Origin of the sequence: Morganella sp. Je.2.23 (assembly GCF_051129855.1) — a bacterium.
In the GTDB taxonomy this organism is placed as follows: domain Bacteria; phylum Pseudomonadota; class Gammaproteobacteria; order Enterobacterales; family Enterobacteriaceae; genus Morganella; species Morganella sibonii.
This window is the reverse complement of the sequence record NZ_JBCPSQ010000002.1, coordinates 288,357-346,027: the sequence shown is the minus strand read 5'-3', so window position 1 is coordinate 346,027 and position 57,671 is coordinate 288,357. Positions and strand designations below refer to the sequence as shown.

Here is a 57,671-nt window from a genome sequence, read left to right as displayed (position 1 = left end):
TCACTTGAGTGCAGAATAGAATGCAAAAAAACATAAAATAAATCAATTCATGTTCATCAGTGCAGAATCGTATAACTCCCCGCCAAAGCAGTAAATTCAAGGCGTTCAGCCTAACATAGCTCCCTTTTAAATAGTGCAATATTGATCACCTCCCCACAGTGACTATTTTTATCTCCACTCACTTTATGAATGAGGCCGCCCGCTGTGACCGCATGTCGCTGATGCATGCGGGGAAAGTACTGGTGACGGATACCCCGGAAAATCTGGTCGCCACCAGCAAATTTGATACCCTCGAAGCTGTCTTTATTGATTATCTGAAAAAAGCCTCGGGGATTGAGGATGATGCTCCGCCGCCGGAAGCACCGGAACTGCCTGCCGACAGCAGCGAAGCGGCCGCCACCGCACTGAAACGCCGTTTCAGCCTGCGCCGTCTGTTCAGTTACAGCCTGCGCGAAGGGCTGGAACTGCGCCGTGACCCGGTTCGGCTGACACTGGCCCTGCTCGGTACCGTGATCCTGATGTTTATTATGGGTTACGGTATCAGTATGGATGTGGAAAATCTGCGTTTCGCCGTGCTCGACCGCGACCAGACCACCACCAGCCAGAACTATGTACAGGATCTCTCCGGTTCCCGTTACTTTATCGAACAACCTCCGCTGCAAAATTATGAGGATATGGAGCGACGGATGCGTGCCGGGGAAATCGCGGTTGCTATTGAAATTCCGCCGGATTTTGCCCGTGATATCGCCAAAGGCCATGATGCGAAACTGGGCGTCTGGGTGGATGGTGCCATGCCGAACCGGGCGGAAACGGTGCGCGGTTATGTGCAGGCGATGCATCTTAACTGGCTGACCCGCATGGCCTCAAAACAGCCGGTGGCCAACCCGCTGAGTTCTGCGATTGATATCGAAACCCGTTACCGCTACAACCCGGATGTGAAAAGCCTGCCCGCCATTGTTCCGGCGGTGATCCCACTGCTGCTGATGATGATACCGGCGATGCTCAGCGCCCTGAGTGTGGTGCGGGAGAAAGAGCTGGGATCGATTATTAATCTCTATGTCACCCCGGTGACCAAAACAGAGTTTTTAATCGGCAAACAGGTGCCTTATATCCTGCTGGGGATGTTTAACTTTTTCCTGCTCTGCGCCCTCTCGGTCTGGGTATTCGGTGTGCCGTTTAAGGGCAGTTTGCTGACCGTGACACTCGCGGCATTCTGCTATATCACGATTGCCACCAGTATGGGGCTGCTGATTTCCTGCTTTATGAAGAGTCAGATTGCTGCGATTTTCGGCACCGCGATTATCACGCTGATCCCGGCCACGCAATTTTCCGGCATGATTGACCCGGTTTCATCACTGGAAGGTATGGGTTACTGGATAGGACATATCTACCCGACCGCACATTTCCTGACCATCACCCGGGGAACATTCTCCAAAGGGCTGGGGCTTATCGATCTGTATCAGGCCTTTATTCCGCTGCTGATCACGATTCCGGTAGTTCTCGGGTGCAGCATCTTTTTCCTGAAAAAGCAGGAGGGGTAATATGCGGACACTGAAGAATATTATCTATCTCGGGATGAAAGAGCTGCGCAGCCTGATGCGGGATAAAGCGATGCTCGCGCTGATTGTGTTTGCCTTCACGGTATCCATCTATTCCTCTGCGACAGTAACGTCCGGCTCACTGCATCTGGCGCCGATTGCGATTGCGGATCAGGATCGCTCACAGCTCAGCGAACGTATTATCAACAGCTTTTATGAACCCTATTTTCTGCCTCCGGCCGATATTGATATCAGTCAGATGGACGGACTGATGGACAGCGGTACCTACACTTTTACCATGGATATTCCGCCGGACTTTCAGCGTGATGTGCTGGCCGGACGCCGCCCTGCCATCCAGCTGAACGTTGATGCCACCCGTATGAGCCAGGCGTTTCTCGGCAACAGTTATATTCAGAATATTGTCACCGGGGAGGTGAATACCTTTCTGGCTAAAAACCGGCAAAACAGTGTGCTGCCGGTAGATCTGGATATCCGCGCCCGTTTTAACCCGAACCTGAATCAGATGTGGTTCGGGTCGGTAATGGCAATTATCAATAACATCACAATGTTATCGATTGTGCTGACGGGGGCTGCCCTGATCCGCGAGCGGGAACATGGCACTATCGAGCATCTGCTGGTGATGCCGGTGACACCGTTTGAGATCATGATGTCCAAAGTCTGGTCGATGGGACTGGTGGTGTTGCTTGCTTCGCTCGGCTCACTGCTGCTGATTGTCCGCTTTCTGTTACAGGTGCCGATAGAGGGTTCAATTGCGCTGTTTATGTGCGGAGTGGCGCTGAGTCTGTTTGCCACCACCTCTATTGGTATCTTTATGGGGACGCTCGCCCGCTCGATGCCGCAGTTCGGGCTGCTGATGATTATGGTGCTGCTGCCGCTGAATATGCTGTCAGGCGGGATGACCTCGCGGGAAAGTATGCCGCAGTTCGTGCAGGACGTGATGCAGACGATGCCGACGACACACTTTGTCAGCCTGGCACAGGCGATTCTCTACCGGGGGGCGGATTTCCTGATCGTCTGGCCGCAGTTTATGTATCTGATCATTATCGGCGGAGCATTTTTCGGTGCCGCGCTGCTGCGTTTCCGCAAAACGATCAGTGCCATGGCATAACCCGGCCAATTCCGATGCCGCCGGCGGCGGGGGCATTATAGGCTGTCAGTTCAGTGAAGATTCAGTAAATAACGGATAATGCAGGGATACGGATATGAGAAAAATTCTGCTGATGAGTGATACGGGGATTTCCCCGCAGATGCTGGCGCAAAAAATGCGTGATGAAGCACAGGCACGGGGTATTGATGTCAGCATTGAGTGCCGGTCTGTTTTTGATTACCGCGAATGTGCCGCGGAGTATGATGCCGCTCTGCTCGCCCCGCAGTCCCGTCATCATCTGCGCGAATGCCAGCAAAGCGCGGCTGCCGCAGGAAAACCGCTGGTCTGCATCGATCCGGATATGTTTTGGGATCTGCAAAGTGCCGCGGTATTGGATTTGGCGTTATCGTTATTGAATAATCCGTGAAGCTGTAAGCAACTAAACCATCTTCTTTCTGACCCGGACGACGGGATAACCGGCAAAACCGGAAAGACGCTGACACGTCCCTGTCCGCCCGGATCGCACCATCTCCGGAAAGAATAAAACCATCTTCTTTCTGACCCGGACGGCGGGATAACCGGCAAAGCGGAAAGCCGCTGACACGTCCCTGTTCGCGGAATCTGCTGAATCATCCGGTTTGTGGCAAGGCGGCAAGGGAAGGATTCCGGGAAACCTATTTTGCCACAGTGCTTCGACTGATACCGTACAGAACGAAAAGGCGCTGTCACATCCCTGTTCGCTCGGGTCGCGCCATCCCTGGCGCTCTACGCTTTTCGCTCTTCTGTACGGCATCTGCCGTGTACATAAAGTCTGGCGTAAATAAAAACAGATTTTCTGAGCGCAGCCAACGCCGCCACAGGCGGAAGAATGACACAACAAAGAATCCGCTAAATCATCCGGTTTGTGGGAAGGCGGCAAGGGAAGAATTCCGGGGAGCATACATCAGTATGTGACCCGGAATTCTGAGCGCGGCCAACACAGCCACAGACCGGAGGATGACGCGGATTCAGGATTTGAGGAGACCGCGCACAACCACCTTGCTCGCCGGGGCGCTGCGATCAGTCGCCCGCCGCACTGCCATATTGATCGCCTGCCAGGCAATTTCCTGTAGATCATGGGAAATGCACGGAAAATTGAATCCGTAGATATCAGCATGAGAGACTTCATCGATGCTGAACAGCGAGACATCTTTTTGCGGAATAAGATTGTGACGGATACAGGCTTTGATAATCCCCAGTGAGATCTGGTTATTACAGCCGACAAAATAGTCCGGTGCGGAATGGTATTTCAGGTAATGGTCGGTGACTTTAAATGCTTCATCCATCAGGAAGTCCGCATGCAGCACATTAACGCTGCTGACCTGGCCGTGCAGACCGGCCACCATACCGGTCACGCGATCCTGAGCCACATTGGAATCTTCCGGGCCGGAGACAATCACCACATTATTTGCTTTCTGTGACAGCAGATAGCGTCCTGTCTGCAATCCGCAGTCGAGGTTATCGATATAGACGCCGCTGCATGCTTTGGCATCCAGCTCGCGGTCGACCAGAATGACCGGAATATTGAGCAGTTCCAGTTGTTTCATGTAAGCCGGGCGGTAAACCCGTTCGGCGGAGACAACGGATAAAATGATGGCATCCACATTGTAACCAATCAGCTTATCAATGATACGCGCTTCATTTTCACGGGACTCATAAGAATCAAACATCAGCGTGTCATAACCGGCGTTATACGCTTCCAGCGTGATACGTTTTGCCAGCCCGCCGAAAAACGGGTTGCTCATATCCGGGCTGACAATACCGATAGTGCGGGATGACTTGGCGCGCAGACTGCGTGCCGCCGCATTCACCACATAGCCGATTTTATCAGCCGCATCGAGAATACGTCTGAGAGTTTCCGGGTGAACCTTATCCGGCTGCGAAAATGCGCGGGATGCGGTGATCTTACTGACATTCGCAATAGCAGCCACATTTTCCAGCGTGACTTTCTGTGTCCGGGGTTCCGCCAATTTTCTCTCCTTAGCAGCAACGTATCATTTTATACCATTATAATATCATCTAAATCGATTCAGTCACGTGAAAAACACGCTTTTTGTCACTTAAATCACTATCAACAACTTTTTAACAATCCAGTCTTTTTATCCGCGGGTCGGTAAAAATATCGTACTCATCGGTATTCTCTGTGGAGAACTCCGAGACAACCGCGCCCTGCGGCCCCGCTTTAAACCAGTGGCGGGTATCCGGTGCGATGGTGTACTGCTCTCCCGGACGCAGCAGAATAAAGCGATCACAGGTGTACCATCCCTCATCACCCTGCGGCGGGCGGCAGATTGGGTTACCCTGCACATCCTGATTCGGTGTCAGCGCAGGATCATCAACAAACAGATAAACCTCGCCCCAGCGGCAGCGGAACGTTTCCTGCTTGCCCGGCCGGTCTTTATATGGCGGATGGCGGTGCTCCGGGCAGGTCTGGTCAGCAAACAGAACCAGCTCCTTGGCGCAGTACAGCGGGCTGTTGCAGTAAGTGAGCAGTTGCAGACCCGAGCGCGGATAATCCGGCAGATTAAAGTGAGCAATCTCAATATTCTGCTGTTCCGTTTCTGTCAGAACGATATGCGCCTGTTCCAGAATCGTCAGTGATTCCGCGATGTACGGCTGTTTATTCATCGGCCTCTCTCCTGAATGATATCGTTATCATTATAGCCCTGCCCCGGGTTGCAAAAATGTGACCGGCAAGACCCTTTACTGAATACTGCATGAGTAGTTCGGACTTTATTTAATAAAAGTTTAACCATCATCACATAATTATAATAAACATTGCTCTATTATCCGCATCATAGCAATGATATCGATATCATTTTAATGAAAGGAAATGATCATGAAGGCATTAGTATTAGAGAAAGCAGGGAAAATCGCCATTCAGGATTGGCAGAGTAATGAAGTGCTGGGCGACGACGATGTTGAGATTAAAATCCACACCGTCGGTATCTGCGGCAGCGATGTTCATTATTACCAGCATGGCCGTATCGGGCCGTTCGTGGTTGAGGCACCGATGGTGCTGGGTCACGAAGCGTCCGGTGTGATTACCGCTGCAGGTAAAAATGTGAAACACCTGAAAGTCGGCGATCGCGTGTGTATGGAGCCGGGTATTCCGGATCTGCAGTCCCCGCAATCCCGTGCCGGTATCTATAACCTTGATCCTGCTGTTCGTTTCTGGGCAACCCCGCCAATCGACGGCTGCCTGCGTGAGAGTGTGATCCACCCTGCCGCATTCACGTTCAAACTGCCTGATAACGTTTCCTTTGCCCAGGGCGCGATGGTTGAGCCGCTGGCAATCGGTATGCAGTCCGCCACCAAAGCCGGGATCAAACCGGGCGATATCGGTCTGGTTATCGGTGCCGGGACTATCGGTATCATTACCGCGCTGTGCGCACTGGCCGGCGGCTGTTCAGATGTCATCATCTGTGATGTGTTTGATGAAAAACTGAAAGTGGCTGAGAAATATCAGGGTCTGCATGCGGTCAACAGCAAAGATCAGCAGGCACTGGCGGATAAAGTCCGTGAACTGACCGGCGGCGAAGGCGTGAACGTTCTGTTTGAATGCAGCGGCGCGAAACCGGTTATCGCCTCTATCTCTGATCATATCGCCCCGGGCGGTACTGCGGTTCTCGTCGGTATGCCAATCGATCCGGCACCGCTGGATATCGTGGCGGCACAGGCGAAAGAAGTCACCTTCAAAACCATTTTCCGCTACGCCAATATGTATCCGCGCACCATTCGTCTGCTGAGTTCCGGCAAACTGAATGTGGCTCCGCTGCTGTCCGCAACCTACAAGTTCAAAGACAGTGTCGAAGCTTATGAGCGCGCTGCCGAAGGCCGTGCGACTGACGTGAAAATTGTGCTGGAAATGGAGTAAACCATGACGCTCTATGCCGGTATTGACTGCGGAACCCAAAGCACCAAGGTCATTATTGCCGATAACCGGACCGCGCGTATTCTCGGTGAGGGCTCAGCCCCTCACCCGATGATCAGCGAATCAGACGGAAGCCGTGAACAGGAAGCCGTCTGGTGGACTGATGCGCTGGAAACCGCGTTTGCTCAGGCGATAAAGAACGCCGGAATTGACGGGCGGGAGATCCGCGCTCTCGCCGTTTCCGGTCAGCAGCACGGTTTTGTGCCGGTCAGTCATGACGGTACGGTGCTTGCGCCTGCCAAACTGTGGTGTGATACCTCGACCAGTGCGGAAAATCAGTGGTTTATTGATGCACTGGGCGGCGAACAGGCCGCGCTTGAGCGCCTGGGTGTGTTGCCGCAGACCGGCTATACCGTGTCAAAAATTATCCGCTTTAAACAGCAGCATCCTGAACTGTGGCAACAGCTGCGCTATGTGCTGCTGCCGCACGATTACCTGAATTTCTGGCTCACCGGACAGGCCTGTGCCGAGTACGGTGATGCCTCCGGGACCGGGCTGCTCAATATCCGTACCCGTGAATGGGATCAGGCAGCAGCTGCTCTTATCGATCCGGAAGGCCGCTTATGGCAGGCGCTGCCGCCGCTGGTGCGTGCAGAGCAAATCATCGGAACCGTTCGTCCGGAGATCGCGGAGAAACTCGGCATTTCCCCGGATACCCGCGTGGCATCCGGCGGCGGTGATAACATGATGGCCGCCATCGGCACCGGTAATATCCGGCCGGGCATTACCACCATGAGCCTCGGCACCTCCGGTACGCTGTTTACCTTTGCCGAAAACCCGGTAGTGGCGGATTCCGCGATGATCGCCGGATTCTGCTCCTCCAGCAACGGCTGGCTGCCGCTGATCTGCACCATGAACGTCACCTCCGCCACCACCACGGTTCAATCATTATTAGGTATGGATATTCAGGCCTTTAATGAGGCGCTGAACAGCAGTAAACCGGGTGCTGACGGCCTTATCATGCTGCCGTTCTTTAATGGTGAGCGCGTACCTCAGTTACCCGATGCCCGCGCCAGCCTTCACAACATGGACGGCAGCAACCTGACTCCGCAGAACCTGAGCCTGGCCGTGGTGGAAAGTGCCACATACGGACTGCGCTTCGGTATCGATCTGTTCCGCCGGCAGGGCATTTCCACGGATGAGATCCGCCTGACCGGGGGCGGTGCCCGCAGTGTGAAATGGCGTCAGATTGTCGCCGATATCATGGCGGCACCGGTTGTCTGCGTTACCAACCAGGAAGCGGCGGCACTGGGGGCAGCTATCCAGGCTATCTGGAGTGATACCCTCACCGCAGACAGCGCACCGCAGGCACAGCTGGCGGCTCTTTGTGACCGTTTTGTGCAGTTGGATGACAGCAGCCGGACGCAGCCTGACCCGGCAAATACGGCAGTCTACGAATCGCTGTATCAGAACTACCTTGCTTTACTGACATCAGAATACCCGGAGGTCACATTATGACAGCAGCTGTCGCTGACAATGAGGAATTACTGCGGGTTGAAGGAGTGCGCAAAGCCTTTGGTCAGGTTGTTGCACTGAAGAACGCGCAGTTTTCACTGAAGAGAGGTTCCATTCACGCCCTGTGCGGCGGGAATGGTGCCGGTAAATCCACGTTCCTGAGCATCCTGATGGGCTTTATCCGTCCGGATGCCGGTGAAATCTATGTCAAAGGCAAACGCTGTGAATTTCATCAGCCGCTTGAAGCCCTGCATGCCGGTATCGCGATTGTTCAGCAGGAACTGAGTTCCATTCCTGACCTGACGGTGGCTGAAAATATCTGGCTGGGGCGTGAGCCGCGCCGTTTCGGATTTGTCGATTTTAAACAGCTCAACCGGCAGACCGCTGAACTGCTGACCGATCTGCATTTTGAGATCTCCCCGTCAGAAAAAATGCGCAATCTGAGTGTGGCGGAGCAGCAACTGGTCGAAATCGCCAAAGCCCTCTCCCACGCGGATGCGGATATCATCATTATGGATGAACCGACGTCCGCTATCGGTGAGGAAGATGCGCAGAAGATTTTCGATGTGATCACCCGCCTGACGGAAAAAGGTAAAGGCATTATCTATGTCTCACACCGCCTGTCCGAGATTTTTCAGATAGCCGATACCTTCACCATTTTCCGTGACGGCACGTTTATCACCGACGGCCCGCTGACAGGTATCACCCGCGAAAAACTGATTGAGCTGATTATCGGCCGTGAAATCAAAGATGAATTTGCCAAATTCAATGAGCCGACAGATGAAACCATTATGGAAGTCCGGGAATTGTCCCGCGATAACCAGGTACACGATATCAGTCTGACACTGAAGAAAGGCGAAATTCTGGGAATTTACGGGCTGGTCGGTTCCGGCCGTTCCGAATTTCTCGATCTGATTTTCGGTATCGAACACGCCGATAAAGGCACGATTCAGATTGGTGACCGTTTCCTCGACAAGCACACCCCGAAAGATTCCATTAATGCCGGGATCGCGTATGTCACCGAAGACCGCAAAGATACCGGGCTGATGCTGGGCCGCTCCATCAATGAAAATATCAATATTGCCTCGTTTGGTGCCATCAGCACCGGCGGCTTTATTAATAACCGCAAAGAGCAGGCCCGTGCGGATGACATGATAGCGCTGTTCAATGTCAAAACCCCGGACGCGGACCAGCTGGCCGGTAACCTCAGCGGCGGTAACCAGCAGAAAGTGGTTCTGGGACGCTGGGCGCTGATCGAGCCGGACGTGATGCTGCTCGATGAGCCGACACGCGGCGTGGATGTCGGCGCCAAGAAAGAAATTTATAAGTTTATGTCTGAGTTCGCCTTACAGGGCAAAGGCATTGTGATGGTCTCTTCTGAGCTGTCGGAAATTATCGGTATGAGTGACAGGATTATTGTTTTCCGTGACGGACGGATCGCCGGAGAGCTGACCGCCGCCACTGCCACCCAGACCGATTTAATGAAACTTGCGGTGTGATCTCACCCGCCAACGTATGCATGAATAAAGAGAAGTGACCATGAATACAACAAATACTGCACCCGCACCAGGGGTCTCATTTATCGCCCGTAACAAGAAAAACATGCACAAATACGGCATCATTCTGGCGTTCTTTGTGCTGTGTCTGATTGTGGCCGTTGTCGGTGAGGTTCAGGTAGCCCGCGGCGAATGGACGAATAACTACTTTCTGAGTCAGGACAACATGCTGATTATCCTGCGTCAGATTTCCATCAACGGTATTCTCGCCATCGGGATGACGTTTGTCATCATCACCGCCGGTGTTGACCTCTCTGTCGGTTCGGTGCTGGCACTGAGCGGCATTGTGGCGGCGCGGTTTGCCACCAGCAATACCGGTCTGGCTATCGGTGATACCGCTAATGCCGTGATGATCCCGATGATTATCGCGCTCGGTATCGGTATCATTTGTGGCCTGCTCAACGGGACGATTCTGGCGAAATTCAATCTTCAGCCGTTTATCGTCACCATGGGGATGCTGTCTGCGGCACGCGGTCTGACTCTGCTGACCACTGACGGTAACCCGGTTTCCCAGCTCAACAGTGATTTCCGCTGGCTGGGTAACGGTTATATCCTTGATATCCCGGTACCGGTGGTGATCCTGGCGGCTATCTTTATTCTTGCCTGGATATTACTGAACAAAACCACCTTCGGCCGCTATGTGTATGCTGTCGGCGGCAACCCGAAGAGCGCCAGAACCTCCGGGATCAGTGTGATTAAAATTAAAGTGCTGGTTTACACCCTGTGTGGTGCATTAGCCGGTATTGCAGGGCTGATCCTGACTGCCCGTACCGGCTCAGCACAGACCAGTGCCGGCAGCGCCTACGAACTGGATGCGATTGCCGCGGTGGTTATCGGCGGCACCAGTATGGCCGGTGGCGTGGGTACGTTAGTCGGCACCCTGTTCGGTGTGTTAATTATCGGTGTGATGAATAACGGTCTCGACCTGCTGGGCGTGCAGTCGTATTACCAGCAGATTATCAAAGGCGCATTAATTGTTATCGCCGTACTTTTGGATCCGTCACGTAAGCAACGCCGTGACTGATAGCAGTACCGCGCAGATTCCTTCAGTTTAAGGCCAACACCGCCACATTCTGCATGACGCGTTTACGCAATATCATCCAGTCTGTGGCAAGGCGGCAAGTGAAGAATTCCGGGGGAGCATACATCAGTATGTAACCCGGAAGGCTGAACACAGCCAACACCGCCACATTCTGTATGACGCGTTTACGCAATATCATTCAGTCTGTGGCAAGGCGGCAAGTGAAGAATTCCGGGGAGCATACATCAGTATGTGACCCGGAAGGCTGAACGCAGCCAACACCGCCACATTCTGTATGACGCGTTTACGCAATATCATTCAGTCTGTGGCAAGGCGGCAAGTGAATAATTCCGGGGAGCATACATCAGTATGTGACCCGGAAGGCTGAACGCAGCCAACACCGCCACAGGCTGAAGGATGACGCGTAAAAGACTATTACAACAGCAAAAAACAATACCCTACACAATGAAGGAATGACCATGAAAAAACTGACCAAAATCGCTGCACTGACAGCCCTGATGATGGGCGGACAGGCATTTGCGGCACAGGACAATCCGGTGAAAATTGCTGTTCTGATGTACGGCATGAAAGCCGAATTTGTCCAGTTAATGGAAAAATCCGCAAAAGAACATCCGGCTGTGAAAAACGGTGAAGCGATCATCACAGTTTATGATGGCCGTTATGACCCGATGGTTCAGAACAACCAGGCAGAAACCGCAATCCAGACCAAAACCGATGCTATCATCATCAACCCGATGGATTACGAAGCAAATATCGACGTGGTCACCATGGCGAATGACGCTAAAATCCCGGTTATTGTCACCAACGCCCGCCTGAATACCGACAAAATGACCGCAGAAGTAGTGTCTGATGACGTCCTCGGCGGTTATATGGAAGCCAAAGCAGTTCTGGCAAAAATGAACTGTGAAGGTAACGTGGTTATTATCGAAGGGCCGAAAGGCGGCAGCGGTGAAATTCAGCGCGGCGAAGGTAATGACAAAGCAATCGCTGAATGCGGCCCGGGTAAGATAAAAGTGCTGGAGCGTAAAACAGCGAACTGGTCACGCGCGGAAGCCATGCCGCTGATGGAAAACTGGTTACAGAAACACCGCGGTAAAATCGGTGGCGTGATCGCACAGAACGACGAAATGGCGCTGGGTGCAATTGAAGCGATTAAATCGGCCGGTCTGAATGTAAATGATTTCTCTATCGCCGGTGTTGACGGTGTATCTGACGCTATCCGCTCTGTTCAGGACGGCGAAATGGTCTCTATCCTCCAGGATGCCAACGCACAGATGCAGGGTTCAATCGACCTGGCAATGAAAGCGGTCAAAGGCGATAAATACGAACCACAATCCCAAATCTGGGTTCAGTATGCTGACCAGCTGAAATGGAATGACGGTAAAGGCAAACGTTACGCAATTCCGTGGACTCAGGTTACCAAAGAAAACGCGCAGCAGTTACTGGATGCCCGTAAATAAATAACTAAATAATGCATTTACGCCGTCTTCAGCAGAAGACGGCTTTTTTTATCCGTTTTATCTTCTGTGCGTATTGTTTTATAAACAATTTAAAAAAACTATGTCCGTAAAGCGGTATTATTTACTGAATATCCCGCAACACCGTTTTCATCCTTTCCCTCACTATAATTCGCCGTATGATAGGGTTATCTGCCGGATAAATACGCGATGTGAAATGATGAATGACAGAGAAAAGGCCATCGAAAAAGTCAGAAAGCTGATGTCTCTTGCCGAAAATGCCGGTAATGAGAATGAGGCGGCGAATGCCTTTTCAAAAGCGCGGGTATTTATGAAAAAATACCGCCTGGAGCTGTCCGATATCTATTCCGCAGAACCCTCCCCGCCACCATCTGCGCCACCATCTCCGCCACGCAGAAAAACACCACCACGCCCGCTGACACCGGAAGAACAACACCGGGAAATGATGCGCCTGAAACAACAGGAAGAAGAGCGGCTGCGGGCATTTCAGAAAGTAGCGGAACAACAGCAGCAGCGGAAACAGCAGAGAGAACGGGAACAACAGGCGCTGCGGGCATTTGAACGGCAGCAGGCAGAACTCCGGGCTCAGCAGCAGGCAGCACAGACACCACCACCGGTAACACCGCCGCAGGAGCCCGTTCCGCAGCCTGACAAACAGCCCCCTCCGCAACCGGAAAATCACATCTCAGAACAACCCCGCGAACCTGCGGAGCCGGTTTCCCGCCCGCTGATTGCCGGGTTTCTCGCCGCTCTGACACGAAAACAACACATACCGTCGTATATCATCGCGGTGATTATCATTGTTTTTATTCTGTATATTTTCTTTTTTCAGTCATGACGGCACGCCGGGCGTGATCCCCAGCATCTCCCGCGCCAGCGCATTCCAGGCCAGACAACTGCGGCTCTGATACCCTTTCATATTTGCCAGCGCAAGATCATAAGAGAGTACCGGGTCCGCCACACTGACCGCCGCCAGCCCGTCAGTCCGGTGTATACGCCACATACTCTCCGGCAGCAGCGTGACGCCGACCCCGGCACTGACCATCGCCATAATCAGATCCAGATGATTGCTCCGCCCGGCCACCACCGGCTTGTAATGGTAAATACCACAGGCGTTACGGATAAGCTCATTGATACGGAAATCTTCGGAAAACAGGACAAACTTATCATCCGCTAATTCGCGGAAACTCACCTGCTCCCGGGTGGCCAGCGGGTGCCGGGTATTGACCAGCAGCATCAGGCGATCGGTTGCAAAGCGCTGTAAATCAAAACGGGTATCATCAAACGGCAACATAACAGCGGCGGTTTCCACACTGCCTTCTGCCATCGCCTCCGCCATCTGCTCTGTTCCGAGTTCAAGAATTTTCAGTTCCGCCTGCGGATGGCGGGTACTGAACGCCATAATGATGCCGGCAAAATAGGTCGATGCGATAACCGGCGGTAATCCGACATTCAGAGTGCCGGTCAGCGGCCCCGATTTATCCTGTAACGCTTTGTTCATACTGTTAAACTGCGCCAGAATACGGGTTGCGTGATCAAACAGAACCGCGCCCTCGTCTGTCAGCCGGACACCATCCGGTTCCCGTGTCAGCAGGGTAAATCCCAGCTCCTCTTCCAGCCGGAGAATACTGCGGCTGATAGCCGGTTGTGTCACAAACAGGGCATCCGCCGCCCGGCTGAACCCGTTAAGCTGCACCACTTCCGTAAAATAGCGCAATGTCCGTATATCCATGACCGTCACCTATTACCTTTTGTTATAGCCCCGATGAGTATAAACCATTTCCTATTCCCGGTAATTACCGCTAAAACTCATTCACATTACTAATCATTCAAGGCTGATAAATCAGCCACTGTATTACCGGAGATCATCATGACAAAAACAGTCGCTGAACATGTGCTGAGCCGCCTGCAGGATTTAGGTATCCGCCATGTCTTTGGTGTGGCAGGAGATTTTGCTTTCCCGATTGAGGACGCCGTCTGTGAAAGCCGGACTATGCAATGGATGGGTAACTGTAATGAACTGAATGCCGCCTATGCGGCTGACGGTTATGCCCGGGTTAACGGCATGGCGGCGCTTTCCACCACATTCGGTGTCGGGGAGCTGAGTGCCATCAACGGTATTGCCGGATCTTACGCTGAACATCTGCCGGTCTTTCATCTGGTCGGTATGCCGGCCAGCGGCGTGCAAAACAGCGGCCGCCTGGTGCATCATACTTTAGGCAACGGTGATTTCAGCCTGTTTTATGAACTGGGGCAGCGCCTTTCCTGTGCAAACGCCGTTATGACCCCGGAAAACTGCGTGGCAGAGACAGAACGTCTGATCGCAGCCGCACTGCGTGAGCGTCGTCCGGTCTATATCGGTTTTCCGTTTGATTACGCCACACAACCGGTTCAGATACCGGAGCACCTTACCGTACCGGCACAACCGGTCAGTGACAGCACCGCGCTGGCAGAAGCCGTGGCGGCGATCAGCGCAAAACTGGCAGAAAGCCCGTCGGCCTGCATCCTGCCGGGCATGCTGGCCGCACGTTCCGGACTGATTGATGACGTACAGGCCCTGATCCGTCAGACCGGCCTGCCCTACGCCACCATGTTTATGGATAAAGCGATTATCAGTGAATCTGATCCGCATTATACCGGGATGTACAACGGTCAGCTGATGAACCCGCAGGTCAGGGAATTTGTTGAGAACAGTGACTGTGTGCTGGGTATCGGCGCGGTGATGACAGACTTTAACACCGGCAGTTTTACCGCTGATATCGCACCGGAAAAGCTAATCAGCATAATGGCGGATCATGTCCGCATCGGTGCGGCGGTGTATCAGAATGTGTATATGCGGGATCTGCTTCCTGCCCTGACTGTCGTTCTGCCGCACAGAGAGTGCCGTATTCCGCCTGCTGCCGGGCTGGGCAAGCCGGTGACAGAAGCATCCGGTAATATTACCCCGCAGTATTTGTATCCGCGTTTTGAACAATTGTTCAGAAAAGACGATATTATCATCGCCGAAACCGGCACGGTTTCTATGGGGCTGGGCTTTGCACTGCTCCCGGAAGGGGCGCAGTTCCATAACCAAACGTTATGGGGATCTATCGGCTGGGCAACCCCGGCGGCCTTTGGTGCAGCGGTTGCCGCACCTGATCGCAGACTGATTCTGATCACCGGGGAGGGTTCACATCAGCTGACCGCTCAGGAAATCAGCCAGTTTGGCCGTTTTGGTCTGAAACCGCTGATTTTTGTGCTGAACAATGACGGCTATCTGATTGAGCGCCTGCTGTGTAAAGACCCGGAAGCCGTTTATAACGACCTGCCGCAATGGCGTTACGCGCAACTACCGCAGGCGCTGGGATGTGACAACTGGTATTGCCGCCGTGTCACCACCTGCACGGAACTGGATGACGCAATCCGGGAAGCGGAAACCGGCGACTGCGCTGCGTATATCGAAGTGGTGACAGAACGTTATGCCGCATCTGATCTGGCAAAAAAACTCGGTGAGTCTGTCGCGACGCTTTATTCGTTTTAAATCACCTGCAATCCTGATACTGCCCCGGCGGTATCAGGATGTTAAAAACCGTTCTTTTCACATTGGGCTTTATTGGCATTCAGGGTAAATAAAACATGGCCGGGATAATCATCGTAATAATGATGTATTTCCGCCAGCCCTTTGGCCTGAGCCAGCCGCACGGTCTGTAACGAGCATGTCCGGTAAATCAGGTCTTTTTGCATCGTTTTCTGATCATTTTCCCGCGCTTCTGCCGGTTTTTTCAGCCAGTCCGCTGACAGGGAATAATGGTAAATCACATCACTTCCTTTTGCCTCAACCTTTTCAATATACACCGTGTCATCTATTTTCATGCGCGGCTGTCCCCGCATCCGTGCCCGGTCATTTTCCGCAGCCAGTGCCGCAGCCTCACTGACACTCATCGTATCTATGCGCTGTTTAAAAGCAGCGACATATGCCGGAGACTGAGAATAATGCTCCGCGTAGCGCTCACGAAGTTCCTGATCACTCATGACACAACCGCTCAGAATCAGTGCGGATAACAGCAGAAGACGTTTTTTCATACTCAATCCTCACAGGATAAATCAGCGGATATCGGATTCCGGATAGTTTTTATACATAATGACTTTAATGACCCGGTCGCTGTCAAAACAAAAACCGAGCCGGCGATCGAACCAGTCATAATAGTAGCAATTATCGTCCGGAGATACCTGATAGAGATTTCCGTAAGCGTTAACCATATCCTGATAGGTATCACCTGCCGCAATGCCCCGCCGGGTTTTATAGCGGTCATTTTTGAAGGTTATCTCCGAAATGTATTTATCCTGTCCCCCGGTACGTTTTTCAATAATCATATTGATCCCGGCTACCGTAATTATCGTATCACCGGCATCAAAACGCCATAATTCAAACTCCCGGAAAAAATCATGTACCGGCGGTACCGATACCTTTTCCCTTTGCTTATCCAGCCAGCCGGAAACCGTATTATCACTCAGTGGTTTCCCCAGAAAATCCGCCGCTCCGTTATCGGATGACCAGATGAAATCCTCATAATTAAGGGCATTACTTTGCTCATCCGTCTTTTCCAGCAGTGATAATTTTATCCACCCCTCAGCCACTTTATTTTTGCTGTTCATGTAATTCACATAGGCAAAATCGCCCTGTCTGCGATATTGCAGCACACGATCCCCGCGGATAATAAAGTGATCTGTTTTACATTGTTCATCCGGCTGGGAATAAAACCAGGCCCGGCCAACGGAAATAACCACTTTCTGTGCAGGTTGTGTCAGCGTCGGGGCAGACCAGGTGACCGGGTTTACCGTGCAGTTTTCCTTTCCCGGGGCGGTCAGAAGATAGGTGATACGGGTTATTTTTTTCTCTTTGTCTGTTTGAAAAATAAGACTCATATTGCTGTGGTGATAAATAAATGATTCGCTGTTCTCATCCGCATCAAAGCTGCTATGAAGACCATAGCGTTCAAACATCAGAAAATCAGAATCACCGGTTTTAATTCCGCGATGTGTTTTATACTTATCCGAAAGAATAACAATCTGACTGACAACCCCTTCATCCCGGCTATTATTAATCCCCTCTGTAACATATACATAAATATCCGGCTCAGGAATCACCACACCCATTGTTTTCCCGGTTTTACTGTAACCTGCAAATACCAGCCCGGGTTCCTTTGCATAATATTCTGTGATATTCCGGCTGAGTTCACTAAAGGGTTCACCGGGACGAAGTACTATCTGATTAACCGTCAGCTGATAATCTTCATCTGACAGCGGATTATCCGTTTTTCTTTCCGGTTTACGGTTTACGTCATCTTTTCCTTCCGCAAGCGGGGATATTCTGAGATTCGTTTTTGTCAGCTGAGATAATTCCAGCCAGCCGTCAATCAGCTCACCTTCGCTGTTGATATATCCCCCCAGCAGATAATCACCGGTGGTCTGATAACCGATAACTGAATCACCTTTAACCAGAAAACTATTTTTACTTTTACAGCGGCGGTCCGGCGCAGAATAGAAATAAGCACGTCCGGGAGAGGACACCCGGTAAATATGACGTTCAGTGTCATATTCATCAGTATTAATACGTAAAGATATTTCCTGACATTCATCTGTCACTGCCGGTGAAATTAGCGGATAAAATAATAACAGGCCGGATAACAGTATTTTTATCATTCACTCGGATACCGGAAAAATAAACATAATAAACTTATAGCGTATTATCTCTTTTCTTTCTTCGGTATCCTCACTATTTTATACTCTTTTTTTTTATTACCCTTTCACCAGAATCACTTCTGTTCCTATCCGGCGCAGCCCGGTCAGGCTCGCTTCCGGAATACCGTCATCGGTAATAATGGTATCAATACGCTGGGTATCAATTATTTTATGCAGGCTGGAGCTGTTAAATTTACTGGAGTCTGTTACCACCACAATATGCCCGGCCACTTCACACATCCGCCGGTTGAGCCGTGCCTCATCTTCATTATGCGTGCTGATTCCGCGCTCAAGATCAATCGCATCCACCCCGAGAAACAACATATCAAAGTGATAATTCTGTAATGACTGCTCCGCCTGATCCCCGTAAAAAGAGAGAGACTGACGCCGCAGCTGTCCGCCGGTCATCAGCAGTTCCACCCCGGGCGCTTCCAGCAGTGCATTCGCCACATTCATACCGTTGGTCATCACAATCGTGTCCTGATGATGGCGCAGCTGACGGGCTATTTCGTAGGTTGTGGTACCGGAGTCCAGAATAACGCGCTGCCCCGGCCGGATCAGTCCGGCTGCCACCGATGCAATATTACGCTTAATGGTGGTGTGGCGGGTGCTTTTGTCTTCCAGTGACGGCTCACTGACCGGCGCAACGCCTTCACAAATCAGTGCGCCGCCGTATGCACGTACCGCAATCCCCTGCTTTTCAAGAAAAGCCAGATCATTGCGGATAGTCACCGTGGAAACACGGAACTGCTGCGATAACTCATTGACCTGAACACTGCCATGGGCACGCAGAAGCTGAATGATATGCTCACGCCGCCCGCTCGTTCCCATTACCCGGTTATCCGTTCCGGTGTCCGGACTGTTCATGGTTTTATCCTTAACATTCATTTAAAAAATCTTTCGTTTCATTTCGTTTGGTATATTAACGCTTTTCTTTGTACAGAATGCAAGCCCATAAAAAGGGTTAACATCCGGTGACTCAGGAACAGACCCTTTCATTATATTTCTTTTGTGATGCAGATCCGGATTCCGGAAGCTTTCATTTTGTTTTCTTTTTTCTCTATAGCAGTATGCTATTCAGACATCGAAACAAAAACAAACCAAATCCGGCTGTAAGGAGAGGAAAGTGAAACTTTTAACTGATATCGTTGCCCGCCATAAACAGGGGGAGAAAACAGGAATTTATGCTGTCTGTTCCGCCCATCCGTATGTTCTGAAAGCAGCGGTATGTTTTGCCCGTGAACAACAGACGCCGTTACTGGTTGAAGCGACCTCCAACCAGGTCGATCAGTTCGGCGGCTATACCGGCATGACACCGGCAGACTTCCGTGATTTTATGTGGAAACTGGCGGATAAACATCACTTTCCCCGCGAACAGCTGATCCTCGGCGGTGACCACCTCGGGCCGAACCGCTGGCAGAATGAACCCGCTGAAGAGGCCATGGCAAAAGCCGATGAGCTTATCCGCACCTATGTTGCCGCCGGATTCAAAAAAATTCACCTCGATTGCAGTATGTCCTGCGCCGGTGATCCGGTACCGCTGACCGATGAGATTGTCGCACAGCGTGCCGCCCGCCTGGCGGTCATTGCGGAAGAAACCTGTGAAAAACATTTCGGCATCCGCGATCTGGTGTATGTGATTGGTACAGAAGTACCGGTACCGGGCGGAGCCCACGAAGAACTGAACGAACTGGCGGTCACCACACCACAGGCTGCATCCGCCACCATCGCAGCACATCAGGACGCCTTTGCGCGCCATCAGCTCACGGATATCTGGCCGCGCATTACCGGGCTGGTTGTGCAGCCGGGCGTGGAATTTGATCACAATAATGTCATTGATTACCGGCCTGAGAAAGCCCGGGCACTGAGTGAGATGGTCACACATCATGAACATCTGGTGTATGAGGCGCATTCCACCGATTACCAGACCCCGCAGGCACTCAGCCAGCTGGTGGATGACCACTTTGCGATTCTGAAAGTCGGCCCCGGACTGACCTTTGCCCTGCGTGAAGCCCTGTATGCTCTTGCCGGTATTGAAGATGAACTTATTGCCCCGGCGGCACGCTCCGGGCTGCGTCAGGTACTGGAAGATGTCATGCTGCAAAAACCGGGCTACTGGCAGAGCTATTACACCGGTGATGAGCTGACCCGGCGCCTTGCCCGCAGCTACAGTTACTCTGATCGCATCCGCTATTACTGGCCGGATGACACCATCAGTGCGGCAGTCGCCCGTCTGCTGGAAAATCTGACAGAAACCGCGATCCCGCTGCCGCTGATCAGCCAGTATCTGCCGTTACAGTATCCGCTGGTACGTGCCGGAACGATTTCCGCCGCACCGGAAGACTTAATCATCGCGCACATTCAGACTGTGCTGCGTCACTATCACGATGCCTGCCGATAAGAGCGAGAAACAGCCATGCCAAATATTGTGTTAAGTCGTATTGATGAACGGTTAATCCACGGACAGGTTGGTGTCCAGTGGGTGGGATTTGCCGGTGCCAATCTGGTGCTGGTCGCCAATGATGAGGTCGCGGAAGATCCGTTACAGCAGAACCTGATGGAAATGGTACTGACGGAAGGGATTGCCGTGCGCTTCTGGCCGCTGCAGAAAGTGATCGACAATATTCATAAAGCTGCGGACCGGCAGAAAATTCTGCTGGTCTGCAAAACCCCGGCAGATTTTCTGACCCTGGTGAAAGGCGGTGTTCCGGTGGAACGTATTAACGTCGGCAATATTCACTATACCGAAGGCAAACGTCAGATTGCCAAAACAGTGTCTGTGGATGATGCGGATATCGCCGCATTCCGCGGGCTTAACGAGGCCGGTGTTGCCTGCTACATCCAGGGTGTACCGACAGAACCGGCGCAGGATCTGTTCAAACTGCTCTGAGGATACATGTATGGAAATCAGTCTGTTACAAGCTATCGCTCTCGGGCTGGTAGCCTTTATTGCCGGATTGGATCTGTTTAACGGGCTCACGCACATTCACCGTCCGGTGGTGCTGGGGCCGGTGGTCGGCCTGATCCTCGGCGATCTCAATACCGGGATACTGACCGGCGGGACGTTGGAACTGGTCTGGATGGGACTCGCACCGCTGGCCGGCGCCCAGCCGCCGAACGTAATTATCGGTACGATTGTCGGGACGGCCTTTGCTATCTCCACCGGGGTCAAACCGGAAGTGGCGGTCGGTGTTGCGGTACCGTTTGCCGTGGCGGTTCAGATGGGGATCACCTTCCTGTTCTCGGTGATGTCCGGTGTGATGTCCCGCTGTGACAAAATGGCGGCCAATGCGGATACCAGAGGGATTGAGCGCATCAACTACCTCGCACTGCTGGCGCTCGGTACATTCTATTTTCTCTGTGCCTTCCTGCCGATCTATTTCGGCGCGGATCACGCCAAAACCCTGATTGATGTACTCCCTGCCCGCTTAATTGACGGCCTGGGTGTTGCGGGCGGCATTATGCCGGCCATCGGGTTTGCCGTTCTGCTGAAAATCATGATGAAAAATGCCTACATTCCTTATTTCATTCTGGGATTTGTCGGCGCCGCCTGGCTTCAGTTACCGGTTCTGGCTATCGCCGCTGCCGCACTGGCGATGGCAATGATCGATTTCGTCCGCAAACCGGCAGAAAGCGAACCGGCACAACCGTCACACGAGGAATTTGAAGATGGCATCTGAAAAAAATCATTCATCTGCCGCAGAAGCGGAAACCTTACTGCCTGCGGACTGTAATCAGGATGTGTATGAAGACCAGAGCACCGGCGCGGAACTGACCCGCAAGGATATCAACAGAGTCGCGTGGCGCTCCCTGCTGTTACAGGCTTCCTTTAACTACGAACGGATGCAGGCAGCGGGCTGGCTGTACGGACTGCTGCCCGCACTGAAAAAAATCCACACCAATAAACGTGACCTGGCACGCGCCATGAAAGGCCATATGGGATTCTTCAATACCCACCCTTTCCTGGTGACCTTTGTTATCGGCATCATCCTGGCAATGGAACGTTCCAAACAGGATGTAAACAGTATTCAGAGTACCAAAATTGCCGTTGGCGCACCGCTGGGCGGGATCGGCGATGCCATGTTCTGGCTGACGCTGCTGCCTATCTGCGGCGGGATTGGTGCCAGTCTCGCATTACAGGGCTCTATTCTCGGTGCTGTGGTCTTCCTGGTGATGTTTAACGTCGTGCATTTCGGCCTGCGTTTCGGCCTGGCACACTATGCTTACCGGATGGGGGTTGCCGCCATTCCGCTTATCAAGGCCAACACCAAAAAAGTCGGTCATGCGGCCTCGATTGTCGGGATGACCGTGATCGGTGCCCTGGTGGCAACGTATGTCCGGCTTTCAACCACGCTGGAAATTACCGCCGGTGATGCAGTGGTGAAATTACAGAGTGATGTGATTGATAAGCTGATGCCTGCTTTTCTGCCGCTGGTCTACACCCTGTCAATGTTCTGGCTGGTGCGCCGCGGCTGGAGCCCGCTGCGTCTGATCGTACTGACGGTGGCGCTGGGTATCATCGGCAAATTCGCCCATTTCCTGTAATTAAGAGGAGCAACTGATGCCGGGAATTATTTTATGTGGTCACGGGGGCTTTGCCTCCGGACTGGAAAAAGCCATGTTACAGATTATCGGGGAACAGGACGATTTTGCAGCGATTGATTTTCCGGCAGAATCCACCACCGCCCGTCTGACACAGGAACTGGAAGCCGCACTGGCGCTGATGTCACACTGCGACAGCGTAATTTTCCTGACCGATATCCTCGGCGGCACCCCGTTCCGGGTAGCGGCCACGCTATCACAGGGCCGGGAAGACCGCGAAGTAATCACCGGCACCAATCTGCAGCTGCTGCTGGAAATGGCACTGGAGCGGGATTCCCTCTCTCCGGCTGAATTCCGCCGTGAAGCACTGGCCTGCGGGCACCGGGGATTAACCAGTCTGACGGATGAATTACAGCGGGAACGCTGCTGTGAAACGGAGGACGAAGGCATATGATTCAGCAAATCCGTGCCCGCCGGGTACTGACAGAATACGGCTGGCGGGAAAATCAGGCGGTGGTGGTGTCAGACGGCATTATTACCGCTATCACACCGCTGGCGGCAAAAGAGACACAGTTTGACGCTGAACAGCTCTGCCCCGCCTATATTGATACCCATGTCCACGGCGGACAGGGTATGGATGTGATGGATGATAATCCGCAGGCGCTGAAGACCATTGCGGCATTTAAGGCACAACAGGGCGTCGCCGCGTGGCTCGCCACCACGGTGACCGCCCCGCTGCCGGATCTGCGCAGTACCCTCGCACGGATCGCCCGCTACTGTCAGCAGCAGACGACAACAGAACCGGTGGCGGAAGTGCTCGGCAGTTATCTGGAAGGCCCGTATTTCACACCACAGAACAAAGGCGCACACTCACCGGAGCTGTTCCGTGAATTACACATCAGTGAGCTGGATACCCTGATTGCCGATGCGGAAGGCACACTGAAAGTGGTCGCGCTGGCACCGGAAAAAACGGAGGCGCTGAATGCTATCCGTCACCTGAAACGGCGCGGGCTGAATGTGATGCTCGGCCACAGTGCCGCCACGTATGAGCAGACTCTGGCGGCTCTCGATGCCGGGGCTGACGGGCTGGTTCACTGTTTCAACGGCATGACCGGCCTGCATCACCGCGAACCGGGCATGGCGGGAGCGGGATTATCCGACCCGCGGGCCTGGCTGGAGCTGATCGCTGACGGGCATCATGTGCATCCGGCAGTGATGCGGATTGTTTGTCAGTGTGCCGCACACCGCACGGTGCTGATCACCGATGCCATGCGGGCGGCCGGACAACCGGACGGCATTTATGATATCTGCGGCCATGATGTCACCATGAAAGCGGGCATTGTCCGGACCGCCTCCGGCGGCCTGGCCGGCAGTACCCTGGCAATGGATGACGCCGTCAGCAGGATGATTACCGCTACCGGTACCCTGCCGGAAACCGCCATCCGCATGGCCTCCCTGCAACCGGCACAACTGCTGGGGATCACCGCGACGCACGGCAGTATCTCCCCCGGGAAACGGGCGCATTTCAATGATCTGAACAGTGACTGGCAGGTAATACAAACCTGGATTCACGGACAGCCGGTACGCTGATTTCCTTTTGCCCGCAGATGATAAGCCGGAGGCGTTATTTTCCCTCCGGTCTGCGGTACTGACTGACCAGCGCTGCAGCGATTGCCTCTGTTTCTGCATCCGCACGGCCGCTGATATCACCCGGCCTGAAATGCATCTGAAAAGCGCTTATCGTTTTCTGTGTTATGTCATCCATTATGCCGTTCAGAGGGATCTGGTCATAACCGTACTGCTTCAGCAATACCTGGATAGTTTTCACATCCGCAGGTTCATCAGCATTCCGGCCGTCCAGATACCGGCTCACCCGTGCCGGTTCAGGCCAGGCACCGATCCCTTCATCTGCCAGCTCCCGCCAGGGAAACAGAACACCGGGGTCCGTTTTTCTCAGAGGTGCCACATCACTGTGACCGATCACATTGTCAGGTGTTATTTGATAACGCCTGATAATATCTTTTGCCAGTGCTTTAACTGCCTCAATTTGTTTTTCACTGTAGGGTTGCCAAATCAGTGGTTCCGTTTCCGCACCGGTATATCCCATGTTAACAATCTCAATACCGACGGATGAATCATTAATATTTGTCCTGCCATTCCAGCTGCTAACCCCGGCATGCCAGGCGCGTTTATTTTCATCAACCAACTGTAATATCAATGGTTTTTTACCCCTGAATTCGGGTTCTGACGGGACAAGATAATGAGCACTGACATAATCACCAGTCAGTGTTTTCAGTGACTGCTCATCATCCTGCGCGGTGTAATGTAAAACCAGAAAACGGACTCGTTCATTCTGTGCGGCTGAACTGAAAGCATGGCTGACAACGTAAGTATCCCTGATTTCAGTATCCGGCAACTGCGTCATACACCCGGACAGAACCGGCATCATAATTATGGCCGGAATTATCTTCCGGATAGCTAAGCCTCTAAAAGCTGACTGATATTGCATAAAACTTCCTTGTGCTGTATGTAACTGAATATCATAAATTACAGCCTCTTTTTTACTTTCAAATTCCGCCATAAAAACACCGGAAACACACTTTCGTCTTCTGTTTTCCGGTATTACCATACCGGCTTCTTTCTTTTCCTTGTGTTTACCCGCCGAAGATTTTTATATAACCATCTAATAAACAACAGCTTAATCATTTCACCTGTGGTGCAAATCACACTTTTCGTTTTCTTTTCATTACTGCATTGATCCTTTGTTTTCCTTACTGTAAATTGAAGTGAAACCTCAAAACGAAACCAACCGAAAGGCAATGACCGATCGTACGATCTTTTGATTCATTTCACTTTCGGCTGAACGTCATGTAAAGGATGAAGCTATGCACGACCCTCTTTCTGCCGCCACACCCCGCTATTCCACCTGGACGGAAACGGAGATCCGCCAGCAACCGGATTGCTGGATGAGTGCATTACACTCAATCGACACACAACGCGCACAGCTGGATGCCTTTCTGGCACCACTGCTGGCGCAGGACAACCTGCGCATCATTCTGACCGGTGCCGGGACCTCCGCTTTTATCGGCGAGATGATTTCTCCCGTACTGCGCCGCCTGACCGGCAAAAATGTCAGCGCGATCCCGACAACCGATATCGTGACCAATCCGGCGGATTATCTGCCTGAACAGCAGCCGGTACTGCTGGTTTCCTTTGCCCGTTCCGGTAACAGCCCGGAAAGCGTTGCTGCATTTGATCTTGCTAATCAGTGTATTGCCCGCTGTTTTCACCTGGTGATCACCTGTAACAAAGACGGTCATCTGTATCAGCGCGTACAGGGCAGTGATAACGGTTTTGCCCTGCTGATGCCGCCGCAGACTAATGACAAAGCCTTTGCCATGACCAGCAGCATCACCTCCATGATGTGCAGCTGCCTCGCCGCCCTTGCCCCGCAGACGTTCAGCACCAAACGTTTTGCCGTTGTCGCACAGCGGGCACGGGATATTCTTGCCGCGCATGGCAGCAGTGAACAGATTCTGCCGGGCAATGATACTTTTAAGCGCGTGGTTTACCTCGGCAGCGGCAGCTTTCAGGGGCTGGCGCGGGAATCCGCCCTCAAACTGCTGGAACTGACCGCCGGGCAAATCGCCGCCTTTTATGACACCCCGACCGGCTTCCGTCACGGCCCTAAATCGCTGGTGGACGGCGACACCCTGGTGGTGGTGTACATCTCAAACCAGCCTTACACCCGTCAGTATGATTTGGATCTGCTGGCCGAACTGCGCCGCGACCGGATCGCCAGACAGGTCGTGGCAATCGCCGATCAGCCTGATGACGCCATCAGTGCCGGAACACACTGCTATCTGCCTGCCGGTGACGCCCTCAGTGACGCGGAACTGCTGTTCTGCTTCCTGCCGTATGCACAGTTATTTGCCCTCAGTCAGTCCGTCAGAACCGGTATCACACCGGATACCCCGTCTGCCAGCGGGACAGTTAACCGCGTTGTTCAGGGCGTGATTATTCACCCCTTTAATAACCAGAACACAGGAGCGTAATCATGGGGATCATCTCAACCAAATATCTGCTCACACACGCACAAACCAACGGCTATGCGGTTCCGGCGTTTAATATTCATAACGCCGAAACAATTCAGGCCATCCTGGAAACCTGTGCGGAACTGCGCGCACCGGTGATTCTGGCGGGTACGCCGGGCACCTTTAAACACATCAGTTTCCCGGAGATCTATGCACTGTGTGATGCCTATTCCCGCTCGTTTTCCATGCCGGTCGCGCTGCATCTTGACCATCACGAAACCCTTGACGATATCCGTACCAAAGTCGGCCAGGGTGTGCGCAGTGCCATGATTGACGGCAGCCATTTCCCGTTTGAGGAGAATGTCGCGCTGGTCAAATCCGTGGCGGATTTCTGCCACAGCCAGGATTGCAGTGTGGAAGCGGAGCTCGGCCGTCTCGGCGGCGTCGAGGATGATATGGATGTGGATGCGGAAAGCGCCTTTCTGACCTCCCCGGATGAAGCGCGCCGTTTTGCACAACTGACCGGCATCGACAGCCTGGCAGTCGCTATCGGCACCGCTCACGGTCTGTATACCAGCCGTCCGAAAATCGATTTCGCCCGGCTGGAAAAAATCCGCAGTATCACGGATATCCCGCTGGTACTGCACGGCGCAAGTGATGTGCCGGATGCGGATGTCCGCCGCACCATTGAGCTGGGGGTGTGCAAAGTTAATGTCGCCACTGAGCTGAAAATTGCCTTTGCCGGGGCGGTCCGCGCGTGGTTTGCGGAAAATCCGGACGGCAATGACCCGCGCTATTACATGCGGGTCGGCATGGATGCGATGAAAGCGGTTGTCCGCGATAAAATCAGAGTCTGTGGTGCGGAAGATCAACTTCTGTAACCCGTCAGGCGGCACTGTGTTCCCCCGCAGTGCCGCTTTTTTCATCTGCGAAAAATAATAAAAAAACAACAATAAAAAAGACTGTTCCGTAACACCCCTTAACCAATAAATTATAAAGAAGCTGAGGAGTACCCTACGATGTCGCAGGAAAAGTCGTTTAAATCCAAACTCTGGGAATTTTTTCAAAGTCTCGGGAAAACCTTTATGTTTCCCGTCTCATTACTGGCTTTCATGGGGTTATTACTCGGGATAGGCAGTTCAGTTACCAGTCCTTCCGCTATCAGCAGTTTTCCGTTTCTCGGTAATGAGTTTGTCCAGCTGACCTTCGGATTTATGGCGATGGTCGGCGGTTTTGCCTTTACCTATCTGCCGGTGATGTTTGCGATGGCCATTCCGTTCGGCCTGGCAAACCGTAACAAAGCAGTCGGTGCCTTTGCCGGATTTGTCGGCTATATGCTGATGAATATGAGCATCAATTATTACCTGACCGTCACCCACCAGCTTGCCGACCCGGCGATGATGAAGCAGGTCGGGCAATCCGTGGTTCTCGGTATCCAGACCCTCGAAATGGGCGTGCTGGGCGGGATTGTGGTCGGCGTTATCACTTATTTTCTGCATGAACGTTTCCAGGATACCGTTCTGCATGATGCTTTTGCGTTTTTCGGCGGCATCCGTTTTGTGCCGATTATCACCGCGCTGACGATGTCTCTTGTCGGCCTGGCGATCCCGTTCCTGTGGAAATATGTTGCCATGGGCATTGCCGGGATCGGCCATATCATCCAGAGCACAGATGTTTTCGGCCCGTTCCTGTACGGTGTCGGCGTGCTGCTGCTCAAACCGTTCGGACTGCATCATATTCTGCTGGCGATGGTGCGTTTTACCCCGGCCGGCGGCACGGAATTTGTTGACGGCTATGAGATTGCCGGGGCACTGAATATTTTCTACGCCGAACTGAAAGCCGGACTGCCGTTCAGCCCGCATGTCACCGCTTTCCTGTCACAGGGCTTTATGCCGACCTTTATCTTTGGTCTGCCGGCTGTCGCCTACGCTATCTACCGCACAGCAAAACCGGAGAACCGTCCGGTGATCAAAGGATTATTACTGTCCGGGGTCCTGGTTTCCGTCGTCACCGGGATTTCCGAGCCGATTGAGTTCCTGTTCCTGTTTATCGCGCCGGTGCTCTATATTTTCCACATTATTATGTCCGGTCTTGCCCTGCTGGTGATGGCACTGCTCGGTGTGACGATCGGTAACACCGACGGCGGGATTCTGGATCTGCTGATCTTCGGCATCATGCAGGGGACCGCGACCAAATGGTATCTGGTGTTCCCGGTCGGGATTATCTGGTTCGCTATCTACTTCTTTGTTTTCCGCTGGTACATTCTGAAACATGACGTCAAAACGCCGGGCCGTGAAGATGCCGCTGACGGGGCGGAACAGGCGGTGAAAGCCAATACAAAAGCGCGCGGCAAAGCTAAATACGATCACAATCTGATCCTCACCGCACTCGGCGGCAAAGAGAATATTGATTCGCTGGATAACTGTATCACCCGCCTGCGTCTGGTGGTGAAAGATATGGATAAGGTGGATCAGAAAACACTGAAAGATGCCGGTGCACTCTCCGTTGTGGTGCTGGATGCCCATAGTGTGCAGGTGATTATCGGCCCGCAGGTGCAGAGTGTGAAATCCGGTATTGAAGCCTTAATTTAACAGGAACTGAGCATGTACAATTTTGATGAAATAATTGAGCGCAAAAGTGACCGCTGCCGGAAATGGGATCATCAGTATGTCTGCTCCCGCTTCGGGGATGTCCCGCAGGATTTCATTCCGCTGTGGATAGCCGATATGGATTTCAAATCCCCGCCCGCGGTGATTGAGCGGTTCACGCAGGTGGCACAGCACGGTACCTTCGGCTACACCTGGTGCTTTGATGAATTTTACGATGCGGTAGTCCGCTTCCAGGCACAGCGTCATCAGGTTACGGTTCAGCCGGAGTGGGTGACACTCAGTTACGGCACCGTGTCCACCCTGCACTACCTGGTGCAGGCATTTTGTCAGCCCGGCGACTGTGTGATGATGAACACACCGGTCTATGATCCGTTCGCCCACGCGGTAACCCGCCAGAATGTCACGGTGCTGACTAACCCGCTGGTGGCGCGGGATAACCGCTATCATCTTGATTTTGAGCATATTGAGGCGCAAATGCGCGAGCACCGGCCGAAAGTCTGGCTGTTCTGCTCGCCGCACAATCCGTCCGGTCGTATCTGGACAGCGGCAGAGATCAAACAGGTATCGGATTTGTGTCTGCAATACGGTGTGCTGCTGGTGATTGATGAAGTGCATGCGGAACATGTGCTGTACGGCAGCTTCACCGGTTGTCTGCGCCCGGGATGTGCCGCGCCGGAGAACCTGATCCTCCTGACGTCCCCGAATAAAGCCTTTAATCTCGGCGGACTGAAAACCTCTTACAGCATCATTCCGGACCCGGCACTGCGGGCACAGTTCCGTCGTCAGCTGGAGAAAAACTCGATTACCTCACCTAATCTGTTCGGGATATGGGGCATTATTGAGGCTTATAACAACAGCACGGACTGGCTGGATGAACTGAATAATTATCTGAGAGGCAACGCGGATTATCTGGCACAGGCCGTGGCGGATTATTTTCCGGACTGGCAGATGATGCAGCCGGAGTCTTCTTACCTCGCCTGGATTAATATCAGTGCCACCGGACGCACAGCAACGGATCTGACACACGAATACGCCCGTAAAACCGGTGTGGTGGTTGAGGATGGCAGTCACTATGTGGCGGATGGTGAACAATACCTGCGGATTAACTTCGGCACGCCGCGTTCACTGCTGGAGGAAGCGGTAAAACGTCTGAAAAACGCCGGCTGACAGAAAAAAAATTGGCGACCTTGCTGTATTCCGTCAACAGGGTCGCCATAATTACCGATGTTTTACCTTATACTAACAACACTTAACTACTCTGATTTGTCATGCGCACTTCAGTGAAAATCCATTTTCATCAGAGCATCAGGGCATGACACCTGTCAGCTCTTACTTCCCTGTAACGGTAAATTCCTTTTACCGTCCCCTCCCCGGGGCAAATCCGTTTATTACCTGTGGTGATAAAACACAGGCTCCCTGATAATACATCCGTGTGGTAAGTCCGTTTACACCGGACGACCTTGTCCGGTAACTTCCGTTTATGTCCCTGAGAGATATATCCTTATATCCTGCTAAATCATTAAAAAATAATTCCTTTATTTTTTAAGATAATAACGTGTCGGTCAGGTTATATTCGCATCCTTGCGGACATATTGGCTTATAACGTTCCTGTTATAAGAAACATCTGTAATAACTGCAATTTTTAATATTTCAGTGAAATGCATTAAGACTAATTTATAATTCACATCCGGCGTGACATTATAAAAAATACTCAGGCACGTCATTAAATCTGAGGGTAATAACGTGAACACAATATCAATTTACATTTAAAAAAACCAAAGACCAATAGGAAAACACTCAATTTAAATCAGGTTCTTCACATCTATTATATAAGATATATATAAATAACATCTCTTATTAGCGCTAAAGACTATCATCATAAAATATATCGTCAATAAGAAATGGATTAGCTTTATACGCAAGTCGTCATTTTCCCGTCGTTATTTCTTTTATTAATATTTCTTCTTCGTTCTCTCATAAAATAAAAAAACAACCACAACCACAGTTGCGATATAAAAAACCAGTAAAAGGGCGTGATATAGATAAAAAAACTGGAAATACGGATCATATGATTATTCTGATAAAATTTAAGGCCAAATTATTTCCTGAGAAATTTTTATGTTTTTAGGATAAAACTCATTTTATGCGTAAACAGCGTTCTTATCAAAATACACATAATTTATTGATTATAATAAAAATATAATCCGGGTGACCGCATTCCTTTTTTTTGCAGCATATAATGGCATGGTTACAATGCAACAAAATAGCAACAACAATACATTAGTTTAAATAACTATTCACAGTAACACCACTTAATCCCGGTTAACCTCAGGCCATATTATTTAAGATGATAATACATTTTTAATTACCTTTCTTCATTTAATAAACCAATTCCTAATATAATTCCATTAACTGAAAATAGAAATATCTCATTTAAATAAAATCAATCAACAGAACGCCCGCCCGGGAATAGTCTCACTTTATCTGCTCTCCGGTTCCGGAACCGCTATTATCATTACCGTTTCATTATCAAAATGAGAGGATATCATTCTCATACTGCATAAATCCTGTTTACCCCTCTTTTTATCCGCCCTGCTGACCACCGCGGAAAGCCTTTCGCAAATACCGGGTGATATATTTCACAAATCACCGGTGATTTAAGAGTTCTCTCACATTTCTGTTTCTTTGTCGCGCCGCTGGTTCAGTTATTGCTTTACTCCCTGTACCAACGATCCGCTGAGGCCGACGTATGACCTCTCATTCCATTTATTATAAAAGGAGAGAAGGATGTCAGATCTCAATCATCCAACCTCTGATCTAATCTATCAGCTGGACGACAAACCCCCGTTTTTCCAGGCCCTTCTTGGTGCGGTTACCCATTTATTGGCTCTGTTTGTTCCGATGGTCATGCCTGCCCTGATTGTGGGCAAAGCACTGGATTTATCTGCCGATACCACGGCTTATCTGGTATCGATGGTGATGATTGCCTCCGGAATCGGTACCTGGATACAGGTTCACCGTTACGGACCGATGGGCTCCGGCCTGTTATCCATTCAGTCGGTCAATTTTTCATTTGTCACTGCCATGATTGCTATCGGTACAGCCATGCGCAGTGACGGAATCCATGAAGAGCTGATTTTATCTTCTCTGCTCGGTGTTTCTTTCGCCGGTGCTTTCCTGGTTGTCGGTTCCTCTTTTGTTCTGCCTTATCTGCGCCGGATAATTACCCCGACGGTCAGCGGCGTGGTGGTGCTGATGATCGGTCTGAGCCTTATTAAGGTCGGGATTATCGACTTCGGCGGCGGGTTCTCCGCCAAATCGGCAGGCACATACGGCAACTATGAAAATATCGGCGTGGGATTGCTGGTTCTGCTGGTGGTAATCGGCTTTAACTGCTGCAAAAGCCCGCTGCTGCGGATGGGCGGTATCGCGATTGCCCTCGTGGCAGGCTACATTGCCTCCCTGTTTCTCGGTCTGGTGGATTTCAGCACCTATCAGAACATGGCCTTTATTACCGTACCGGTGCCGTTTAAATTCGGCTTTTCATTTAATTTCACCCAGTTCCTGGTGGTTGCCATTATCTATATCCTCAGTGTGCTGGAGGCGGTCGGTAACCTGACGGCAACGGCCATGGTATCCAACCAGCCGATTAAAGGTGAGGTGTATCAGAACAGGCTGAAAGGTGGTGTGATGGCAGATGGTGTCGTTTCCGTTATCGCCTCAGCCCTCGGCTCTCTGCCGCTGACCACCTTTGCCCAGAATAACGGCGTGATCCAGATGACCGGCGTGGCCTCCAGTTATATCGGGCGCTTTATTGCGGTGATCCTGGTGTTCCTCGGCCTGTTCCCGGGGATTGGCTGGTTCTTTACCACTATTCCGGCGCCGGTACTGGGCGGTGCGATGACACTGATGTTCTCGATGATCGCCATCGCCGGGCTGCGCATTATTATCTCCAACGGCCTGCGCCGCCGCGAAACGCTGATAGTGGCAACGTCTCTGGGTCTCGGGCTGGGTGTTTCCTATGATCCGCAAATTTTCAGTATCCTGCCGCCGTCTTTATATATCCTTGCCGAGAATCCGATTTGTGTCGGCGGTCTCACCGCCATTATCCTGAATCTGCTGATCCCTGTCGGACAACAGCGCAGTGCGGCCAATGAGGAAGAGCCGGATATGCTGGCAGACGAGCTGGAAGCCATGCTGGATATCCCGGATGCAGAGCGTGACCTGCCGGATATGGCCATGAGCGCGGAGAACAAACGCGTTATCTGACCCCTCTGATTTTTGCCCGTAAAAAAACCGCGATAATTGTCATTAATAATTATCGCGGTTTTGTTTTTACTGCGGTCTGTTATGCGTTACTGACCATCGCCTGCGGTGCCTGAGCCTGTTCATCGAACATACTCAGCATTTCGCGGGCGGCCTGACGACCTGCTGCCATGGCGGTGACCACCAGATCCGCGCCGTGCACCGCATCACCGGAAGCAAAGATTTTCGGATTGGAGGTTTGGTTGCTCATACGTCCATTACCGCCGGTTTTAATTTGTCCCCATTTATCCAGCTGAACATTATAACCACTGAGCCATGGCATCGGATGCGACTGAAAACCGAATGCCATAATCAGTACATCCGCGCCGAGGATAAATTCAGAGCCTTCCACCGGTTTCGGACGGCGGCGGCCATCCGGCCCCGGATCACCGAGCTGGGTACGGATCAGCCCGATACCAGTGACAGCGCCCTCTCCGTTGCGGTCAATAAACTGCGGCTGCACGTTATAGAGGAATTCCACCCCTTCCTCGCGGGCATTAACCACTTCTTTCTTCGAACCCGGCATACTGGCCTCATCACGGCGGTAGGCGCAGATAACACTCTCAGCCCCGCGGCGGACAGCCGTACGCACGCAGTCCATCGCGGTATCACCGCCGCCGAGCACCACCACTTTTTTCCCTTCCACATCAATCCACGGATATTCATCCGCCACCGGCAGCCCCATCACCTCACGGGTACTGGCGATCAGGAACGGCAGCGCCTGTACCACGCCCGGGGAATCCTCATGCTCCAGTCCGGCTTTCATCATGCCGTAGGTTCCGACTCCCAGCAGCACCGCATCATAGTCATTCATCAGGCGGCTGAACGGGATATCTTTGCCGATTTCACAGTTCAGATGGAAAGTGATCCCCATATCCGTGAAAATCTGCCGCCGCTGCGCCATCAGCTGTTTGTCCAGCTTGAACGGCGGGATCCCGAAAGTCAGCAGGCCGCCGATTTCAGGATGGCGCTCAAACACTTCCGCTTTCACCCCGGCGCGGGTCAGTACATCCGCACATCCCAGTCCGGCAGGACCGGCACCGATAATCGCAACGCGTTCCGGGCGGGGAACCACATCCTCCGCCACCGACGGCCGCCAGCCCATCTCAAAGGCCGTATCGGTGATATAACGTTCGATATTTCCCACAGTTACCGCTCCGCCGTGGTTACGCAGCGTACAGCGGCTTTCGCACAATCTGTCCTGCGGGCAGACCCGGCCGCAGATTTCCGGCAGTGAACTGGTCGAATTGCTCAGCTCCGCCGCCTCAATAATTTTGCCTTCGCGCACCAGACGGACAAAATCCGGAATAGAGTTGTGCAGCGGGCATGACAGGTTACACATCGCTTTTTGTGAGCAGTACAGGCAGCGCTCGCTTTCATAACCGGCACATTGTTCATTCAGCCCGATATAAATTTCACCGAAATGATTTTTACGCAGCGCCGCACTCTGTTTTTGTGTTCCTTCACGCGGCGGGCGTTTGAGGATCTCAAAACGGATTTCAGACTGGCGGGCACGGTTGTATGCTCCGGTGGCTGCCCGCATCAGACGGTCATTGCGCAGGATCACCAGTTTATGTTCATCCAGGATGCTGAGTGCGCTGGTCGGGCAGTTCGCCACACACGCGGGCGAGCCGCCGGTGGTATCACATAAATCGCACTTTTGTGCCAGTTCGAGTGAGTGATCAAAGGTCATCACCATTTCCATCGCCCCGAACGGGCAGACCAGCACACAGCTTTTACAGCCGATGCATTTTTCCTGATCCAGTTTGACAATATTGTCCGCCATATACAGGGCATCCACCGGACAGGCGGCTGCACAAGGGGCGTCTTCACACTGACGGCAGGTGACAGCGAGGCTGTCATTCTCTTTGAACATGACGCGGATACGGGGAGCGTAATCACGGCTGTCATGTGGCCAGTGGTGATCATTATGCGCGACAACGCAGGCAATTTCGCAGGCGTGACATCCGATACATTTCTGGCTGTCCGCAACTATACATTTGTTCATGTTCACCTATCGCTTTCCAGTTTTCAGTGTTGGTAACCATGCAATAACCGGGCACATCCGGCCTTTCTTAGTCTGTTTTATGGTCATTTTGCGGGGCGGGTCAAATTCTGCGGATGCAGGAAAGCAATAACACACGCGCAACAAGGTTACCGGATTTTTTTACTTTAACGGGGAGCGGGATTTGTTTTTTTGACCTGACGCGGTCTTAAGCGGAATAAAAAAAATTGAATCGTATCAGCTGGTAACAGGCGCTTCCTTTTACAGAAGCGCCTGTGAATCCCGGGAATTTATCTGAACAGGTCAGACACCCGGTGCCATCGCCAGACCGATAAATAACCCGGCAATCGTCGCGCTCATCAGGTTGGATAATGTTGCCGCCAGCAATGCACGGACCCCGACACGGGCGATATCAGAGGCCCGCTCCGGTGCTACCGCACTGAACGCCCCGACCACCACGGCAATCGAACCGAAGTTGGCAAAACCGCATAACGCAAAGGAGATCACAGCAATGGTTTTGGCATCGAGTGTGCCGTCCTGTAAATGCGGAGAGAAATCCACATATGCCACGAACTCGTTGATCGCCAGTTTTTCACCAATCAGACTGCCCGCCAGCGCAATGTGCTCACTGCTCACGCCCATCAGATATGCCAGTGGCGAGAAAATATAACCGAACAGGCTTTGCAGGCTGATCCCCTCAAAACCCATAACGCCGCCGAGGCCGCCAATCAGCCCGTTAATCAGGGCAATCAGTGCCACAAATGCCAGTACCACTGTCGCCACGCCGACCGCAATTTTCAGCCCGAGCATTGCACCGCCTGCCGCGGCCTCAATAATGCTGGCCGGACGTTTTTCACTGAAGGAGATTTCGGTGAATTCCACGGTGGATTCCTGTGTCGCCGGGCTTAACATCCGCGCAAACAGGATCCCGCCCGGAATCGCCATCAGAGACGCCGCCAGCAGATATTCAATCGGAACGCCCAGTCCGGCGTACCCCACCAGCATTGATCCGGCAATGGAGGCCATGCCGCTGCAAATAACAGTGAATAATTCATTATTATTCATCCGGCTGACGAATGGCTTCAGTACCGCCGGTAACTCATTCTGACCGAGGAAAATGGTGGTTACTGCCGCAAAAGATTCGATCTTGCTGATTTTCATGGTCTTCTGGAAGACATACGCCAGAATATTAATCACCCAGCGCATAATGCCGAGGTAATACAAAATCGCGATCAGAGAAGTGATAAAGATAATGGCCGGTAAGACGCGGAATGCGAAGATAAACCCGGCGCCATCAAATAACACATCCATTTTCGGGCCGACCAGGCTGCCGAAAATAAAGGCGCTGCCCGCATCACTGTAGGCGATAACATTATTCACACCCGATGCGATGGTCTGAATAAACCATTTCCCTGCCGGGATATACAGCATGATGGCACCGAGCGCCACCTGTAACAGCAGTGCCGCGCCGACTGTGCGCAGACTGATTTTCCGCTTATTCACCGAAAAGAGAAATGCTATCAGTAATAAGACGCCGATCCCCGCCAAACTCCGTAATATATCCATAATCCGGCCCCGTGGTTATTATACTCATCAGTTGTATGCTGCAATGCCCGGTAAAGGCTGATTGTGAGATCAGCACCTTACCGGATCATATGTTTCATCAATTGTTATGACCGGTTACCGGTCAGCCGCTTACAGTTGCTGATAAGCGGACGCGATACGGGCTGCCAGTTTCGCGTTGTTAAAGACCAGCTCAATGTTGGAGTTCACACTGTTACCGCCGGTCAGCTCCGCCACGCGGGCCAGCAGGAACGGCGTGCTTGCTTTGCCATTAATGCCCTGCTCATCCGCTTCGCGTACCGCCTGTGCGATCGCGCTGTTGATGGTTTCTTCCGGCATCGCAAACTCATGCGGGATCGGGTTGGCAATCACCATGCCGCCGTTCAGGCCGGTCGCCCATTTGGCGTGCAGTGCTTTTGCCACGGTTTCCGGGGTTTCCATGCGGATGGTGACCGGGAATTCGCTTTCACGGCAGAAGAAAGCCGGTAATTTATCCGTCTGATAGCCGACAACCGGCACTCCGTAGGTTTCCAGATATTCCGAGGTCAGCCCCAGATCCAGAATGGATTTGGCACCCGCGCAGACAACCGCCACGTTGGTTTGCGCCAGTTCCTGTAAATCCGCTGAGATATCAAAGGTGTGTTCCGCACCGCGATGCACCCCGCCGATCCCGCCGGTGGCAAAAACAGCAATCCCGGCCATTTCAGCGATAATCATGGTAGAGGCCACAGTTGTTGCACCGTGAATGCCCTGAGCGATCACAAACGGCAGGTCGCGGCGGCTCACTTTCATGACCTTGTGGCCTTCTTTGCCGAGCATCTCAATCTCATCATGAGACAGACCCGCTTTCATACGGCCGTTAATCACCGCAATCGTCGCCGGAATCGCACCGTTGTCGCGGATACGCTGTTCAACTTCCAGTGCCATTTTCACGTTGTCCGGATACGGCATACCGTGAGAAATAATGGTGGATTCCAGTGCCACAACCGGCTTTTTCTCCGCGAGCGCCTGTGCAACCTCAGGGGAAATATCCAGATATTCTGCGTTCAGTTGTTGAGTTTTCATGCTTGTGATTCCATTAGTTTGTGAACACTGTCTTTTGACAGACCGGGATTATTTGTCAGCTCGCTGGCGAGCGTCAGGGCGGAGCAGCCCTGGGAAAAACGGATACTCTGTGACAGCGGCTCGCCTTCGAGCCAGCAGCGGGCAAGACCGGCCATCATGGCGTCACCGGCACCGGTCACATTGACAATGTGGACACTGAACGGCTTCGACCAGCCGTTTTCACCGTCTGCTTCGCTGTAATAAACGCCCTCGCCGCCCATGCTCAGGGCGATGCGCTGCACCCCCTGTTCATGCAATGCATTAGCGGCACGTACCACATCCTGTTTATTCTCCACTTTGATACCGGTGAGAATTTCCGCCTCAAAGCGGTTGGGTTTCAGGGTGTGGATATGACTGAGCCACGGCTTGATTTTGTTTGCCTTGAACGCGGAAACGGTATCGACAAAGACCGGTACATTGCCGGCATTGGTAAACAGCCACTCCAGCGCGCCTTCTGAGAGATTGCAGTCCGCCACCAGCACACCGGCGTGCCGGATCAGGTCGCGGGAGGTCGCCAGTAACGCCGGGGTCAGTTTTTCCAGGATGCGCATATCATTAATGGCGGTGATCATCTCACCCTGCGGATCCAGCAGTGACAGATAGGTTGACGTGGTTTCCCCGTGCAAACGGTGCAGATTACTGACATTCACACCGGCCAGTTTTGCCTGTTCATACAGGGTGTTACCGTAGAAATCATCACCGATGACGGAGATAAAATGAGATTCGCAGCCCAGCAGGGCAATATTCTGGGCGATATTGCGCCCGACCCCGCCGGGTGAACATTTGATATGACCGGGATTAGAATCTTCATACACCAGATTCAGGTCAGAATAACCACAAACATCCATATTGGCTGAACCGACAGTCACCACATAGCGGTGCTCGGAGAGGATGTATCCCTTACCCTTGATGTAGCCTTTATTCATCAGATTCATGATATGTCCGGCCACCGCAGAGCGGCTGATACCTAATACGCCGGCCAGTTCCTGCTGCGGAATGAGCGGGTCACGCCGGAGGATCTGAAGGATTTGTTTTTCTCGACTGGTCATAAGCGGACACTTGTTGGTTATTAAACATGTGCTTGTTTTATTTTTTGTCCGCAACAAAGTAAAGCAATGAAATAAAGATTTCGCCGGAATTTAAGTGGTGATCGTAAAATGAGATGAGTGGGTTTTCAGCATAAAAACAGGAGGGAGATCATGTTTTTTATATCATCAAAAATAAAATAAAAAACACAACGTAATAACCTTCAAAAAAAGGTGATTAATTTAAAAAATAATACGTATATCTATCAATCTGTTATATCACGGTTGTCACAATAACAAACATGTGTTTGTTTTCATGATCTTATAGAGAAATAACTGAAACGATCATTTTACCGTTACATAAATATCGTGATACATGTCAAACAAAAAAAGCAATACCAGAAATAAAAAAGATCGGATTTTGATTGCCGCAACTCCGCTTAACTCTCTCAGCTGAATCGCTTATTCTTATTTTATTTTGAACTGACACGATTAATCAAGTTTTATATTAATTTATTAATGAAATAACAAAACAGCCCGGAAACAACATCAGTTTCCGGGCTGTTGGTTTTATATTGCAGTGCAGCTTTCGCTTTTCTGTCAGTGATGAAGCATTTCGTGAACGATATCTTTTCCGCTCATCGTATAAGGGTAATAGGTCGGCCAGTTATCCAGCTGAGTCAGCAGTGCTTCCTGGGATTCATTACCCATATACAGGTGGAAATGACCCGCTTTTTCCGGTGCAATGATATGGTCGCTGAACTGGATATATTTCGGTGCATGGCTGTTTTTATCTTTACACTCAAACAGATAACGCGCCCCTTTCTTGCCGGAGGTGTAATTCAGTATCCGGTAACCGGCATACTGATACTCACACTGATCCACCTTATCCCCGTGATGGAATTCGATGATATTATTTTCAATACCAATCATATCCACATCGGTTTTATAGCCCTTTGTATAATAAGCGCGATACTCTTCTGCGGTTTTATCGCCGTTCTTCGCGGCTTTCGCCTGCATCACCGGGTCCAGCTCACCGCTGGCGAGGTAAGGCGCCACAGACTGCCAGACGCCATCCCAGTCGCTCAGCTGCCGGTCTTTGACATCCTTATCCGCAAAAACACCTTCTGCTGCCTTGCGCTGTGCTTCTGTCTGCGGTTTGTCGTGGTGATGGCCGTGTGCTGCTGCCGTACCGCTGAATAATCCCGCCAGTAACAGTAACGGGAGAACTGATTTAGCTGTCATAATCACCCCTGCACGGCTTTAAAACGCGGATTGGACTTACAAATCACATAAATACGGCCGCGACGGCGGACAATTTTACAGTCCGGATGGCGCTGTTTCGCACTTTTCAGTGAACTCAATACCTGCATCGGTTTTTCCTCTTCTTTTAATGTACAAAACGCCCGAAGCGCTTGGTAAAACGGGCCACATTCCCTTCCTGCGAGTGTGTTTTCTGCTTGCCGGTATAGAACGGGTGGGAGTGGGACGAAACATCCAGGGTGATATAAGGATATATCTGCCCTTCAAATTCGATGGTTCTTTCCGTTCTGATGGTGGAACCGACTTTGAAATACACATCGGCTGCGGTGTCGTGGAAGATGACGGTCCGGTAATCCGGATGAATATCGGGTTTCATGGCTGCCTCATTTTGTTATGTTATATTATAACAATAATGATTTTTATCACTGTTGACCACTATTTTTTAACCCTGTTTTTTATACGGGAAAGGATTGCAATTGCAGAAAGAAAGGAAAAATAAATCAGATCAAAAGGATATAAAAACGGGCAGCCACCGGTGAATCCGGTGGCTGCCCGGGAGAAATACAGCGGTCAGAAATCAGCTCTCTGCCAGAAAATCGTTATCCTCCAGTACCCGCAGCGGCTCAATATCACTCTCTTTTTTGATAACCAGTGACGGGTCTGAACGCAGACAGACACCGCCATAGTGACCACCGACAGTAAAAGTACACATCTGAATATAGCGGCCTGCCACTTTCGGCAGACACCAGAGCTGCTGATAGACGTTTTCCTGCTCCCCGAAACGGCCGCAGGTTTCATCCAGCACGGTATCGCGGTGATCCACCAGCCCGATATTACTGCCGCAACGTCCGGCGATTGGTTTAACCGCATAGCCGGTCTGCCGCAGTTCATCACTGAGCTCAAACTCCGTATCCAGCAGATAAGGGTGGTGCGGAAACAGCGACCACAGGATCGGCAGAATCGCTTTATTGCCCGGGATCACCGTCCACAGCGGCTCAAATACCCGGATTTCCGGGCGCAGCAGCACATCAATCAGCCGCACATTATTTTCATGGCGCGGATGACCGGTACGGATAGGCAGCGCGGAGTATGTCCGGTCATTTTCACTCTCCTGCCGCAGTTGTTCCAGCGCCGTTTCCCACGCCCAGGTTTTCCAGACACACTTGAGCACGCGCCCTTCGCCGTCGATCACCTGTCCGCTTTCATTCCAGCTCAGTTCATCCAGACCGTGAATGATCCGGTATCCGTACCCTGCTGCCGTGATAGCCCGCGCCATATAGAGCGCATGGTAATCTTCTTCGCTGTCTTTATCCTGCATAATATGGATAAACGGCTTGGCTGACGTGTGTTTCCAGATATCCGCCAGCATCTCTGACAGACGTTCCCCCGGGTCCCAACCCTCTGTCAGTCCGCCCTGTTTCGCCCATTTTGGAATAATCAGCCCGGTTTCCGCATGGCAGGAGGCGGAATCCGCATTGTATTCATACACTTTCAGACCGCGTTCATCCATACAGAAATCCAGTCTGCCGGTCACCATATCATGACGCCGGTTCTGCCAGGAGAGCCGCAGGCGCGGCCAGAGAATTTCAGGGATATTGAATAATTTCAGCAGATTATCATCTTTCAGCACTTTTTCAGTAGCATGCAGATACATCAGATGGACTTCGTTGGTGGCCTGCATCAGGGCATTTTCAGCCGTTTCCGAAATCGTGAAATAGTCGTGCGGATCGGCATTCAGATTGTGGCCGTGATTGGCTTTAATATAGGCTTTTTCCATCGGATCGGACTCATCCAGCCATTTTCCGGTGAAATCCGCTTTTTCACCCAGCCGGGCAGCGTGGAGTGTCATCAGCGCCGGGTTCACCGCCGGCTCTGTCCACGCATATTCATCATCGATTGTCTGGATCATCCAGCCGAGAATATGGGTATCCGGAAACGTATCCGACAGCGTGTAGTAACCGTCTTTGACATGCATCGGCAACTCACGGGTCCATTGCTGACCGCGCGGCAGTTTATGGTGGATGACATTCTGCTCCACAATCCGGACTTTATCCGCGCAGACCTGCGTGATCACCGCCACATGACCGGTGCGCTTAAATTCGCCCCCTTCCTGCCAGATAAGTAATGCCCCTGCTACCGGTGCCTGGTGGCAGCCGTTTTTAAACGCCCGCAGCGGAAGGATACTGTCATCCACCACATGACGCAGAAAACGCAGGGAAAAAATCTCATACGCCATGCCGACATCGGTAAACACCACACCATAATTGAGATACAGGAAGCGGCGGGCAAATTCCACACACTGCCATTTGTATCCCATATATTCATTTCCGATATAACTGCGGAAAGAAATATCATCCTCTTTTTCTGCTTCCGTGATGGTATCGTAGTCAGAGGAATAGATAGCCACACCGCCGGGCGCATAGCCCAGCAATGTCCCGAAAGGTTCATGCTCCGTGATGATTCCGCTCATAGTACGGCCTTACTGATATTATTTAGATTACAATAGTTGCTCTTGCTAATAATTCAGTATACGCCTGTCCATAAAAAAACACCGATGCTTTTATGCATCGGTGTCAATCATCATTTCGGGTTATGTCTGGTGAGACATATCACATTGCCGGACTTTCTTTTTTCGGATGATAACCGTTAAAAAACAGGTTCAGTACGACCGCGCTGACAGTGGCCAGCAGAATCCCGCTGTGCAGCAGCGGTTGTAAGAACATCGGCAGTTTGGCAAAGAAATTACCGGAGAGCGTTGGTGTCAGTCCCACTCCCAGACTGATCGCCACAATATAGAGATTGTAATTATTGCCGCTGTAATCAACACGGGACAAAATACGAATTCCTGTCGCCAGTACCATCCCGAACATCACCAGCCCCGCCCCGCCGAGGACAAACTGCGGAATGGAGGCTATCACCACCGCCATTTTCGGCAGCAGACCAAAGATAATCAGGATAAATCCGGAAACCACACACACCCAGCGGCTGTGAACTTTTGTCACCCCCACCAGCCCGACGTTCTGGGAAAATGAGGTATGCGGAAAACTGTTAAACAGACCACCGATAATGGTGCCGATTCCGTCCACCCGCAGCCCGCGCACAATATCGTCTTTTTCGACCGGACGGCCGACAATCTCCCCCAGTGCCAGAAACATCCCCATCGATTCAATAAAAACAATCAGCAGAACAACACTGAGAGTGATAATGGAGATCGGTTCAAATGTCGGCGTTCCCAGCGCCATCGGGGTAACCAGTTTAAACCAGGGGGCATCCGCATATCCGTCAAAGCTGACCTCATTGCACATCAGTGACAACACAAAACCAAAGATAATCCCCAGTAATACCGAGATATTACAGAGAAAACCCTTACAGAATTTTGTGATAAACAGGATGGATAACAGAACGGCAAATGAGATGCCAAGGTAGAGCGGATGACCATATTCAGGGTTACCTTTACCGCCGGCAGCCCAGTCGATCCCCACCTGCATGATGCTCAGCCCGATGGAGGTAATCACAATACCGGTAACCATATTGGGGAAAAGCGGCATCAGTTTCCCCATCAGCGGTACGATCAGTGTTGTCAGTACCCCCGCCGCAATGGTCGCCCCGAAAATCCCCATCAGGCCGATATCCGGGTTGGCGCCGATGGCCAGCATCGGTGTTACCGCCGCGAACGTAACAGACATAATCACCGGCAGACGGATACCGGCAAATTTTCCGATACCGATACACTGCAACAGTGTCACGATACCACAGCAAAACAGATCCGAACTGATAAGCAGTGTCACCACTTCCTTGCTCAGCCCCAGCCGGTCACCGATAACCAGCGGTACGGCCACGGCACCGGCATACATCACCAGCACATGCTGTAATCCCAGCATCATCAGTTTTCCCGCAGGTAATATTTCTTCAACTTCGTCAATAACGGGCTTAACCGGTTCCTGTGCTTGATCCACACTATGATTGCTCATGAAACAGACTCCCTTACAACCGGGACTCCCCGGCTTCGATTCGAAGATCTCGGAAAATGACCCCTGGCGTCAGGGTGTCTCACTATGATGACGAACCCGGCCCGGGTATCTGTTCATCATTTAAGCAATTGAGCAAAATTCAGACCAACGCGATTTTCTGTCAGCATAAATGCTGTTTTTCGTGACAGAATTCCGGTTTTTTGACGCACTTTCCCGATAAAAACGAGATACCCGCCGCATTTTTGTTATACCTGCAAAATGTCATTTTTCAGGCCGGACGATATAACAATCGATTGCCTTCTCAATTTAATAATCTCATTATCACAATGATAGCGGCTTATCGTCCGGAATATCCGCCGTAATACCTTCTCTGAAATGACGCGCACGAAACCCTTTCAGACGCAGGGAAATAACCGCATTTGCCGATAAAAAGCAATAAGCCCCTCTGCAATACGCCACAATTTCTTTATCATCCGGCAGTTGCGCAAGACAGTTTTCCAGTTGTTCAACCGGTATATTCACCGCTCCGGGCAGATGCCCGTCCTGATATTCCCGTTCCGGGCGGACATCAACCAGTAAAATCTGACCGGATTTCATACCCGCCACCAGCTCCGTTCCTGAAATCGGTGATAAATACTCTTCAGACAGCACATTCCGGTTCAGCCTGCTGCTCAGTTCATTCCGTGTATATTCAGACTGCAGTTTCAGGGCTGACAGCATATTCAGTACCGGGCCGTTTGCCAGGCGGTAACAGATATTTTTACCTTCCCGTTCACTCTCTGCTAATCCGGCTCTCTTAAGCTGCTGTAAATGTTGCGAGGTATTAGCCACACTCAGACCAACAACTTTTGCCAGTTTTTCCACAGAAAATGTGTCCCGGGCAAGATATTGGATAATGTTTATCCTGTGAGGATGGCTCAGTGCCCGGGCTAATTCAGCACATTCTGTTAATTGCTGCTCATCTAAGAGAGCCTTAATTGACATTATTTACCTCCGGTCATAACATTCAATTAATCAATTGAATGTTGAATTTATCATGTCTTTTATAGTAATCAAACAGGCCGGAATTACAACACGGCACGCTGAAAAGGAATCAGGATCATGACACTGACTGCTGTTTTACTGACAACATTATTAGGGATTGGTGCCACTGTAGTGATGGATCTCTGGGCATTACTGCTGAAATCAGCCGGGCAGCCGACACTGAATTTATCCATGATCGGCCGCTGGACGGGCCATATGCTGCACGGACAATTCATTCACCGTCCGACGGTAGCCCAAAGCCCGCCGATCAGGAATGAAAATGCGCTTGGCTGGTTCGCACATTATGCTATCGGTATTATCTTTGCATTTATCTTTATTTTCCTGACCGGTGAATTCTGGTTTCTTTTTCCATCCTTCTGGCCGGCTTATGCCTGGGGGGTGATTACTGTCGCCGCACCGTATTTTATTATGCAGCCCGCGATGGGGGCCGGTATTGCCGCATCACGGACACCGAATCCGGCCAAAGCCCGTCTGATGAGTTTTTTATCCCACAGCGCTTACGGTGCAGGTCTGTACCTGACCGGCCTGGCCCTGCATCCGCTGATAACCGGTTTCTGAACAGAAATAAAAAAGCCACCGATCACATAATGACCGGTGGCCGTCTCTGTTTACTGTCCGGGGACTCAGAACAGCGTAATCTGTGCTTCCGTTAACAACTCCGGATCCTGATTCACCATATCATGCGCCATAAATTCCGCTGACAACTGCAGATAATCCGGTGTACCGGCAGCTGGATTATCATTCTCCGCCGGAGTATTCTCCTCCGGTAACTGACTCAGTAACTCATCCAGATTCAGAGAGTCCTCATGTTCGGAGAGAAGCCCGGCTAAAGCCTGTACAGCACTGTCTTCAGCACCCGGCAAGACAGGTGCTTCCGTTTCTTCATGCTGACCGGTGGTGTCATAGTGAATACTGAAAGCCTCAGATTCCTTGCCGATCACACCATTACCTTCAACACGCGCGGTGTAATGATAAGTCTGACCCTGTTCAAAATTGCCGCCGGTATCATTAAACGTCCATTTCCCGCTGCTATCCACAGTGGCATACCCCGCCACATCACCATCACGGGAAATAACCACTACCTGGCCTTCCTCAGGCACACCGTCAAGATGTCCGTTTAACACAGGCGTCACTGCTGAAAGATTATCAGGATCAATCTCAGCGGAATCGGTAACATCATCAATGACGGCTGTCGCGGTGGTATCAGCCGGAACGTCTGTCTTATCCTGATCATCCGCCGCAGTATTGCCGTTATCTTTGCCATCAGTACCGGTATCACCGTTATCTTTGTCATCAGTACCGGTATCACCGTTATCTTTGCCATCAGTACCGGTATTGCCGTTATCTTTGTCATCAGTACCGGTATTGCCGTTATCTTTGTCATCAGTACCGGAATTGCCGTTATCTTTGTCATCAGTACCGGTATTGCCGTTATCTTTGTCATCAGTACCGGTATTGCCGTTATCTTTGTCATCAGTACCGGTATTGCCGTTATCTTTGTCATCAGTACCGGTATTGCCGTTATCTTTATTATCAAAGGGCGGCACCCGATTCGGATGATCATTGCCTGAATGGCCGCTTTTGCCGATTGCCACCGCAGCGCCGCCGGCAACAGCCACGCCTAAAAAGGTCAGAACTTCCCAGCCGGATATAAATGACTCCCAGGTAATCGGCGCGAGCAGTTTTGTACCCGCCTGCTGAACCGCGGCCTGTTTATCCGCCATATTACTGATATTGTCATATTCCATGGCAGACTTCGGTGTATAGTTATGCACCTTTTTATTCTCAGCTTCACCGATAACCTGACCGGGAAACAGATAATAGTCTTCGATCACCACAGACGGCTCTTCTTCGCCCGCCAGAAATAATTTCAGATTATTACCATCGCGGATGATAATCGTCTCCCGGGGGGCGGAGCCTGTCTGTTTATCAACCAGCACATAATCCACTCCCGGCATGGCTTTCAGAACATTAACCCCGTTTTTGACAGTGGTTTCCGCTTTTTTTGTCACGCGTGTTGCTTTATCGACAATGCCGATAACGATAGGCATATTACATAACTCCTGTATATAAAATGAAGCAGGTGCCCACCAGATATATTTCAGAATAATAAATTATGCTTAATCCCTGACCGGAGATTACCCTGAATCATTATCCGGAAATAAAAATGAACATAAAATGAGATAAATACCGGATGCATGACGATGGCTCACTGCAATAACACCGCTAATACTACAGACAATACGATATGAATTGAATATTATTTTACTCCCTGAGCATTCCGATTAATCTTAAACAGAAAACCTGAATTTAAAAAAATGAAAATATAATTTTCATTTTCAGTGAAGAAGAGAAAGATCCGGCAGCAATAAAGTACCGGTTCATCGACAGATAATTATGTTACACAGCAATATTGATTAAGTATGTTCATACTTTAAAAAATGCTATCCGGACTTATCTTATAATCCTGTTACATTCCGTAAGGCATTTTTCTTATTCCGGATATAGTGTTAGCATTCTGAGTAATAAAACTCTGAAAAAGAATCCGATTACTCTCTGAATATCCCGGTGATAACATTATGGAAAATAAAACATTACCTGAATTTGATATCTGTCAAACCAGCGGCGGCCACCAGTTCCTGCTCACTTCCGGGCCTGACTACATCAGTAAAGTATTACGCGGAGGTGCCCTCTGGAGAACAAAAGAAATCAATATCAGTCAGCGCCTGCTGGAATTTACAGAGGCTCCGGTGATTTACGATATCGGCGCTAATCTTGGCTCCTGGACAATTCCGGTCAGTAACTATTTTCAGCACCGTAACGGTATTGTCTACGCTTTTGAACCCCAGCGTCAGGTATATAACCAGCTCTGCGGTAATATCTTCCTGAACAAACTGAAAAATTGTTATACCTTTAACAGCGCAATCGGTGACTACGATGGTGAAATTGATGTACCGGTCTTTGATCCGCTGACTGACAGTAACATGGGCGCAGTTTCTCTTGACAAAACCGTATTCAGTGAACAACGTGCAGGTTCAGCACCACCAACAGAAAAAAGAACAATCAGCACACTGGATACACTGAATATGCCGCATGCCAGTCTGCTGAAAATAGATGCTCAGGGGATGGAAGCAGATGTTCTGAGGGGCGGAAAAAAATGGATACAGGCATCCGGTTACCCTTATATTATTTTTTCAGTGTGGGGCGACTATATGACATCGACCATAGAGAAAAATAAACAGGTATTTTCCCTGCTGCAGGATGAAATGGGGTATGAACTGCTTCAGATTGATGATTTTTATGTTGCACAGCATAAAAGCAATAAAAGCGGAAAGCTGGTTCAGACACCAAACGGCTATATTGTAAAACGGGAAACGTCACAGTTTGGTATGGATTTTCTGAGTTTCTGACATCATTAAGAATAGAAAAGGAAGCCAATGCTTCCTTTTCTATTACCGGTAACTCAGACTGACCTGCTGGGTTTCCATATCGTAAGAGCCTTTAATACGCAGATCCAGCGGATACGGGTCCCAGTAAATCAGTGTTCTTATTTCAAACACAATAATGCCATATTGCGCATACTGATCTTTTCCCGCTAACGGGGTTATCACCAGTGATTCCGGAATAATCCTGCTTTCAAAACGCAAAATAGCCCGGCGCAGTTTTTCCTCGACCTGTTCCCAGCCCAGTTGTCTGGCATAGGCGCCGGTTAACGGCGCAATACCAAAATTAATCACTGAGTCAACAACCGGTGATTTACTGTAACGCCGCAGCTCTCCTTCCGTATTTTCAGTACTGAAAATAGCCAGGAGATCACGCAATATAACCTCACGCATTTTACGTGAATCGAAATAGAATTTATCGACAGGCTCACGCCGCTCTTTCGGATGATCATCAATCAGCCGGTCAAGCAATGCAGGCATATATTGCTTTTTATTATCCTGCATGTTCAGTTTCAGCACCGGCTGTTGTCATGGAGACCTTATTCAGTTCAGATAACGGATATTCTCCCAGGTCTGTAATGACCATTTTTCCGCCTTTTCCTGTCAGGAAATACTCTGAAACCTGCTCCCACTGAGTTTCAAAACCCAGCTTAATTTTATCACTGTCAGTATCACGGACAGGATAACGGGCCGGAATATAACCGTAAAAAATATCATTTTTTACTTTAATCTGAGCGTGGATCCAAATCAGATCCAGTAAATCGCGGGGTTTAACAATATTGATGGTTTCAATATCCGCAAACGGTACCCAACGGTAGCCACCGGCAACAATAAACTCACAGATAGGCCCCAGACGGCTGTCATTATCTGCCATCCAGGCAAAATCACCGATCTTTTCACCGTTGCCGCCGGCTGCCGGTGCATTCTCAAAGGCCTGTAAACGCAGTGCTTCTGATTTATCCGGTTTATTCTCTATCAGTAATTTATTGGCTTCCCAGACTGATTTCATCCATTCCGGTAAGTCCTGCTGCAGCGTCATCGGTTCGCGCTTTCCTTTCAGAACTTCTTCACGCAGAATTTCACTGAATACCAGGTTTTTATATAATTCAAGCTGCTTGTCATCATTGTGACCATCAATTAATGACCAGGTTTCAAGCTGAATCATCGCTTTTTCCCAGTAACCTTTCAGGCAACACAATTTAAATAAAGTCTCACGAATAACTAAGTCATTCGGCTTTTGTTTTACCTTATTCAGAGTTTCATCAAAAAATTCATCCAGCGATGAGTTGGTAAGAATATCAGAGAGTTTTTGTGTTGTGGCCATTTCAAAATCCTTAATTGATTATAAACGGCTGTCTAAGCCTAATTTATAGAGTTCCTTAGAAACGAGTGAGGAAACAGAGTCTTTTGCGTACGGAATAATACCGTCCGGAGCAAGCATTCTCAGAATGTCATAATCTTCATGCTCATCCTGTGTTAAATCAACTTCTTCCATCGTTGACAACTCCCGCCAGACACGTTCCATAAATGCTGACGTTTCAAAAATACACTCGGTCAGATTCAGATCTTTTATCTGCTCACAGAGTGAATCAAAGCTGCCGTCATCATCCGCAGCAGATAATTTTGCCTCTTCTGCAGCGGTATACGTTTCCGTCTGCGGAGAATCAATTTCCCCCCATAACAGAAATTTTTTATATTCAACTTCCAGCTTTTTTAATTCATCGCCGCTTTTTCTGTACGCTTCTGCGGCATATTCTATAGAAATAAACCCCGCACCCTGCGGTAATATTTCATTGATTTCAATATTCATGAAATCAATTTTTACCGGTGTTAATTCTGTTAATGCCTCAATAACTGATGCTGACTGGTTATTTTCAGCCGCAACAAACGACAGTGAAAAATGGCCAATCTGAACAGCAGAGCCATATATCAGCCGGATTTTTGACCCGAACGCAACCTGCTGTTTATTCACGAAACAGACTAAATCCCGGCAGGTATTCTGTAAAACAGGGCCGGTATTGGTGTAATAAAACAGAACGTCCGTATCCTGCTCTTTGCCTGAATTCAGCGCAACATCGGCAGTAAACGCATTGATCGCCACCGGATTATCGATGGTATTCTGCTCTGTCAGTTTGACCGACCCTTTACGGGTCGGCCAGTTAAAATGCAATAGCATTATCAGTGTCCGATAAACACATTACATGAACCTGTTGATACTACTGTGCCGCATCCACCGCAATCCCCGGCCCGGGCGGCCGGGATATTATTGACAAAAACAGTACAGGATGCGCTGCAGATACAGCTTTTAACATGAATAGTGCAACATACCGGCGCTCCCAGAAAGGTTTGCGGGATACAGTTGGTAAACACGTTACATGAACCCGCTTCCACAACTCCGCAATGGCAGGCTAAATCGCCCAATCTTGCTGCTGGTAACATAGTGTCTCCTTATATCAGCTGTCCGGAACAGCCCCCGCAGGGGCTGTGGTAAATCAAGGATCTCCAGTGAACACCGGTGTCGTCACTTTCGGTGTCGTTGGTTTCGGCGTCGTCGGTTCCGGCGTCGTCGGTTCCGGTGTCGTCGGTTCCGGTGTCGTCGGTTCCGGTGTCGTCGGTTCCGGTGTCGTCGGTTCCGGTGTCGTCGGTTCCGGTGTCGTCGGTTCCGGTGTCGTCGGTTCCGGTGTCGTCGGTTCCGGTGTCGTAATTTCCGGTGTCGTAACGAGCGGTGTCGTCACTGTACCCGTCGGTGGTGGAGTAAGCGGCGGCACCGGGATAATAGCAAAGAAGAAGAATCCCGGCAGTCCCGGCATTGCCGGAGCTGCAACCGCGACCGGACTGCCCGGCTGGGTACCGAAACCGCGGGCATGTGCATTATCACCCGGGTTAAGGTAGGTATTTGCCCCGTCAAGAATCAGGCCGTTTTTGGCTTTGATCTTAATCTGGTCAGCCGTAATCACCATACATCCCACACAGCCGATAGCCAGTTCTCCGCCGGATGTCAGAGCAAATGCACCACCGACTCCCATCTGCATGGCACCACCGACCGCTACCGAGTGGTAACCACCGACGTTTGTGGAGTAAGCTCCGCCCACGTTAATAGCATAAGCCCCGCCAACGTTATACGAACTGGCCGCCGCGATATTCATGGCGTGGCTGGAACCGTATATCCCGCTGAAGGCGCCGCCGATAACAATGCTATCGGTCATACCGACAATACGGGAGGCTGAACCGACAACATCCTGGGAGAAGTTAGCCCCCACGATCTGGCTGCTGTTGGCACCAACCATACTGCTCTTGTTCACACCGACCGTTTCGCTGCGGTTGACCCCGACAGTGGAATCCGAGTTCACACCGATAGTCTGGGTATGGTTAACCCCGATAAGCTGGGTTTCGTTGAGTTTGGTCACACGGGACATATTTCGTTCCGCCTGCTCCCAATACTCTTCGAGTCCCGGTTTATCGTCAAAACGGATACCGTTATAGTTGGTTTTTCCCCCGCCGATAGTCCGGCTGATTAAACCACTCTGTGTCCGGTTTGCCGGCAGTTCCCACGGCGGCGGCGTCATGTTGTTATACAGACTGCCGATAATCATCGGACGATCCGGGTCACCATACAGGAAGTCGACAATCACTTCCTGACCGACACGCGGAATATAAATCCCGCCGTAGTTATCCCCGGCCCATGACTGACCGACACGTATCCAGCAGGAATCGGCATCGGTATTTTTGCCGTAGCGATCCCACAGGAAACGCACTTTTACCCGGCCATATTCATCAGTCCAGACCGTCTCTCCCTCCGGCCCGACAACCAGTGCGGTTTGCGGCCCGTGAGTGAACGGCTTGGTGATAGTCTGAGGCGGTCGGTAGACTTTTGTTGTCGGCTGCACCACAAAGCTGGTGTAGATACTGAAATCATCACTGTCAGACTGCTGGTTGATTTCAGTCGCCCGCAGCTGATTCGAAATTACCAGATATTCGCGGTTTGCTTTGGATTGCGGATAATTTTCCAGTGTAAAGGTTGTGCCGCAGACCACAGAGCGGATTTCACCGGAACCGGCAGCCCTGGAACCAAGACACCCCTGCTCCTCACTGCGGACACGCGCCAGAAACTCCCCGACAGACGGATCGTCATAATCCCCCGGCCACTGGTACTGTTCATACTCGTTAAAGTTGGTTTTACGCGGTTTTTTATCCACCGCGGAAATATCCGCACGGGATTTTTTAAAGTCATAATCCGATGTCAGCCATTGCCCGGATGTCACCGTTTCCTGAGCGCCGAACTGATCGATATATTCCTGTCCGTCCTTCGGTTTATCAGACTCATACCGCAACGTATGATACGCCGGACTGAATGTCCGCTTATGCGCACCGACATGGTCAACAAGGATCAGCCGGTTCTTCAGATCAGAATGCTCATAGAACCAGTAAATACCCCACTCTTCCATCAGGCGCTGAACGAAATCAAAGTCCGTTTCACCATACTGAACCTGATAATCAAGCTGCGGATAAATAGCTGACAGGCGCTTTTCGATCGGGAAAGGGAACTTTGCCAGAACTTCATCAATAATATCCACGACGGATTTCTGCTGAAAATTCTTATAGTCAGAAGTCAGCGTCGCCAGATTCAGCCACGGACGTATGATAAATTCATACATCGCCTGATTCTCATCCCGTCCGATAAAACGGGCACGTTCCACCAGACCGGTGACCTCTCTGTGGCCCTTACCTGAACCACGTTCAATATCCAGTCCGTTACCGTCCAGCTCGATAACAACCGTCATCTGCTGTCCGATAAATTTTTTCAGATCAAGGTTTGCTGCGACCTGCCACGGAATAGCAGGGTTTGCGGGTGTTTTCGCAACTACCTTATACTGATACAACACTGACAGGGCTTCCTCACCCTCCAGCGTCGATATTGCAAGGCCCGGCTCACCTGCCAGTTCCGGCATTGCCGAGCAATACAGCGTTAATGTTCGAGGCATATTCACACCTAATTGGTTTGATACAAATCAAATTTGTATTAAGTACATAATTAAACGGAGACATCCGTGTTTCTGATATCTATCTTAATTGAGTCTAAAATGTTTCCCTGCCGATTCAGACGCCATAGCCAGGCAGAGTCAAAAGACTTAATACAATAAGGCCAATTTATCCATGGCATCGCGCTAACTCCTCCATTGTCATTGATATTGCAATCCGTGTACGTCATTTCAGATATCAGAACGTCCGAATTGTTCTTAAACTGAAACCGGGGTTTCAGGAGAACCGATTCCCACAGCGGAGAGTAATATCGTTGCAGCGACGTAACCCAGTTTCTTAATTTCTTTTCATCAATCACACAATTTTCATTTTCAATATGAAATGCAATTATCCGGGAGCACCAGAAAATAACATTTGATACCGTACTCAGGTGTCTGACAGTCCACTTATCCGTTGCCTTTGTGTACAGAACAACACATTTATCATCACTGAGGAAACTGAAAGCACCGAGATAAAACGTATCTTTCTTTTCTGAAGCCGGTACAGCAAAGCACCACGGGAATTGCTCTGTAATCATTCTGCTGTTAAGCGACTGATTGATATTTAATTGGCTGCACTGGCGGATAACACGATAAATTACGTGATTCCCCTTAATTCGGTTTCTTCCTGAACTATTTCCTAACCCCGGAAAAATTGTCTTTATTTTCATAATAAGCAGCCATTTATCAATATAAGGAAATCGCTCTGATAATTAATAGGAAAAGTCCACAATTAAATAAGCAACCGAATATTCTTAATTACAATTACCTATTATTTAAATAGTTGCCGGGCATTTAAAGTTCTTCAGTAATTTATTAACCGGCTTTCCTTTATAATTTAATCCGTTAACATTTATACTAACCTTCTGATCACCCAGCCGGTAAATTAATGTCTGTTTAGCCGGCGATATATCTTTCTGTTCGGCCGCCATATCCATCCAGTGCAACAGTGCCCATTCGCCCATCAGCACACGTTCTTCAGTGTTTTCTGAATTATCTGCGGAAACGGCATTCATCGTAATGGTATTTTCAGTATCCTGCTCCGGCCATTTAAATACTTTAGGCCAGACCGGCCCGTGTTTATAAGTCAGTGCTGTTCCGTTAATATTGATACCAAACTGCAAAATCCGCGGCGATAATGCCGGGATACTTGCGTTAAAGCTGAAAGAGACATTTTCACTCATCCCGTTACGAAAAAAAGCTTTCTTGATCTCCCGGGCCTGTTCGAAAAAACGCAACACCTCCCGGTCTTCATTTCCGCGCAGATCTTCACGTTTATAACGCCATGGTGACACACTGGTATCCACCAGCTTTTCCAGGTTCTCTTTATAGTACGCATCCACTATGCCGTTCGGCCCGAAGAAAACTTCGAACTCCTCAAGGCTGACTTCCTCTTCGCTGTCCGCAAAGGGGTAGCTGCCCTGAAAAGAGGCGACACACATGTCGCCTAATTCCGTTTTAACTGCTTCATTACTTTGCAGTGTGAACTGCTGACTGAGCTTTACGGAGATTCCTCCCAGCAGCGGCATAATGATCGCTTTGAGCGGTGCCGGCCAGAGCCGTGATTCCGCTTTCAGACGTTTTTCCGCCTCTGACGGGTAAGGCAGCGCGCTGCCGTCCTCCATCGCCGATTCCGTAATCACCAGGTAGTTATGCTGATCCCCCAGCATGCTGATAATTTTGTTCAGCCCGTTATCCCCGCCCTGTCCCGCCTGTATCCGCCGGTTTCCCTGCTGCGGAGACGTATCCAGGTTGATTAAGCGGTGCAGTGCCGAGAAACGGCGATCCACATTGTCATACAGGATTTTTGTTTCCCGCTGCGACAGTGCATCCTTAACGGTCTGAAGGTCTTTCAGGTTACGGGTGACAGATCCCATACGCCCGGTTGTCAGGTTCCGCCCGGCCTGAGTTTTGGACAGATCAGGCATTTGCGATTCCTGTTTGGCAAAATCCACGGATAACGCCGTTTCATGACCGATCTGCGTGATCATATCAATCAGCGGTGAATCCGGGGCACTGAGGATCTGCAAAGCGTACATATCAAATGTGGTATCGTTTCCCACGGCCGTATCCGGCACAATTTTCTTCAGCTGAATGCCGCTGAGGAACTGATTCCAGACTGATGTATACTCCTGAAGATACAGTTTCAGAACCGCTTCTTCTGTCTCCGACATATAAAAGCCGTCAAGCTGCTTAATATCGGCTTTACGGCCTTTACCTTCATTTTTCTGTCCTGTGATCCAGCTGTCTTCACTCAGGATATTCTTCACGTAGTCCGTCAGTTTTTTTTTAAAAACCTGATGATACCCGGCATTGGTAAAAATACCGGGGATACCGTTCAGTGCCAGTGATTCATCACTGATTTCCAGAATACTGCCCAGCTGATCACCGGCCAGCTTGTTCAGTGTTATATTTTCAGGCGCCTCCGTCATCGCCTGTTCTTTAACTTTCTGGTACAGGCGAGAGGCTAACGGCTTTTTTTGCAGAACCACGCGTGCGGCAGCCACGAGGCGGTCATTAATCTCAGGGTTATACCTGCTCCACTGCGGATTATTGAACAGCTCTTCCAGATGTGAAACAAAGACGATGGTCTGACCGTAGTTTTCGATCATCCGGTTTGCCTGTGCTTCTTCCGTCAGCGTTTTAATCAGGTAATCCTTATCGAATTTCCCTTCACCGTGCAGCATCAGATAGGTCTTCAGTTTATCGTAAATAGTATCTGAATCATCTGCTGTCACTGCGTCATACAGCGATTTTTCTGCCATCCGTTCGAGCGAGAACAGCATCCAGCGCTGCAGGAAATACTGATAAATCTTGTCTGATTCCTCACGGATATCAAAACCGGCATACAGGCCGTAACGGTAAGACAGACGCGGATCTTTAAAGTCGAACACGCCCAGCACCGGAATATCCTGGGTCAGTGAAAGCATCTTCGCCAGCAGGCCGTCACTGTTATTTTCCAGATACTCATCCAGAACCGTCGATACCTCTTCCACTTTCGCGGTTGCACCATCCAGATAATCCCGGTTGTTGTGATAACTGATCACCAGTGCATAACAGAGCCAGACCGTCAGCAGAATCGTCAGCAGATGACCGGCCAGTGTCTGGAAGCGGTACTTGGCGGTCAGCGCCAGGTTATAACGCACCAGGTTGCGGTCACGGACAAAGTTCTCAAACAGGTGTTTCAGGAAGAAATGCTTACCGTTGACGGTTTCCTGAACCAGACGATCTTCGGTATCCTCTGCTTTATCAGCGACCACATCCCCCAGGCTGTTTGCCATATCCCGCCATTTCTGAACAATGGTATTCGGGTTGAGCAGAGACTGCATGGTTGACTGCGTACTGCTGGCAAAATAGATACCGCGTAAAGACGTAAACTTCTGCGTATCATCATAACGGGACGGCGAGAAGACATTCTGACCGAACTCGGTGATGGAATCCGCCAGTAACCGGAAGTCCTGTGGTAACTGATACATGCGTTTACGCGTGGTGACATCATACTCATCCAGCATACGCGCCGTCATATCTTTATCGAGACGGCCTTCCAGCGCGGATAACTCATTGCGCAGCACATCGCGGATCTCGACAATCGCATCGGATTTTTTCTTTTTCTCACCAAACGGCAGTGTAAAGCCCCAGATCTGATCACGCTCTTCCATCGTCAGCGACCGGAAGTATTCATCAAAACCGGACACCATATCCATCTTGGTGATCATTACATACACCGGGAAACGCACCCCTAATTCATGGCGCAGCATATCCAGTTGTGTTCTGAATTTTGATGATAATGCGTACAGCTCTTTCTTATCTTTACCCAGCAGGTCAGTCACCGGGATGGTAACCACCACACCGTTGAGTGATTTCAGCGGACGGT

The 57,671-nt window shown here is 50.7% G+C and carries 46 protein-coding genes and 1 pseudogene (1 of these 47 only partly in view); 23 read left to right on the top strand and 24 right to left on the bottom strand.

Annotated features, from left to right (window positions below; translation table 11 throughout):
- Window positions 1-158: 158 nt before the first annotated feature.
- The 3 genes and pseudogenes from AAZR23_RS12010 to AAZR23_RS12000 all read left to right on the top strand — a co-directional run.
- Window positions 159-1,541: pseudogene (locus AAZR23_RS12010) on the top strand (ABC transporter permease); the annotation flags it as partial.
- Window position 1,542: 1 nt separating this feature from the next.
- On the top strand, window positions 1,543-2,667 hold the full coding sequence (locus AAZR23_RS12005; protein WP_046894561.1) for an ABC transporter permease: 1,125 nt from the start codon (window positions 1,543-1,545) through the stop codon (window positions 2,665-2,667).
- A gap of 94 nt (window positions 2,668-2,761) precedes the next feature.
- On the top strand, window positions 2,762-3,073 hold the full coding sequence (locus AAZR23_RS12000; protein ID WP_434692802.1) for a PTS sugar transporter subunit IIB: 312 nt from the start codon (window positions 2,762-2,764) through the stop codon (window positions 3,071-3,073).
- Window positions 3,074-3,653: 580 nt separating this feature from the next.
- Here the strand turns inward: AAZR23_RS12000 and AAZR23_RS11995 are convergent.
- Window positions 3,654-4,655, bottom strand: coding sequence for a LacI family DNA-binding transcriptional regulator (locus tag AAZR23_RS11995; RefSeq protein ID WP_369450451.1), 1,002 nt, complete (start codon window positions 4,653-4,655; stop codon window positions 3,654-3,656).
- Between the two features lie 112 nt (window positions 4,656-4,767).
- Window positions 4,768-5,313, bottom strand: a complete 546-nt coding sequence (locus AAZR23_RS11990) for a D-lyxose/D-mannose family sugar isomerase (RefSeq protein ID WP_218426536.1) — start codon at window positions 5,311-5,313, stop codon at window positions 4,768-4,770.
- A 211-nt stretch (window positions 5,314-5,524) separates the two neighbouring features.
- Between AAZR23_RS11990 and AAZR23_RS11985 the strand changes: the two genes are divergently transcribed.
- The 6 genes from AAZR23_RS11985 to AAZR23_RS11960 all read left to right on the top strand — a co-directional run bounded on the left by AAZR23_RS11985 (window position 5,525) and on the right by AAZR23_RS11960 (window position 12,988).
- Window positions 5,525-6,562, top strand: a complete 1,038-nt coding sequence (locus AAZR23_RS11985) for an NAD(P)-dependent alcohol dehydrogenase (RefSeq protein WP_015422928.1) — start codon at window positions 5,525-5,527, stop codon at window positions 6,560-6,562.
- A gap of 3 nt (window positions 6,563-6,565) precedes the next feature.
- Window positions 6,566-8,077, top strand: coding sequence for a xylulokinase (xylB, locus tag AAZR23_RS11980; protein WP_434692799.1), 1,512 nt, complete (start codon window positions 6,566-6,568; stop codon window positions 8,075-8,077).
- A complete protein-coding gene (locus tag AAZR23_RS11975; protein WP_434692797.1) occupies window positions 8,074-9,573 on the top strand; it encodes a sugar ABC transporter ATP-binding protein in 1,500 nt (499 codons plus the stop codon). Before xylB ends, AAZR23_RS11975 begins: the two co-directional genes overlap by 4 nt.
- 40 nt (window positions 9,574-9,613) lie before the next feature.
- Complete coding sequence (locus tag AAZR23_RS11970) at window positions 9,614-10,654, top strand: ABC transporter permease (protein WP_166708390.1); 1,041 nt, start codon at window positions 9,614-9,616, stop codon at window positions 10,652-10,654.
- A gap of 515 nt (window positions 10,655-11,169) precedes the next feature.
- Window positions 11,170-12,132, top strand: a complete 963-nt coding sequence (locus tag AAZR23_RS11965; RefSeq protein ID WP_434692874.1) for a substrate-binding domain-containing protein — start codon at window positions 11,170-11,172, stop codon at window positions 12,130-12,132.
- 214 nt (window positions 12,133-12,346) lie between these two features.
- Window positions 12,347-12,988 carry a DUF2786 domain-containing protein gene (locus tag AAZR23_RS11960; protein WP_434692794.1) on the top strand — a complete coding sequence of 214 codons (642 nt, stop codon included), beginning with the start codon at window positions 12,347-12,349 and terminating at the stop codon, window positions 12,986-12,988.
- On the opposite strand, the gene AAZR23_RS11955 is transcribed toward AAZR23_RS11960, so the two are convergent.
- Window positions 12,983-13,882 carry a LysR family transcriptional regulator gene (locus tag AAZR23_RS11955; protein ID WP_046894571.1) on the bottom strand — a complete coding sequence of 300 codons (900 nt, stop codon included), beginning with the start codon at window positions 13,880-13,882 and terminating at the stop codon, window positions 12,983-12,985. The genes AAZR23_RS11960 and AAZR23_RS11955 overlap by 6 nt on opposite strands.
- A gap of 138 nt (window positions 13,883-14,020) precedes the next feature.
- On the opposite strand from AAZR23_RS11955, the gene AAZR23_RS11950 reads away from it, so the two are divergent.
- The gene (locus AAZR23_RS11950; RefSeq protein WP_434692792.1) at window positions 14,021-15,670 is read left to right on the top strand and encodes an alpha-keto acid decarboxylase family protein; all 1,650 of its coding nucleotides are present in this window, start codon (window positions 14,021-14,023) and stop codon (window positions 15,668-15,670) included.
- Window positions 15,671-15,711: 41 nt separating this feature from the next.
- Here the strand turns inward: AAZR23_RS11950 and AAZR23_RS11945 are convergent, their stop codons facing one another.
- The 3 genes from AAZR23_RS11945 to AAZR23_RS11935 form a co-directional block, all read right to left on the bottom strand.
- A complete protein-coding gene (locus tag AAZR23_RS11945) occupies window positions 15,712-16,212 on the bottom strand; it encodes a hypothetical protein (RefSeq protein WP_434692790.1) in 501 nt (166 codons plus the stop codon).
- 21 nt (window positions 16,213-16,233) lie between these two features.
- Entirely contained in the window at window positions 16,234-17,832 is a 1,599-nt protein-coding gene (locus tag AAZR23_RS11940; RefSeq protein ID WP_434692787.1) for a hypothetical protein, read from the bottom strand.
- A gap of 96 nt (window positions 17,833-17,928) precedes the next feature.
- A complete protein-coding gene (locus tag AAZR23_RS11935) occupies window positions 17,929-18,738 on the bottom strand; it encodes a DeoR family transcriptional regulator (RefSeq protein WP_046894574.1) in 810 nt (269 codons plus the stop codon).
- A 259-nt stretch (window positions 18,739-18,997) separates the two neighbouring features.
- Between AAZR23_RS11935 and kbaZ the strand changes: the two genes are divergently transcribed.
- From kbaZ to nagA, 6 genes are read left to right on the top strand one after another with little or no spacing between them, the layout of a single operon-like run.
- The gene (gene kbaZ, locus AAZR23_RS11930) at window positions 18,998-20,272 is read left to right on the top strand and encodes a tagatose-bisphosphate aldolase subunit KbaZ (protein WP_434692784.1); all 1,275 of its coding nucleotides are present in this window, start codon (window positions 18,998-19,000) and stop codon (window positions 20,270-20,272) included.
- 15 nt (window positions 20,273-20,287) lie between these two features.
- A complete protein-coding gene (gene agaV, locus AAZR23_RS11925) occupies window positions 20,288-20,761 on the top strand; it encodes a PTS N-acetylgalactosamine transporter subunit IIB (protein ID WP_434692781.1) in 474 nt (157 codons plus the stop codon).
- A gap of 10 nt (window positions 20,762-20,771) precedes the next feature.
- On the top strand, window positions 20,772-21,551 hold the full coding sequence (gene agaW / locus AAZR23_RS11920; protein ID WP_004237713.1) for a PTS N-acetylgalactosamine transporter subunit IIC: 780 nt from the start codon (window positions 20,772-20,774) through the stop codon (window positions 21,549-21,551).
- Complete coding sequence (gene agaE / locus AAZR23_RS11915) at window positions 21,541-22,416, top strand: PTS N-acetylgalactosamine transporter subunit IID (RefSeq protein WP_046894576.1); 876 nt, start codon at window positions 21,541-21,543, stop codon at window positions 22,414-22,416. The genes agaW and agaE overlap by 11 nt, the downstream gene beginning before the upstream one ends.
- A 16-nt stretch (window positions 22,417-22,432) precedes the next feature.
- A complete protein-coding gene (agaF, locus tag AAZR23_RS11910; RefSeq protein WP_434692777.1) occupies window positions 22,433-22,867 on the top strand; it encodes a PTS galactosamine/N-acetylgalactosamine transporter subunit IIA in 435 nt (144 codons plus the stop codon).
- Entirely contained in the window at window positions 22,864-24,003 is a 1,140-nt protein-coding gene (nagA, locus tag AAZR23_RS11905) for an N-acetylglucosamine-6-phosphate deacetylase (protein WP_434692774.1), read from the top strand. The genes agaF and nagA overlap by 4 nt, the downstream gene beginning before the upstream one ends.
- 34 nt (window positions 24,004-24,037) lie before the next feature.
- Here nagA and AAZR23_RS11900 read toward each other — a convergent pair whose 3' ends face one another.
- Window positions 24,038-24,889: an N-acetylmuramoyl-L-alanine amidase gene (locus AAZR23_RS11900; protein WP_434692871.1), complete on the bottom strand. Its 852-nt coding sequence runs from the start codon at window positions 24,887-24,889 to the stop codon at window positions 24,038-24,040.
- A gap of 409 nt (window positions 24,890-25,298) precedes the next feature.
- Between AAZR23_RS11900 and AAZR23_RS11895 the strand changes: the two genes are divergently transcribed.
- The 5 genes from AAZR23_RS11895 to AAZR23_RS11875 all read left to right on the top strand — a co-directional run bounded on the left by AAZR23_RS11895 (window position 25,299) and on the right by AAZR23_RS11875 (window position 33,325).
- Window positions 25,299-26,468 (top strand): SIS domain-containing protein, encoded by a 1,170-nt coding sequence (locus AAZR23_RS11895; RefSeq protein ID WP_434692772.1) that lies wholly within the window; start codon window positions 25,299-25,301, stop codon window positions 26,466-26,468.
- 2 nt (window positions 26,469-26,470) lie between these two features.
- Window positions 26,471-27,328 carry a tagatose-bisphosphate aldolase subunit KbaY gene (kbaY, locus tag AAZR23_RS11890; RefSeq protein ID WP_349417328.1) on the top strand — a complete coding sequence of 286 codons (858 nt, stop codon included), beginning with the start codon at window positions 26,471-26,473 and terminating at the stop codon, window positions 27,326-27,328.
- 138 nt (window positions 27,329-27,466) lie between these two features.
- Window positions 27,467-29,038 (top strand): maltose/glucose-specific PTS transporter subunit IIBC, encoded by a 1,572-nt coding sequence (gene malX / locus AAZR23_RS11885; protein ID WP_052926922.1) that lies wholly within the window; start codon window positions 27,467-27,469, stop codon window positions 29,036-29,038.
- 12 nt (window positions 29,039-29,050) lie between these two features.
- On the top strand, window positions 29,051-30,223 hold the full coding sequence (locus AAZR23_RS11880; RefSeq protein WP_166708401.1) for a MalY/PatB family protein: 1,173 nt from the start codon (window positions 29,051-29,053) through the stop codon (window positions 30,221-30,223).
- A gap of 1,620 nt (window positions 30,224-31,843) precedes the next feature.
- Window positions 31,844-33,325, top strand: a complete 1,482-nt coding sequence (locus AAZR23_RS11875) for a nucleobase:cation symporter-2 family protein (RefSeq protein ID WP_046894583.1) — start codon at window positions 31,844-31,846, stop codon at window positions 33,323-33,325.
- 79 nt (window positions 33,326-33,404) lie between these two features.
- Here AAZR23_RS11875 and AAZR23_RS11870 read toward each other — a convergent pair whose 3' ends face one another.
- The 10 genes from AAZR23_RS11870 to AAZR23_RS11825 all read right to left on the bottom strand — a co-directional run bounded on the left by AAZR23_RS11870 (window position 33,405) and on the right by AAZR23_RS11825 (window position 45,276).
- Entirely contained in the window at window positions 33,405-35,369 is a 1,965-nt protein-coding gene (locus AAZR23_RS11870; protein WP_218426547.1) for an FAD-dependent oxidoreductase, read from the bottom strand.
- A gap of 300 nt (window positions 35,370-35,669) precedes the next feature.
- Window positions 35,670-36,932, bottom strand: a complete 1,263-nt coding sequence (locus AAZR23_RS11865; protein ID WP_046894585.1) for a NupC/NupG family nucleoside CNT transporter — start codon at window positions 36,930-36,932, stop codon at window positions 35,670-35,672.
- A gap of 129 nt (window positions 36,933-37,061) precedes the next feature.
- Window positions 37,062-37,994: a pseudouridine-5'-phosphate glycosidase gene (locus AAZR23_RS11860; RefSeq protein WP_046894586.1), complete on the bottom strand. Its 933-nt coding sequence runs from the start codon at window positions 37,992-37,994 to the stop codon at window positions 37,062-37,064.
- Window positions 37,991-39,082, bottom strand: a complete 1,092-nt coding sequence (locus AAZR23_RS11855; protein ID WP_046894587.1) for a PfkB family carbohydrate kinase — start codon at window positions 39,080-39,082, stop codon at window positions 37,991-37,993. The genes AAZR23_RS11860 and AAZR23_RS11855 overlap by 4 nt, the downstream gene beginning before the upstream one ends.
- A gap of 576 nt (window positions 39,083-39,658) precedes the next feature.
- Window positions 39,659-40,303 carry a metal-binding protein ZinT gene (gene zinT, locus AAZR23_RS11850; protein ID WP_166708406.1) on the bottom strand — a complete coding sequence of 215 codons (645 nt, stop codon included), beginning with the start codon at window positions 40,301-40,303 and terminating at the stop codon, window positions 39,659-39,661.
- 2 nt (window positions 40,304-40,305) lie between these two features.
- The gene (gene ykgO / locus AAZR23_RS11845; protein ID WP_004237696.1) at window positions 40,306-40,431 is read right to left on the bottom strand and encodes a type B 50S ribosomal protein L36; all 126 of its coding nucleotides are present in this window, start codon (window positions 40,429-40,431) and stop codon (window positions 40,306-40,308) included.
- A gap of 17 nt (window positions 40,432-40,448) precedes the next feature.
- Window positions 40,449-40,697, bottom strand: coding sequence for a type B 50S ribosomal protein L31 (locus AAZR23_RS11840; protein WP_166708407.1), 249 nt, complete (start codon window positions 40,695-40,697; stop codon window positions 40,449-40,451).
- Between the two features lie 201 nt (window positions 40,698-40,898).
- Window positions 40,899-42,791, bottom strand: a complete 1,893-nt coding sequence (gene gss / locus AAZR23_RS11835; protein WP_230060584.1) for a bifunctional glutathionylspermidine amidase/synthase — start codon at window positions 42,789-42,791, stop codon at window positions 40,899-40,901.
- 139 nt (window positions 42,792-42,930) lie between these two features.
- Entirely contained in the window at window positions 42,931-44,292 is a 1,362-nt protein-coding gene (locus tag AAZR23_RS11830; RefSeq protein WP_046894590.1) for a nucleobase:cation symporter-2 family protein, read from the bottom strand.
- A 321-nt stretch (window positions 44,293-44,613) separates the two neighbouring features.
- Window positions 44,614-45,276 (bottom strand): ArsR/SmtB family transcription factor, encoded by a 663-nt coding sequence (locus tag AAZR23_RS11825; RefSeq protein ID WP_218426549.1) that lies wholly within the window; start codon window positions 45,274-45,276, stop codon window positions 44,614-44,616.
- A 117-nt stretch (window positions 45,277-45,393) separates the two neighbouring features.
- Between AAZR23_RS11825 and AAZR23_RS11820 the strand changes: the two genes are divergently transcribed.
- A complete protein-coding gene (locus tag AAZR23_RS11820; protein WP_218426550.1) occupies window positions 45,394-45,894 on the top strand; it encodes a DUF2938 domain-containing protein in 501 nt (166 codons plus the stop codon).
- Between the two features lie 65 nt (window positions 45,895-45,959).
- Here AAZR23_RS11820 and AAZR23_RS11815 read toward each other — a convergent pair whose 3' ends face one another.
- Window positions 45,960-47,387, bottom strand: coding sequence for a hypothetical protein (locus AAZR23_RS11815; RefSeq protein WP_434692759.1), 1,428 nt, complete (start codon window positions 47,385-47,387; stop codon window positions 45,960-45,962).
- A gap of 528 nt (window positions 47,388-47,915) precedes the next feature.
- Here AAZR23_RS11815 and AAZR23_RS11810 point away from each other — a divergent pair.
- Window positions 47,916-48,746 carry an FkbM family methyltransferase gene (locus AAZR23_RS11810; protein ID WP_218426552.1) on the top strand — a complete coding sequence of 277 codons (831 nt, stop codon included), beginning with the start codon at window positions 47,916-47,918 and terminating at the stop codon, window positions 48,744-48,746.
- A gap of 42 nt (window positions 48,747-48,788) precedes the next feature.
- Here AAZR23_RS11810 and AAZR23_RS11805 read toward each other — a convergent pair whose 3' ends face one another.
- From AAZR23_RS11805 to tssM, 6 genes are all read right to left on the bottom strand, one after another.
- Window positions 48,789-49,283, bottom strand: coding sequence for a type VI secretion system baseplate subunit TssE (locus tag AAZR23_RS11805; protein WP_046894593.1), 495 nt, complete (start codon window positions 49,281-49,283; stop codon window positions 48,789-48,791).
- Window positions 49,273-50,103: a type VI secretion system accessory protein TagJ gene (locus AAZR23_RS11800; RefSeq protein WP_218426553.1), complete on the bottom strand. Its 831-nt coding sequence runs from the start codon at window positions 50,101-50,103 to the stop codon at window positions 49,273-49,275. The genes AAZR23_RS11805 and AAZR23_RS11800 overlap by 11 nt, the downstream gene beginning before the upstream one ends.
- Window positions 50,104-50,121: 18 nt before the next feature.
- The gene (locus AAZR23_RS11795; RefSeq protein ID WP_107680656.1) at window positions 50,122-50,955 is read right to left on the bottom strand and encodes a TagK domain-containing protein; all 834 of its coding nucleotides are present in this window, start codon (window positions 50,953-50,955) and stop codon (window positions 50,122-50,124) included.
- A gap of 2 nt (window positions 50,956-50,957) precedes the next feature.
- Entirely contained in the window at window positions 50,958-51,218 is a 261-nt protein-coding gene (locus AAZR23_RS11790; protein WP_107680657.1) for a PAAR domain-containing protein, read from the bottom strand.
- 53 nt (window positions 51,219-51,271) lie between these two features.
- Window positions 51,272-53,761: a type VI secretion system Vgr family protein gene (locus AAZR23_RS11785; RefSeq protein ID WP_434692752.1), complete on the bottom strand. Its 2,490-nt coding sequence runs from the start codon at window positions 53,759-53,761 to the stop codon at window positions 51,272-51,274.
- An 812-nt stretch (window positions 53,762-54,573) separates the two neighbouring features.
- Window positions 54,574-57,671: the 3' portion of a type VI secretion system membrane subunit TssM gene (gene tssM, locus AAZR23_RS11780; protein WP_434692750.1), read on the bottom strand. 757 nt of this gene lie beyond the right edge of the window; the window shows 3,098 of its 3,855 coding nt (coding positions 758-3,855); its start codon lies beyond the right edge, outside the window; its stop codon occupies window positions 54,574-54,576.

Excerpts from the sequence above, each read along its gene's own strand:
- AAZR23_RS12005 (WP_046894561.1), top strand. The coding sequence starts at position 1,543 with ATGCGGACACTGAAGAATATTATCTATCTCGGGATGAAAGAGCTGCGC.
- AAZR23_RS12000 (WP_434692802.1), top strand. The coding sequence starts at position 2,762 with ATGAGAAAAATTCTGCTGATGAGTGATACGGGGATTTCCCCGCAGATG.
- AAZR23_RS11990 (WP_218426536.1), bottom strand. The coding sequence starts at position 5,313 with ATGAATAAACAGCCGTACATCGCGGAATCACTGACGATTCTGGAACAG.
- AAZR23_RS11985 (WP_015422928.1), top strand. The coding sequence starts at position 5,525 with ATGAAGGCATTAGTATTAGAGAAAGCAGGGAAAATCGCCATTCAGGAT.
- xylB (WP_434692799.1), top strand. The coding sequence starts at position 6,566 with ATGACGCTCTATGCCGGTATTGACTGCGGAACCCAAAGCACCAAGGTC.
- AAZR23_RS11975 (WP_434692797.1), top strand. The coding sequence starts at position 8,074 with ATGACAGCAGCTGTCGCTGACAATGAGGAATTACTGCGGGTTGAAGGA.
- AAZR23_RS11970 (WP_166708390.1), top strand. The coding sequence starts at position 9,614 with ATGAATACAACAAATACTGCACCCGCACCAGGGGTCTCATTTATCGCC.
- AAZR23_RS11965 (WP_434692874.1), top strand. The coding sequence starts at position 11,170 with ATGATGGGCGGACAGGCATTTGCGGCACAGGACAATCCGGTGAAAATT.
- AAZR23_RS11960 (WP_434692794.1), top strand. The coding sequence starts at position 12,347 with ATGATGAATGACAGAGAAAAGGCCATCGAAAAAGTCAGAAAGCTGATG.
- AAZR23_RS11955 (WP_046894571.1), bottom strand. The coding sequence starts at position 13,882 with ATGGATATACGGACATTGCGCTATTTTACGGAAGTGGTGCAGCTTAAC.
- AAZR23_RS11950 (WP_434692792.1), top strand. The coding sequence starts at position 14,021 with ATGACAAAAACAGTCGCTGAACATGTGCTGAGCCGCCTGCAGGATTTA.
- AAZR23_RS11945 (WP_434692790.1), bottom strand. The coding sequence starts at position 16,212 with ATGAAAAAACGTCTTCTGCTGTTATCCGCACTGATTCTGAGCGGTTGT.
- AAZR23_RS11940 (WP_434692787.1), bottom strand. The coding sequence starts at position 17,832 with ATGATAAAAATACTGTTATCCGGCCTGTTATTATTTTATCCGCTAATT.
- AAZR23_RS11935 (WP_046894574.1), bottom strand. The coding sequence starts at position 18,738 with ATGAACAGTCCGGACACCGGAACGGATAACCGGGTAATGGGAACGAGC.
- agaV (WP_434692781.1), top strand. The coding sequence starts at position 20,288 with ATGCCAAATATTGTGTTAAGTCGTATTGATGAACGGTTAATCCACGGA.
- agaW (WP_004237713.1), top strand. The coding sequence starts at position 20,772 with ATGGAAATCAGTCTGTTACAAGCTATCGCTCTCGGGCTGGTAGCCTTT.
- agaE (WP_046894576.1), top strand. The coding sequence starts at position 21,541 with ATGGCATCTGAAAAAAATCATTCATCTGCCGCAGAAGCGGAAACCTTA.
- agaF (WP_434692777.1), top strand. The coding sequence starts at position 22,433 with ATGCCGGGAATTATTTTATGTGGTCACGGGGGCTTTGCCTCCGGACTG.
- nagA (WP_434692774.1), top strand. The coding sequence starts at position 22,864 with ATGATTCAGCAAATCCGTGCCCGCCGGGTACTGACAGAATACGGCTGG.
- AAZR23_RS11895 (WP_434692772.1), top strand. The coding sequence starts at position 25,299 with ATGCACGACCCTCTTTCTGCCGCCACACCCCGCTATTCCACCTGGACG.
- kbaY (WP_349417328.1), top strand. The coding sequence starts at position 26,471 with ATGGGGATCATCTCAACCAAATATCTGCTCACACACGCACAAACCAAC.
- malX (WP_052926922.1), top strand. The coding sequence starts at position 27,467 with ATGTCGCAGGAAAAGTCGTTTAAATCCAAACTCTGGGAATTTTTTCAA.
- AAZR23_RS11880 (WP_166708401.1), top strand. The coding sequence starts at position 29,051 with ATGTACAATTTTGATGAAATAATTGAGCGCAAAAGTGACCGCTGCCGG.
- AAZR23_RS11875 (WP_046894583.1), top strand. The coding sequence starts at position 31,844 with ATGTCAGATCTCAATCATCCAACCTCTGATCTAATCTATCAGCTGGAC.
- AAZR23_RS11870 (WP_218426547.1), bottom strand. The coding sequence starts at position 35,369 with ATGAACAAATGTATAGTTGCGGACAGCCAGAAATGTATCGGATGTCAC.
- AAZR23_RS11865 (WP_046894585.1), bottom strand. The coding sequence starts at position 36,932 with ATGGATATATTACGGAGTTTGGCGGGGATCGGCGTCTTATTACTGATA.
- AAZR23_RS11860 (WP_046894586.1), bottom strand. The coding sequence starts at position 37,994 with ATGAAAACTCAACAACTGAACGCAGAATATCTGGATATTTCCCCTGAG.
- AAZR23_RS11855 (WP_046894587.1), bottom strand. The coding sequence starts at position 39,082 with ATGACCAGTCGAGAAAAACAAATCCTTCAGATCCTCCGGCGTGACCCG.
- zinT (WP_166708406.1), bottom strand. The coding sequence starts at position 40,303 with ATGACAGCTAAATCAGTTCTCCCGTTACTGTTACTGGCGGGATTATTC.
- ykgO (WP_004237696.1), bottom strand. The coding sequence starts at position 40,431 with ATGCAGGTATTGAGTTCACTGAAAAGTGCGAAACAGCGCCATCCGGAC.
- AAZR23_RS11840 (WP_166708407.1), bottom strand. The coding sequence starts at position 40,697 with ATGAAACCCGATATTCATCCGGATTACCGGACCGTCATCTTCCACGAC.
- gss (WP_230060584.1), bottom strand. The coding sequence starts at position 42,791 with ATGAGCGGAATCATCACGGAGCATGAACCTTTCGGGACATTGCTGGGC.
- AAZR23_RS11830 (WP_046894590.1), bottom strand. The coding sequence starts at position 44,292 with ATGAGCAATCATAGTGTGGATCAAGCACAGGAACCGGTTAAGCCCGTT.
- AAZR23_RS11825 (WP_218426549.1), bottom strand. The coding sequence starts at position 45,276 with ATGTCAATTAAGGCTCTCTTAGATGAGCAGCAATTAACAGAATGTGCT.
- AAZR23_RS11820 (WP_218426550.1), top strand. The coding sequence starts at position 45,394 with ATGACACTGACTGCTGTTTTACTGACAACATTATTAGGGATTGGTGCC.
- AAZR23_RS11815 (WP_434692759.1), bottom strand. The coding sequence starts at position 47,387 with ATGCCTATCGTTATCGGCATTGTCGATAAAGCAACACGCGTGACAAAA.
- AAZR23_RS11810 (WP_218426552.1), top strand. The coding sequence starts at position 47,916 with ATGGAAAATAAAACATTACCTGAATTTGATATCTGTCAAACCAGCGGC.
- AAZR23_RS11805 (WP_046894593.1), bottom strand. The coding sequence starts at position 49,283 with ATGCAGGATAATAAAAAGCAATATATGCCTGCATTGCTTGACCGGCTG.
- AAZR23_RS11800 (WP_218426553.1), bottom strand. The coding sequence starts at position 50,103 with ATGGCCACAACACAAAAACTCTCTGATATTCTTACCAACTCATCGCTG.
- AAZR23_RS11795 (WP_107680656.1), bottom strand. The coding sequence starts at position 50,955 with ATGCTATTGCATTTTAACTGGCCGACCCGTAAAGGGTCGGTCAAACTG.
- AAZR23_RS11790 (WP_107680657.1), bottom strand. The coding sequence starts at position 51,218 with ATGTTACCAGCAGCAAGATTGGGCGATTTAGCCTGCCATTGCGGAGTT.
- AAZR23_RS11785 (WP_434692752.1), bottom strand. The coding sequence starts at position 53,761 with ATGCCTCGAACATTAACGCTGTATTGCTCGGCAATGCCGGAACTGGCA.